This is a genomic window from Sorangium sp. So ce448 (assembly GCF_051520915.1).
Taxonomy (GTDB): Bacteria; Myxococcota_A; Polyangia; order Polyangiales; family Polyangiaceae; genus Sorangium; species Sorangium cellulosum_B.
Genome location: NZ_CP150343.1, coordinates 7,655,149 through 7,712,158 on the forward strand (window position 1 = coordinate 7,655,149; position 57,010 = coordinate 7,712,158).

Genomic DNA, 57,010 nt, shown 5'->3' on the forward strand with positions numbered 1-57,010 from the left:
ATCCGACGGCTACGAACGTGATCGCGGCCATCGACGGGGCCATTGCGGCGATGGAGAACGCGCCGAGGCAGCTCGAGCCGACCGTCGCGATGCAGCCCGGTGCTCCGGGGCACCAGACGAGCGCGACACCGCTCGCGTCCAGGTGGAGCTCGCCGGCGATGCGGCCGTGGCTCATTGCGTCCATCGTCGTATCGCTCTTGCTCAGCGTCGCGCTCTTGATCGCCATCCTGCTCAGCTGACAGAGACTCAAATAAGGCCACATCGAGAGAGCAGGCTCGTCGCTCGACGGCAGTTCCATGAGCCCCGTCGGCTCGGTCCCCCCGCCGCCGACGCGTGCCATGGCCACGCAGGGCGCCCTTCGCGAGGTGGGCTCCCTCAGCGACGAGGAAGCGGGGCCCCCGCCGGGATCCGCCCTTCCTCGACGGCCACGACGTAGGGCGGCAGGCGGCCCGCCCGAACCGCGCGGACGTCGGCGCGCATCGTCGCCGCGTCCGGGTAACGCTCGACCTTGTCGAACGCGAGGGCACGATCCACGACGTCGCACACCTCCGAGGGCACGTCCGGCGCGCACTGCGCGAGCGACGGCGCCCGCGCCGTCGCCGCGGCGATGAGCAGGCGCGCCTCGGCCACTTGGCCGTGGATCGCGCGACCGGAGAGCAGCCGAAACATCGTGGCGCCCAGGCCGAAGACGTCGGTCCGGCCGTCGATCTCGCGGACCATCCCCCTCGCCTGCTCCGGCGCCATGTACTCGCACGTGCCGAGCGCCACGCCCGTCTTCGTGGCCGTCTTCTCCGGCAGCTCCCCCATCCCGAAAGGAAGCGGATCGAGCACGCGGGCGATCCCGAAATCGAGCACCTTCACCCGCCCATCGCTCCCGATATGCAGGTTCTCGGGCTTGATGTCCCGGTGAACGACGCCGTGCGCGTGCGCCACGACCAGCACATCGAGGACCCGCTCGGCGAGCGCCAGCACATAGCCCACCGCGAGCGTCCCCACCCGGGCCATGTGGTCGAAGACCGTCTCGCCCTCGAGCACCTCCATCGCAAGGTAAGCGGCGCCGTCGTCCGCGACGCCCGACTCCAGCACGAGCGGCAGCCCCTCGCAGAGCGGGCCGACAGCCGCCAGGGCGCTGCCGATCGGGCCCTCGCGCAGGAAGCGCTTCCGGAGCTCCTCGATCTGGCTCAGCGACGGGTGCAGGACCTTCACCGCCGCAACCTGGCCGTCAGCGCGCCGGCCAAGGAAGACGCTCGCCATCCCGCCGCCACCGAGCACGCGCTCCACCGTCCAGGTCCCGATCTGGGTGCCGATACGCAGCGCCGCGAGCTCCTCGTCGTCCATCGAGCGGGCGGATGGTACCATCCCGTTCACCAGGAGCGATCGCGAAAGGCCACCAGCTCCAGCGAGCTCACGCGACTGTGGACCATTGTCTACACCACGCTGAGCTCGTCCAGACGCCGTCACGCTCGACCCCGCAGCGCCTGCGACGCTCAGTCGGGGCATGGGGCCCCGCACGCCATGACGTTGCCAGGACAGGCTTCTATCTGCCCGAGACACGTGCCGATGACGCAATCAGAGCCAGGCGTGCAGTACACCAGACAGGGAGCGCTCGTCATGCAATTGACCGAGCAATCGCCTTCGCACCAGATCTTGTGCATCCCCGATCCCATGCAGTTGACCAGCGCGTCCCGGCGCGCCCCGATGTCGCAGACGCTCCCGTCCTGACAGGCGATCTGGCACGGTTCATCGCACACGTGATCGCAGTCGTTTGTCTGCATACAGCTGGTCCGCTGCGACGCGCCGCGCCCTTCCTCGGGGCCGCGGCTTGGTGGGCCAGGGAGGCGAGCTCTCGTGTCGCCCTTCCTCTCGGGGCCGGGATCCGGAGCCTTCGCCAGGACGCGATCCGCCGCCGGGCCGCCGGGAACCTTGGCGGGCGGTGAGGCCGCCGGTCGCTGCGCGCCGGTCGCCCCCGGCGATCTCGCGTCGGGCTCGACGTTCACCGCACGGAGAACCACGGCGACGAGCACGCCTGCGGCGAGCAGCGGGAACGCCAGCACGGCCCATCGCAGCCTCTGTCCACCTGCCGGCGGCGGGGCGGGATGCAGGCCACCGGCGCCCGAGGCGCGCACCGAGACGGCCGAGGAAGGGGCGAGCCCGTGGGGCATCCACACGGTCGTGGCGGTGCTGAGCGGATCCGCCGCGGGGGCGGGAAGCCCGGCCGCGCCGAACCGCAGAGCAAAAGCGGGCGGCTGACCGGACAGGACCGCGCGCACGTCCTGCTGCATGACCGTCGCGCTCGGGTAACGCTCGCCTCGATCGAACGCGAGCGCGCGATCGACGATGGCACACACCCACTGCGGGGTCTCCGGAGCGACGCTCGCGAGCGGCGGCGCAGGCAGCGTGGCCATCTTGACGACCAGATCGGTGTCAGAGCTCGCGTCATGGATGCGCCGCTTCGTGATCAGACGAAACATCGTCGCTCCGACCGCGAACAGGTCGGCACGCGCATCGATCTCGTCGCCCCTGACTTGCTCCGGCGGCATGTAGGCGACCGTGCCGAGCGTCGTTCCCGTGCGCGTCCGAACGTAGTCGGCCGCGGCCTGCCTGACGCGGGCGACGCCGAAGTCGAGCACTTTCAGGCGCCCGTCGCGGAGGCGGAACAGGTTGTCTGGCTTGATGTCGCGGTGGATGATGCCGTGCGCATGGGCCGCTGCCAGCACGTCCAGCAGCCCGTCCACCATGCCCAGCAGCTCGGCCATGTCCACGCTGCCGAGGCGCCTGGCGTACCCGGCGAGCGACTCACCATCGAGCAGCTCCATGACGAGGAACGGGCAGCCGTCCGCCGTCGTGTCGATATCGCGTATTTCCACCGCGCCGGGATGGACGAATCGATTGACGGCTTGCGCTTCCTGATCGAACCGCGCACGCAGCTCGGGCATGCGCGCGATCTCGGGGTGGAGGATCTTGATGGCATCTCGCCGCCCGATCTTGTGCGCGCCGACGTAGACAGCGGCCATCCCGCCCGAGCCCAACAGCCGCTCGATCGTCCACTTCCCGCACAACACGGTGCCGACTCTGCGCTGCAGTTCCTGGTCGTCCATATCCGGGTTCAGGGTTGCTAATTTGCCGAACGGAGTCCTCGCGGCGCCCCAGCACCGCCCTGACCGCCGCCCATCCTAGCCGATTGGCCGTTGCGTCGTGACCACGCGTCGTCGTCGTGAGCGCGCGACACGCGGCATGCCGTCCCGGGTGTGTCGACGACCGAGCGCGGCAGCAGGCCGACCAGGCCCACAAAAAGTGCCCCAGTCGAGACCAGCGCCCTGCCCTCGGCGCGCGTGTCGCGCGGAGGGAGCGTGACCGTGGATCCGCCCGAAAGCCGATGGTACCGTCGCCGCGATGGGGAGCGTGGACCAGCTCGAGGAACACCGCGCGGCGCTCACCGGGCACTGCTACAGGATGCTCGGCTCCGTTGTCGACGCCGACGACGCCGTCCAGGAGACCATGGTGCGCGCCTGGCGGAGCCTCGACAAGTTCGACGGGCGATCGTCGCTGCGCACCTGGCTGTACCGGATCGCGACGAACGTCTGCCTCGACGCGCGGGCCGATCGCGCGCGCCGGGCGCGCCCGATCGAGGAAGGCCCTGTCGGCACCGTGGACGACGAGCTCCAGACGCGCCCGGGAACGCACTGGCTGGAGCCCGTCCCCGACGCGCACGCCCTCCCGGCGGACATCGACGCCGCGGAGCGGGCGGTGCTCCGCCAGAGCATCCGCCTCGCGTTCGTCGCGGCGCTCCAGCACCTGCCGCCGAAGCAGCGCGCCGCGCTCCTGCTCACCGAGGTGCTCGGGTGGTCCGCGGCGGAGGTCGCCGACAGCCTCAGCACCTCGGTCGCCTCGATCAACAGCGCGCTCCAGCGCGCGCGGGCGACGCTCGCGAGCCGCGATCTCGGCGACATGCGCGCCACGCTGCCGGAACCGCAGTCCGCCTTGCTCGACCGCTACGTCACCGCCTTCGAGCAGTACGACGTGGACCGGCTCGCGGCGCTGCTGCACGAGGACGCGACCCTGTCGATGCCGCCTTTCACCCTCTGGCTCCGCGGCCCCGACGCCATCCGCGCGTGGCTGCTGGGCCGGGGCGCGGGCTGCCGCGGGTCGCGGCTCGTGCCGACGGCCGCCTGCGGCTCGCCGGCGTTCGCCCAGTACCGCCCGGCGCCGGAGGGCGGCCACCGGGCCTGGGCGCTCATCGTGCTCGATCTCGCCGGGGACCGCATCGCCAGCATGACGTCCTTCCTCGACACCGAGACGCTCTTCCCGCGGTTCGGCCTGCCGCTCGATCTCCCCGCGTAGCCCCCGCGCCCGGCCGCATCGGGGCGGCGATCTTTTTTTTCCGGTCGACCGATGAGTCCCGGCGCAGGCGGGTGTCTATGGGGTGAACTCCGGCACGACGGCCCTCATGGCCGCGATCGTGGCCGGCATCACCCGGCGTCCATGCTCGAACAGGAGAAGAGGACCATGACAACGAACAGCGCTCGCAAGATCTTCGTCAACCTGGCCGTCAGCGACCTGAAGCGGTCGATGGAGTTCTTCGCGAAGCTCGGCTTCGAGTTCAACCCGCAGTTCACGGACAGCAACGCCGCCTGCATGATCGTCAGCCAGGAAGCCTTCGTGATGCTCCTCACGGAGCCGTTCTTCAAGGGCTTCACGAAGAGGGAGATCTGCAACACGCGCACGCACACGGAGGGGATGTTCGCGCTCTCGTGCAGCAGCCGTGCCGAGGTCGACGAGATCGTGAAGACGGCGATCGCGGCGGGCGGGTCGCACGCCATGGATCCGCAGGATCACGGCTTCATGTACGGCTGGAGCTTCTACGACATCGATGGTCACCACTGGGAGGTCGTCTGGATGGCCCCCGAGGCGATTCAATCGTAGCCGGCGCGTCGACGAAGGAACGTAGGAGAAGGAGGAGAGCCATGGTCGAGAGCCGCACAGCGAACAGCGATAGCTTCCAGGTCACGACGCCGTCGGCGGACGAGGTCCGCATGACGCGCCTGTTCGACGCGCCGAGGCACCTCGTGTTCGAGGCGATGACGAGGCCCGAGCACATCAGGCGGTGGTGGGGCTGTCTGGGCGAGGGCTACTCGGTGCCCGTCTGCGAGATGGACCTCCGGCCGGGCGGCAAGTGGCGCTTCGTGAACCGCCACCCGGGCGGCGAGGCCGCCTTCCACGGCGAGAACCAGGAGATCACGGCGCCGAGCCGGCTCGTGTTCACGGAGATCTTCGAGCAGTTCCCGGACACCGTCACGGTGGTGACGGCGACCTACACCGAAGAGGGCACGAAGACGCGGCTCACGGCCACCGTGCGTTATCCGTCGACGGAAGTGCGCGACATGGTGCTCGCGTCCGGGATGCCCAGGGGCGCGGGCATCAGCTACGACCGCCTCGAAGCGCTGGTCGCGCAGCTGCAGCAGCGATGAGCCCGGTTGGCCGGCGGTGAGCGGGCGCGGCGCTGCCAGCCCGCGCGCGCTCGCTCACGCGCGCCGCCCGGCGAGCACCTGCCGCAGCGTCGCGTCGCTCACGGGCTTCGTGAGGTGCAGGTCGAAGCCGGCCTGCCTCGACCTGGCCTGGTCCTCGGGTCCGCCGTAGCCCGAGATCGCCACAAGGTAGAGCGGGCCGCCCCCGGGCGCGGCCCGCGCCCGGCGAGCGACCTCGTGACCATCGATGCCCGGCAAACCGATGTCGATGAAGGCCACCTCGGGGCGCAGCGCCAGGAGCTTCGTCACCCCCTCCAGGCCGTCCACCGCCACCGTCACCTCGTGCCCCAGCGCCTCGATGAACTCGCTCATCACCCGGCGCACGTCCTCCACGTCCTCCACGACGAGCACCCGGCGCCGCTCGGCGGCCTCCGCCGGCGGCGGTGCGGCGGGCGGCTCGGCGCCGGGCGCGAGCGGCGGCGCCCCGCCCCGGCCGAGCGGAAGGCGCACGATGAACTCGCTGCCCTGGCCCGGTCCGGCGCTCTCCGCGACGACGCTGCCGCCGTGCATCTCCACCAGCCGCCGCACCAGCGTGAGCCCGAGGCCCAGCCCGCCCGTGCCGCGGTCGATGCTCCGATCGACCTGCGTGAAGAGCTCGAACACCCTCTCGAGCATCACCGCCGGGATGCCGCGGCCCGTGTCGCGCACCCGCAGCACGGCCTCCGGCGCGGCGCCCGCCGCCTCGCGGGTCAGCCGCACCGAGATGGCGCCCTCCGGCGGCGTGTACTTCGCGGCGTTCGTCAGGAGGTTCGTGACCACCTGCTCCAGCCGCGTGGCGTCGGCCCGCATGCCGAAGTCCCCCGGCCCGACCTCGACCGAGAGCGCGTGGCGCCGCGCCTCCACGGCCGCGCTCACCGCGGCGGCGGCGTTCCGCACCGCCGCCGCGAGATCGACGTCCTCCAGGCGCAGCTCCACCGTGCCGCGCGTGATGCGCGACACGTCGAGCAGATCGTCCACCAGGCGCACGAGGTTGCCCACCTGCCGCCGGGCGATCTCGCGGTAGCGCGCCGACCTGGGCGCCTCGCCCGCCAGATCGCCGAGCAGCGTGAGCGACAGGCTGATGGCGGCCAGGGGGTTGCGGAGCTCGTGCGCGAGCATCGCGAGGAACTCGTCCTTGCGCTGGTCGGCGAGCCTCAGCGCCTCGACGAGCGCCTCCACGCGCCGGCGGGCGTTCACCTGGTCGGTCACCTCGAAGGCGAACACGAAGATGCCCTCGATCGCCCCGTCGCGGTCGCGCATCGGCTGGAAGACGAAGTTGAAGAAGCACTCCTCCGTCGTGCCATCGCCCTGGCGGTCGAGCCGCACGGCGAGCTCCTTTCCCACGAAAGGCTCGCCGGTGCGGGTCACTGTATCCAGGAGGTCCGGGATGGATTGCCCCTCGAGCTCGGGCAGGGCGGCCAGGATGGGCTTGCCCACCTGCGCTCGTCCGCCGACGAGCTGCTGGTAGAGCGGATTGACCACCTCGAAGACGTGCTGCGGCCCGCGGAGGATCGCGATGGGCCCCGGGGCCTGCATGAAGAGGTCGTTCAGGTACTGTCGCTGCCCCTCGGCTTCCCGCCGCCGGCGCGCGAGCTCCACGTGGATGCGGACCCGCGCGAGGAGCTCCCGCGCGGAGAACGGCTTCACGAGGAAGTCGTCGGCGCCGGCCCCGAGGCTGTCGACGCGCACCTCCTCGCCCGCGCGCGCGGAGAGCATCATCACGGCGACGCCGCGGGTGCGCTCGTCGGCCCGCAGCGCCTTGAGCAGGCCGAAGCCGTCGAGCCGCGGCATCATCACGTCGGTGAGCACGAGGTCCGGGACGTGGGCGCGGGCGCTCTCCAGCGCGGCCTGACCGTCGGCCACGGCCTCCACCGTCCACCGCTCGGCGAGCAGCAGCCGCTGCACGTAATCGCGCATGTCCGCGTTGTCGTCCGCGACGAGGATGTGCCCCGGCTGCTTCGGGGTCGGGCGCTCCTCGGCCGGCACGGCGTCCGGCGCCGGCACGTCGCGCTCCCACTGCGCGGCCTCGTCGAGGAAGGGCGCCGCGCCGCCCCCCTCCGTGGCCGGCGCGGGGGCGAGGTCGATGCGATTCGCGGGCAGGTGCGCCTTCCCGAGCGGGATCGCGACCGAGAAGCGGCTGCCCGCGCCGAGGCGGCTCTCCACGGCCACGCTGCCGCCGTGGAGCTTCGCGAGCTCTCGCACCAGCGCGAGGCCGATGCCGCTGCCCTCGTAGCTGCGGCCCCTGGCCCCCTCGACGCGGTAGAACCGATCGAACACGCGCGGCAGCTCCTCCTCCGGAATGCCGGTGCCCGTGTCCTCGACCGACAGGACGATCCGCCCCCCGGTCTCCTCCAGCGTCACCCGGACGCCCCCCGAGAAGGTGAACTTGAAGGCGTTCGAGATGAGGTTGAGCACGATCTTCTCCCAGAGCTCGCGGTCGACGTAGGCCGGCTCGGAGAGGGGCGGGCACTCCACCGTGAGGGCGAGGCCGGCCCGATCCATGAGCGAGCGGAACGAGCTCGCGAGCTCCGCCGTGAAGGAGCCGAGATCGGTGGGCTGGTAGCTGGCCCGGATGCGGCCCGCCTCGATGCGCGAGAAGTCGAGCAGCGTGTTGACGAGCCGGAGGAGCCGGAGGCTGTTGCGGTAGATGATCGCGAGGCGGTCGCGCTGCGGCGCGGGCAAGGGGTGCTCGGCGTCCGAGAGGCCGTCCTCGACGGGGCCCAGGATCAGCGTGAGCGGCGTGCGGAACTCGTGGCTGATGTTGCTGAAGAACACCGTCTTGGCGCGGTCGAGCTCGGCGAGCGCGTCCAGCCTGCGCCGCTCCTCCTCGCTGGCCCGGGCGTTCTGCAGGGCCGCCGCGCCGTGGCCGGCCAGGAGCCGCAGGAAGCGGCGGTAGTCGTCGTCCAGCACCAGCCGGGGGCTGGCGCCCGCGACGAGAAAGCCGCCCGGGCGGCCTCCGGCGCCGGCGCGGGGGAGCGGCAGCACCACCGCCTGGCGAGCGGCTTCCGGCCATGGGCCTCCCGGAAGGGGGCCGACGCGCGCGGGCAGCTCCGACAGATCCACCTCCACCTCCCCGCGCAGCGCGCGGTGCAGCGGCCACACCGCGCCGGCCGCCGCGCCGAGCTCCACCGCCGCCGGCGCCGCCGCGTGGCTCGGATCGAGCCCGACGGTCCCTGCGAGTCGGGCGGGCGCTCCGTCGTCGTCCACGAGATAGATCAGGGCGAACGGCACGTCCCGCCCGGCCTCTGCCAGGGTCTCCATCATCACCCGACAGACGTCCTGAACGCTCCTTGCGTCAGCCGCCCTCGCCGCCAGCGCCCCGAGGACCTGCAGCCGTCGCTGTCCAAGGATGTACCCTGTGCTCTCGGAGCAGGCGACGAGGATACCCGCGATAGCGCCCCTCTCGTCCCGGATGGGGGTCTGACCGTAGCTGAAGTAGCACTCCTCCATGAAGCCGTGACGATCGAGGACGAGCAGGCCATCGCGGACGTAGGTGGCCCCTCCCACGAAGGCCTTCGTGATCATCGGCTCGAGGATCTCCCAGATCTCCTTCCAGCACTCGCGGCCCGCCTGGCCCATGGCGGCCGGGTGCTTCGTGGATCCGAGCATCGGGCGGTAGGCGTCGTTGTAAAACTGAATGAGCTCCCGACCCCACCAGAGGAACATGGGGTGTTCGGACGAGAGCAGGATGGACAGCGCCGTCCGCAGCGACTGGGGCCATGCCTCGAGCGGGCCCAGCGCCGTCTGCGACCAGTCGATCGAGCGTATCAGCGCCCCCATCTCGCCGCCGCCCGAGAGGGCGCCGCAGGCCGGATCCGGCCCGGCCCCGGCGCTCGCTTCCTCGCCGCGGCCCGCGCCGGTTCGCTCCTCGACGCTGTCGCGCGGGCCGGTGCGCTGTCTCGTCATGGGGGACACCTGCTTTTCTACCACGGCCGAGTCCAGCCATCCTCGGCGCTGCACCTTGGGGACGGTCGCCTGCTCGTCTCAACGCCCCTCTCGATGCGTACCGCGTCGATAGGCCGGCCCAGCCCCATCGGGGCGACTGAATTTCCTTGACACCGCAATCACGCCACGGGCCTCGGGGCGGGATGCCTCTTTTGCCTTCGTGAACCGCGCTCACGAGCTCGCCTCCTCCCACGACCGAATGAAAGTTTGCAGAGCTCCGCAAAGGACACTCCGGCTGGACCGCTTGCTCGAGCCGAGCAAGCGGTCTAAGCTGCCTCGCATAACTTCGGAGGCCCCAAATGGCCTCCCATTGCAAGAGGAGCGTCCATGCGTCGTCTCAGCCCTGCTGCCCGCGTTCGGTACTTCTTCGCTGCCCTGACGGCAGGCTCCGCGATGTTGGGTACCACTGCCCTGCTGGTCCCCTCGAGCGAGGCGGCGCCCGGGGGGAATTGCACGTATTACAGCGACGAGAGCTACACCACCGTCGTCGGCCAGTACGGCCGCGACTGCTGCAACAACCGGATCGCGTGGGGCACCACGACGCAGCACTACGAGTGCGGCGGGTGCTTCACCTGCACCCCTCCCCCTCGCTGAGGGAAGCGCGCCGGTGACGGACGGCCGGCTCGATGGCGATCGCCGGCCACGATCGTTCAGCTTGCGAGAGGAATTGAACAGGGAGGCGGGGAGACGGGGAGATTGGTTGGATCTTTCTCCCCGTCTCCCCGCCTACCTGTGAATTTCCCCGAAGATTCGGGGGATGCTTCGGGTCGGCATGAACAAGCGTCGATGGCGCCAAAGGCGCTGTGGGCCAGGCCGCCACGGCTACGTCTGGCCGAGCCACGCGATCGCGGCGTCACGCGCCTCGAACACGCCGAAATGCTGGCCGCGGCGCTCCTCGGCCACCACCTCCCCGAACCGGCTGCTGAATTCAGCGGCCCCCGGAGGGCACACCACCGCGAGCCGGATCCAGTAGTTTCTTAGCTTCTGCAGGATCTCCCCGGCCTCCCCTGAGCTGAGGTCGAAGAAGGCCGCCGTCAGGTTCGCCGGGTGGAGGAGCGCACACCGCACGCCGCCCGAGAAACAGGCCTCGATCACGCGGTCGACGTCGCGGACGCTCTCCATGATCCGGTGGTCCGGCGGACCTTCCACGAACTGCACACCGCCCTCGTCGACCACCGTCAGATCCATGGCATCCCTCCGACACGGCCTCTGCGCCGCGGGCTCGGCGGAGAGCTCCGCTCGACCCGCGACCAGGAGTATCCCGGCGAGCGGCCGCTGTACAGGCATCGCGCGGCGCGCAGGAGCAGGGGCCAGGCCCGCCCCCGCCGCGCGGCGCCCTGGGCGTCACTGGGCGCGCCTGACCTCGTCGGAGAACCTCACCGCCTCGCGGAGCACGTGATCGGCGAGCGCGGGATCGATGATGCTCTTGATCTGCCCCGTCTCGATGCCCTGCTCCGCGGCCGTCTTGAAGTCGATGACCTCGTCGGCCATCGTCGCGAGCTGCCCGCTGTCGACGCGGAACGCGTGCGCCTGGTACAGCTGCCCGGCGCGCGCCGTCGCCTGGTCGATGAGCGCGCGCTCCTGCGGGTCGAGCAGGTGCGCGATGAACTCGAGGTGATCCGCCATGATCGTCGTCCAGAACGCCGAGACCTCGTCGCTCTGGAGCGAGATGTCGCCGTACGCGAGCCGATCGAGCCGGGTGACGAAGCGCTCGGCCTCCCGCGCGATGTGGTCGAAGAAGAGCGGCCAGACGAGGCTCCGGAGCGAGCCGCTCTCCTGCGCGCGCTGCATGCGGCGCTTGTACTCGATGAAGCGCTGGACGCTCGACCTCGTCGAGGCGAGGAGCGAGGAGATCCCATAGTCGCCATACCCCCGGTCGCGCGCCGCAAGGAAGTGCCTGGCGAAGAGGTTCTGGTACTGCCGCGCCTCGTCCCGGGGCCCGCGGAGGTGATCTCCGGGCATGAGCAGCGTGATGAACAACGCATGTTCCATCAGCTGGTCCGTCCAGAAGAGGACCTCCGAGACGGCGTGCGCTGCATAGCCGGCGCCCGGCCCAGGCAGGAAGACCGGCTTCCTCGAGCGCTGGTCCACGGAGATGCCGGGCGTATAGGCGGCCCCTGCCGGGAGGGCGAGGGGCCCGATCGACTCGCAGACCGCGTAGCTCTTGTCGGGCAGCGCGAGGCTCGGTGTTGCGAGCAGCGAGGCACCCGCGGTGGCCATCGCGCCGCCGGCGAATTGCCGGCGTCCAAGTTTCCCTTGCGGAACACGCTTCTCCATCGACGCTCCTCCAGGTTCATGCATCCGTGAGAATCGGAGCGCGAGGGTGCATGTCCCGCGCCTGAGCCAAGGAGTCGACTCGAAGGGCGGTCCGCCGGCGCGCGCCTCACCGATCACGAGGGCCGGCGACCCACGGAATCACCACGCCCGAGCGCTTCGTCAGCAGAGAGGTCGCGTGGGGGCGCGCCGGACGTCATTCACGGAATCCGCCCGTGATGGGCCGACCTGCGATCGGCGGCCTGCGAACACGGCGCACATTCCCCCTCCTCTACCGACGACCTGCGACCACGGAGCACATCACACCACGGAGGACACACGCTCGCGACGACCTACCTGCACACTTCCTGGGGGCGCCGCAGACGCACCTGCACCCACACGCGGCCGTCCCTCGTGTCGGGGTTCGAATTTCTTCGCTATCGTCGCCCGGGATGTCGAGGTCCCGCCCTCGGCTCCGACAACCCCACGAACGCGCGCCCGATCCCGGGGCGACAGCGAAGAGAAGGAGCCGATCATGAAGTACATCCTGATGATGAACACCCCGTGCGGGGGGCCGTACCAGGTCGCCAACTGGCAGCAGAAGGACTTCCAGGCGCACATCGCGTTCATGAAGAGCTTCCACAGGAAGCTCAGCGCGTCGGGCGAGCTCGTGGCGGCCGAGGGCCTGGCGGGGCCCGACCAGGCCAAGCTCGTGCGCGCCGGCAAGGACGGCACGCCGATCACCGACGGGGTGTTCCCGGAGACCAAGGAGTTCCTCGCCGGGTACTGGATCGTGGACGTCGAGAGCCCCGAGCGCGCGTACGAGATCGCCGCGCAGGCGTCCGCCGCGCCCGGCCCCGGCGGCGCGCCGCTCAACATGGGGATCGAGGTGCGCGAGGTGATGAGCGCGCCGCCCAGCGATCTCCAGTGACCTCTCCGTCCCAGGGCGCCACGGCCGAGCGCCTGCTGCGTGATCTCGCGCCGCAGGTGCTCGGCGCCGTCATGCGGCGATTCCGAGATTTCGGCGCCGCCGAGGACGCGGTCCAGGAGGCGCTGATCGCGGCGGCCACGCAGTGGCCGCGCGAGGGCGTGCCCGACGAGCCGCGCGCCTGGCTGATCCACGTGGCGTCGCGGCGCATCGCCGATCACGTCCGGAGCGAGGCGGCACGCCGCCGCCGCGAGGCGATCGTGGTCAGCCTCGTGCCGCCCGAGCTGCAGATCGCCCTCGCCGCCGACAGCGACGAGGCGGCGCTCGAGGACGACACGCTCACCTTGCTGTTCATGTGCTGCCACCCCGCGCTCTCCACGCCCTCCGCGATCGCGCTGACCCTGCGCGCCGTGGGCGGCCTGACGACGGCCGAGATCGCAAGGGCGTTCCTGGTCCCGGAGGCGACCATGGCGCAGCGGATCAGCCGGGCGAAGCAGAGCATCAAGGCGTCCGGCGTGCCGTTCGAGCGGCCGACGCCCGAGGCGCGCGCGGAGCGCCTCGGCGCCGTCCTGCACGTGCTCTATTTGATCTTCAACGAGGGTTACACCTCGAGCTCCGGCCCCGCGCTGCACCGCGACGATCTGTCGGGCGAGGCGATCCGCCTGACGCGCGCCGTGCACGCGCTCCTCCCGGACGACGGCGAGGTCGCGGGCCTCCTCGCGCTCATGCTCCTGACCGACGCGCGGCGCGCGGCGCGGACCGGGCCTCTGGGCGAGCTGATCCCGCTCGCGGAGCAGGATCGGGGCCTGTGGGATCAGCGCGCGATCGCCGAGGGCGTCGCGCTCGTAACGGCGGCGCTGTCCAGGGGCTCGATCGGCGCCTACCAGCTGCAAGCGGCGATCGCGGCCGTGCACGACGAGGCAGCGCGGGCCGAGGACACGGACTGGCCGCAGATCCTGGCGCTGTACGGCCTGCTGATGCGGATGTCCGACAACCCGATGGTGGCGCTCAGCCACGCGATCGCGGCCGCCATGGTGCACGGCCCTCGGGCGGGGCTCGATCTGCTGGACGCGCTCGACGCCGACGCGCGCCTCTCGGGAAATCACCGACTCGACGCCGCCCGCGCGCACCTGCTGGAGCGGGCCGGCGATCGCGAGGCGGCGATCGCGCACTACAGGCGTGCGGCCAGCCGCACGACGAGCATCCCGGAGCAGAACTACCTGGCGACGCAGGCGGCCCGGCTGAGCGACACGCTGAAGTAGCGAGAGCGAGCCGCGCGGCGCGCGCAGAGGCCGCGGAGGTGTCCGGCGAGAGAGGAGCGGTACCGCGGACCTGCCGGCGGCGAGCGCTCAGCCGTTCACCAGCTCGCCGGCGAGGCGGAGCGCCGCCGCCCGATCCTCCGCGACGTACACGCGCTGGGACCGCTCCGGCAGGCGCGCCTTGTCGAAGATCTCGCGCGGCCTGGGCAGCGGACCGGCGAGGATCACCGCCTTCTGGCGCCGCGCGAGCCCGTCGAGCGCGTTCTCGAGGGCGACGAACCCCGTGCTGTCGATGAACGGCACCTTGCCGAGGTCGAGGATCATCACCTCGTAGCTGTCCCCGCGGATGGCGTGCAGCGCCGCCATCGCCTTCTGGGCGGCGCCGAAGAACAGCGGGCCGTTGATCTCGTAGAGGGCGACCCGCCTCGGGAGCTCGACTTCGCCCGATCCGCCGGAGGCGTCCAGCACCGTCCGGCTCCCTGTCAGCTCGGCCATCCGGCGCATGAAGAGGATGGCGGCGAGGATCACGCCGGCCGACACCGCGATCACCATGTCCAGGATGACGGTGAGCCCATAACAGGTCAGGAGCACGAACACATCGCTCCTCGGCGCGAGCCTCACGAGACGGATGAAATGGTGGAGCTCGGACATATTCCACGCGACGAGCAGCAGCAGCGCCGCCAGCGACGCCATGGGGACGTAGGCCACGAGCGGGGCGAAGACGAGGATCGACAGGAGGACGACCGCGGCGTGGGTCGCGGACGCGATCGGGGAGCGCGCGCCAGCCCGGATGTTCGTGGCCGTCCGCGCGAGCGCTCCGGTCGCCGCGATGCCGCCGAAGATCGGCGCAACGATGTTCCCGATACCGAGGCCGATGAGCTCCGAGTCCGGATCGTGCTTGGTCCCTGTCATGCCGTCGGCGATGACCGCCGACAGCAGCGATTCGATGGCGCCGAGCATGGCGATCGCGAAGGCGGCGGGGAGCAGCTCCCTCACGAGCTCGAGCGAGAGCCCATCGCCCCACGGCAGCGAGGGCGTCGGGAGGATCGACGGGATCCCGGCGATCTCCACGCCGCCGACGGTGACGCGAAAGCGGCTGCCGATCGTCGCCACGGAGAACGCGGGGTAAGCCGCGTCGACGGCCACCGCGGCGAGCGACACGACGGTGATGGCGACGAGGGGCGCCGGCACCTTCTTGATGACGCGGGGGACGAGCAGGAGCAGGGCGAGCGTCGAGGCGGCGACGGCGAGCTCGAAGAGATCGGCCGTCCCGCGCGCCGCCCACAAGGCCGCCACCTTGGCGGTGTAGTGCTCCGGGAGCGGCCCGGCCTGGAGGCCCAGGACGTCCTTCACCTGGAGCGTCGCGATCACGGTGGCGATCCCGGCGGTGAAGCCCGTGGTCACCGGATACGGGATGTATTCGATGAGCCGGCCGAGCCGCATGAGCCCCATGATCACGAGCAGCACGCCGGCCAGGAGCCCCGCCGTCATCAGCCCGGACAGCCCGTGCTCCGCCACGATGGGCGCGAGGATCACCACGAAGGCCGCCGTCGGGCCGGTGACCTGGAACTTGCAGCCGCCCAGCAGCGCAACCAGCACGCCCGCCACGATCGCCGTGTAGAGCCCGTGCTGAGGAGGAGCCCCCACCGCGATGGCGAGGGCCATGGAGAGAGGGAGCGCCACGACGCCGACGACGGTGCCTGCCAGGAGGTCGGCCTGGAGATCCCCGAGGCCGTACCCCTTGCCAAGGCAGCGCCGGAGCGCCGACGCCACCGGGATCCGATGCCGCGCCGGAGCAGGCTGCGAGGTGGGCGGCCGGGGCGCTTCGCCGCCCTGGCCCGGCCGGTCAATCGCTGCAGCGACGCGCTCGGACCTGAACGTCATCGTCGATACACCTCCATCGAATGCTCGTGGATGTCGAGCAACACCGGATGTGTTGAGCAACATCGGTGCCACGCGACGATGTCCTCTGTTGATCGCTCGAAGCGCGCCGTTTCACGGCGGAGCGCGGGCTCGAAACGTGTTTACGACATATTGTCGCCATGAATTCATTGCTTCATGGCCATAACGACAACCTGGCGCGGTCATCGAGCCCGTCGCCGTCGTGCCCTATCACGGGCGCTCGGCGAGCGCTGCGCTCACCCAGCTCACCCCGCTCGTCTCGCGGTCCACGGCGGATGATAGACTCGCTCGGGCATGCCGTCTTCCCCGTCGCGGCCCACGGTGTCCATGGCCATCGTCGGCCGGCTGATCTCGTATGCCGCCTCTCGCGGCCTCCGTCACGGCGATCTTCTCGAGGTCGCCGGCGTCTCCGCCGAGTCGCTGACCGACGCGGACAGCCGCATACCGGTGACGTCGTTCGACGCCCTGTGGGCGCACATGGTACGCGCGCTCGACGATCCCGGGGCGCCCATCCGCCTGGCCGCGCGGACGCGCATGGAGGAGATGCACGTCATGGGCTTCGCGGTCATGACGAGCGCGAGCGCCCGTGAGTCGCTCGACCGTGTCGACCGCTACATGGTGCTCCTGCAGGATACACCGCGCTGGGTGGCCGATACCACGACGGACCGGGACGCTCCGTTCGCGGAGATGCACCGCTCGCCCCGCTTCACGCTGGGCGCGCGCGTCGCGACCGAGCACAGCCTGGCGGTGTACATCCGTTGCTTCCGCCAGTGCGCAGGCGTCGAGTTCTCGCCGCTCCGGGTCAGCTTCCGCCACCCCGCGCCGCGCGATCTCGCCGCGCACCGCGACTTCTTCCGCTGCCCTGTCGAGTTCGACGCGCCCCGCGATGGCTTTGCCTTCCCACCGTCGTTGCTGGACCTCGTGCCTCGCGACGCGAACCCGGCCCTGAGCGCCTTCTTCCACCAGCACGCGGAGGAGCTCCGCCGCCGTCGCGTCGCCGACGCGTCGCCCAAGTCCGATCGGGTGCGTGACGTCATCGCGCACCTCCTCGCCTCGGGCGAGCCGTCGGCGACCACCATCGCGCGGCGGCTCGGGACGAGCGAGCGCACGCTGCGGCGGCACCTCGAGGACGAGGGGACGACGTTGCGGCAGATCGTCGGCGACGTGCGCCGTCAGACCGCCGAGGAGCTGCTCCGCGAGAGCGACACGTCGATGTCGGAGATCGCCTTTCTGCTGGGGTTCTCGGAGGTGACGGCCTTCGCGCGGGCCTTCAAGCGCTGGTCCGGGAGGACGCCCGGCCGGTTCCGTGAGGAGGCGCGCGGCGCCCCGGAGCGCCGCGCCGCAGCGGGCGTGGACCGCGCGGCGGACGACGGCTGACCGCCGGGGCGATGGCCCGCCTGGTCCGGGGCCTCGGGCCGCAACCGTCCGGCGCGCCCGGCCTCAGTACGATATCTCGGCGGCGGCGACCTTCGCTCTCGCCGCTTCCCACGACATCGGGAGATCACCCGCGCCGACGGTCCACTGGGTCACGACGCCGTGGACGCTGATCGCGCTCGCCGCGCTCATCGCCGAGAGGTGGGCGTCCGACATCACGAACTTCCCCATCGCCTCTTCGTCCTTCCACACCGTGATGGTCCTCGCATAGCCGCACTTCGCCGACGTTCCGAGCGTGAAGCCGATCAGCCCTTCCTGCGCGGGCAGCTGGGCGAGGATGGGCCCCATCAGCTCGCCGAACCTCTGCTGCGCCGCCGCGTCGGGCTTCATCCAGAGCAGGGTCGACGAGGCAACATAGGAGTCCTGCGCGGCGCCCGTGAGCGCGCCGTCGGCGAACCCGGGTCCGCCGAACGGCGGGCTCTGCAGATCGTCATCAGTGCACGTGAACTCGGAGGCGGCGGTCTGCGTGCCCGAGCCGCCGCCCGTGTCGCTCGGTGTCCCGTCGTCCGCGCCGCACGCCGGGACGAAGGCGGCGGCCGCGACGAGGAGCGGGACAAGCGCGACGCGGGAGAGGGAAAAGTCAATTCGAGACATGATGGACCTCATGACAGGAAAAAGGGGGATGTTGTCGGGTGCGAATCAGCGCTCGTCCGCGCGCACGGGCGAGACCACGCCGAAGACGAGAACGGGGAAGGTGCGCTGCAGGCGGCGAGACACGAACTCCGTGCGCCGGCCGAAGCTCCTGACCGAGACGCGCGCGCCCACCGGCTGTCCGCCGCCGAGGGTCACGGCCCATATCGGGCTGCCGCCGTCCGGCCGCACGGCGAGGTAGGTGTAACTGCCTGCCGCGAGCCGCTCCTCGACGACGCCGACCACGGGCGCCAGGTCGCCGAGGGATCTCGATAGGTCGCCAAGCGGGCTGCCGGGCGGCGCGTCTCCGGCGACGTTCCGGTCAGCGTGCGTGCCAGGATGCGCAGCGGCGTGGACTGCGAGCGAGCCGCCGGCGGCCACGAGCCCGACCAGCAGGGCAGCGGCCACGAGGGCGCGGGTCTGAGGGAAGCGCGAGGTGCGATGAGCGGCGAGCAGCATGCCGGGAAGCTACGCGCCGCGGCCGGCGCCGGCCTTTGCCCGAACGGCCAAGTTGTTGGCCCGCTCGGCCACGCCGCCGGCCGCCGATCCGACCCAGGTTGGCCGACCCGACCCGGGTTGGCCGACCCGCCCTGGCCGACCCGACCAGGTTGAGCCGACCCGACCCCGACCCGAGACCCAGGTTGGGGCCGAGCCCGCCGACCCAGGTTGGGGCCAAGCCGCCGACCCCGAGCCGCCGACCCAGGTTGAGCCGACCTGAGCCGACCCGACCCAGGTTGCCCAGCCCGACCCAGATTGAGCCGACCCGACCCAGGTTGGGGCCGAGCCGCCGACCCCGAGCCGCCGACCCAGGTTGGGGCCGAGCCGCAGGTTGGCCGACCCGACCCAGGTTGGGGCCGAGCCGCCGACCCAGGTTGGGGCCGAGCCGCCGACCCAGGTTGGGGCCGAGCCGACCCAGGTTGGCCGACCCCCCGGCCCACTCCGCGGACCTACGCCAGCCGCTCCTCGACGATCATCCGCACACCGTGCGCCGGCCCGACGTTGGCCGCGCGCACCTTCCCTGTGTCGGGCCGCAGCGACGCGAGCCGCAGCCGGAAGCGCCGCAGGATCGTGCCCAGCACCAGCCGCATCTCGTAGCCGGCCAGCGCTGCGCCAAGACAGCGCCTCGCCCCGCCGCCAAACGGAATGAACTCGAAGGGCGTGAACTTGCGCTCGAGAAAACGCTCGGGACGGAAGCGCAGTGGCTCCGGGTAGAGGTCCTCGCGGAAGTGCGCGACGCCGATGGCCACGCTCACACCCACGCCAGCTGGCAATGTGTAACCCATCAGCTCCAGCGGACGCAGCAGCCTGCGCGGGCTCGGCGCCGGCGCAAGCGGAAAGCGCCGCAGCGTCTCGTGGCATACGGCCTCGAGGTACGGCTGCTTGTCGAGCGTCTCTGCCTCCGGGCCGGGTCCGAGCGCCCACAGCTCGGCGCGAAGCCGCTCGAGAGCGGCGGCGTTCTCGGGCCGGTGCAACGCATAGAGGGCCCACGCGATCGTGATGGCCGTTGTCTCGTGCCCGGCGATCACCAGCAAGATCAGCTGATCCATGACCTCCTCGTCGGTCATGGGCTGGCCATCCTCGTCGCGCGCCTCGACCAGCAGGCTCAGGATGTCCTCGCGTGGCCCGGCCGCGCGCGCCGCCGCGATGAGCGCGCGGAGCTGCTCGTGCAGGAGGCGCTGCCGCCGCAGGAACGCCGCGAAGGGGCCGACCCCACCGAGCTCGCGCCGCAACGACGGGAGGAGCACGAGGAGAGGAGACAACCCGTTGATGAGCTCCAGCAGCAGACCGGCGAGCGATGCCTTGCGCGCCGGCTCGCTCACGCCGAAGACGGCCTGCAGAATGACGTCGAGCGAGATCTGCTGCGCGACCTCGTACGCCATGACCTGCTGGTCCGGCCTCCAACCCGCAGTGTGCCGCTCGGCCAGCTGGCCTATCGCCTCGCCATAGGCACGCATGCGCGCGCCATGGAACGGCGGCATCATGAGCTTGCGCAGCCGGCGGTGCTCGGCGCCGTCGATCAGGAGAAGCGAGGCGCGGCCGAGGAACACCGCCATGTCCTTCGACAGAGGGGCGAACGAGTCGGGTTCCGCCGTGTAGATGGCCTTGATGCCCGCGGGATCCCCGGTGCACACCATCGGGGGTTTGCCAGGAAACGAGAAGGGATCGCCGTACTTTCGCGCGAGTGGCACCATGCAGCCGATCGGATCCCGGAGATAGCCGATCAGGCTCCCTAACTGGCTTCGCGGCCCCGGCGGTAAGGTGAGCATGGGCGGAGGATACCAGTCTCCCTGTCTCCCGCCTCTCTCCTCAATTTTCCGCTGAAATTGCGACGCGACGAGGGGATCTGTCAGGTCGGCTGACCCAGGTCGAGTCGACCCGACCGGGTCCGCTGCTCAGTCCAGCGGGAAATGTTCCGCGATCCAGGCCTCCCAGCCCGGCGGCACTCGGGTGGCCTCAAGGTAGCGACGCAGCTGGTGGACGTCGTCGAAGGCGGACATTCCCCACAAGCGAAACGCGTCGACATAACCCATGTCGTCGTCAAATGAATCGGCGAAGTCGGCGAGCTCCAGGCCGAGCTGCCAGGGCGCCTTGACGTCCCCGGCGCAGAGCAGTCGAGCCAGCGAAAGGAGCCCGTCGCGAGGCGCGATCGGACCTGCGTCGCCGCTCGCGAGCGCGGTCGCGCACGCTCGCCACCCCTCCGGTACGGCGGGAGGCGTCCACCCGCCGCCTTCCCGGAGCTCTGCGACCTGGCGCGACCAGAACCAGAGCTCGCGCGTGTTGTAGCGGGCCGCCTTCTCGGGCGTCTCGTACGATTCCCACGGCCAACGCACGCCGTCCTGCTGGCCGAGCCAGATGGTGAAGGAGACGTCGACCGCGATGAGCCCCTGCTCCAGGAGCGCCGATCGACGCGAGGCCGCCGCGATCGGGTCCTCCTCGTCGCCGTCCTCCTCGTCGCCGTCCTCGTCATCTGCCCGTTCATCCTTCGGGTGCAAGACCTTGTGAACGGCCTCTGCCCAGGTGATCGGCGCGGGAGGGTGGCGTCGCAGGTAGGCGATGCGTGTCTCGCGGTCCGGCGCGAGCTGTTCGAGGAAGACGCCCCACATCCCCAACCAGTCTTCACCGGAGCCCATTCGCCAGCCGATCGTGTAGCGCTCGTAGTCGGGGAAGCGCTCCCATGGAGGAGCGATGTCGCCGTGCTCGTCGACGTGCTCGCGGAGGCGGGAGCGACAGCTCTCTTTCCAGTCCATGACAGCAGCATACAACAGTTCACGGCCGTCGTCGTCGACAGCGGTGTCAGGACGCCACCGACGGAAAGCGCGTGGACCTGGGCTCGACAGACGCTCTTCGCCGGCCGTGAGCCTCCACATCAGAGCCGGCGGAGCCACACGGCGCGCACGGCGTGGTCGGGCCCCTTCTCCAGCACGACGTCGGCGCGTGCCCGCGTCGGCAGGATGTTCTCGGTGAGGTTGGGACCGTTGATCGTGCGCCAGATGTGCGACGCGAAGGCGCACGCCTCGTCGTCCCCCATCGCCGCATAACGGTGGAAATACGAGGAGGGGTCTCGAAACGCCGTGGCGCGCAGCGCCAGGAAGCGCTCGATGTACCATCGCTCGATGTCGGCCTCGTCCGCGTGGACATAGATCCCGATGTCGAAGAAGTCGCTGACGGCGATCGCCGCGGCGCGATCGGGGCCCTGCAGCACGTTCAGGCCCTCGAGGATCACGACGTCGGGCTGCCTCACGGTCTGCACCTTCCCGGCGATCACGTCGTAGGTGGCGTGCGAGTAGACCGGCACGTCGATCGCTTCGACGCCCGCCTCGAGGTCGGCGAGGAACTTCACCAGCCGCCCGAGATCGTAGCTCTCGGGAAACCCCTTGCGGTGCAGGCCGCCGCGCGAGGCGAGCACCGCGTTGGGGTACAGGAAGCCGTCGGTGGTCACCAGGTCCACCCGCGGGTGGTCAGGCCACCGCGCGAGCAGCGCTTGCAGCACGCGCGCTGTCGTGCTCTTGCCCACCGCGACCGACCCGGCAATGCCGATCACGAAAGGCCGCCGCGCGATCGGGCGGACAAGGAAGGTGTCCTTCACGCGGCGGAGCTGCTGCGCCGCGCCCACGTGCAGGTTGAGCAGCCTCGAGAGCGGCAAGTAAATCGTCGCGACCTCGTCGAGCGAGAGCCGATCGTTCAGGCCCCGCAAGACCACGAGGTCGGCCTCGGTGAGGGTGAGCGGCGTGGCCGCGCGCAGGCAGCCCCACTGCGCAGCGGCGAAGACCTCGTACGTCGTTGTGGCGGCGTCCATGATGGGTCGGAGCCGAGTGTACGCTCCCGAGCGCGCCATCCGAAGCAATCTCGCGCGCGGGAGCGAGCCCCGGCGCCTTGGTCAGGTCGCGACCGGTTCGTTGCTCGCGGTCGATTCGAGCTGCTGTTGCGCCGACTCGAGATGTTGCGGCACGACCACGGCAGAGGCGCGCTCCGTCGCTGGCCGCCAGTTGCCCGCTGCCTCCAGCGCGGCCTGCGCGCGTTCCAACCAGAGCTTGGAGCGGCGACGCTCCAGGACGGACAGCGCCTGCGGCCCCTCGCTCGTGTTGATGGCGGCCCAGAAGCTCGAACCGAAACGGTCGATCTTGTACATCACCGACGCGTCGAGCTCGGGCAATGTCACGGTTTGCCCGCCGCGCTCCAGCAGGCGTTGGTACGCGGGTGACGCGTCGAGCTGGCTGAAATCCCTCGAGCGACCCTGGTTCTTCACCACGATATGCTGCAGCGCGTCGCCCGGCGCCGCGAGGACCCGCTCGAGGTGGGACACCGAATCGAAGCCGCCGTCGGTGACGTGCCAGGACACGAGCTGGACGCCCATTTCCCGCGCGTAGTTGAGGACGTCGGTCGACTCGATCCAGCGCTCGAGAGCCCGATGGCTCTGCGCAGGCAGGTCGACGAGGACCACGCGATCGCCTCCGAGGGCGCTGTCCAGGATCTGATCGGCGCTATCGAGCTGCTCGAGATCCACGCGCTGCGTGTAGTCCGCATAGTAACGGCGGAGCGCGCCATGCGACAGATCCGCGTCGAGCGCCACGAACGGAAGCGCTCGGTCAATGAATAGCTGCGCCAGCAATCGAGCGACCACGCTCTTGCCAACGCCACCTTTCTCGCCGCCCACAAAATGTACAGTACTCATGCACCTCCCCCTTCGGCCACCATGTCGCGGAAGTCAAGCCATTCGTTGCAAATGGCATTCCGGCGTCGTTATGCGCGGGTGGCGCGACGTCGAGGCGACGTTATCGGGGTCGAGCAGCGCGAGCACCGCCTCCGCGACCTGGCTCGCGAAGGCGTCGCGCGGGAGCGTGCGGATCGAACGCGACCCGGGCCGCCCACCGCCGTCGCTCAGAAGAAGCTGTAGAGGGACAGCTTGATGCGCTCGTTGGTCGCGGTCACGTCGTCCGCGAAGGTCTGCTCCGAGTACTGGAACGAGAGGCCCGCGCGGATGGCCGGCGTGATGTCGGCGAACAGGTTGCCGTCGATGTAGCGCGACTCGTGGTAGGCCGTGCGGAGCGCGCCGTAGCCGTTCTCCTCGGTCACCCGGTCGTTCGAGCCCTGGGTGTAGTTGCCGGAGACGGAGAACCGCCCCGAGGGCGGCAGATAGTACTGGAGTCCGACCATGAACCCCGTCCAGCCGATCGTCTTCAGCTTGTTGTTCGCGTCGTACACGACGAGGCCGTTGTCGATGTTCGGCGTATAGACGGCTCCCTCCTCGGGGAGCGGCGGGTGCGGCACGTTGCTCGCGACGCCGACAACGTCCGCGATGCCCGTGCCTGTGAAGAACGAGCCGGTCAACGTCAGCGCGTTGCCGGATTCCTCCAGCGACTTGGCCGGGATGATCGGGAGCAGCGCATCGACGGAGAGCCCGTAGCCGCTGGCCGAGCGCAGCTCGCGCGGGGTCGCGGAGTGCTCGTTGACCCTGAGATGGCGGAACACGCCCGAGACGCCGATCGACAGCGGGTCGTGCAACATCCCGCCGGCGCCGAGCGTGTGGATTCCCTTCCAGCCGTTGATGCCGATGCGCAACCCCGCCTGCATGTCCGGCACCTCGGAGTCGCGCTGCGGCGGCTTGAGGACCGCAGCGGCGATCTCCACGTTGGCGGCGTCCGACTTGAAGTTGTGGCCGACGCGCAGCTGCGGCATCCTCCCGAAGACCTGGTTCATCACCGGGAAGAAGGACGTCGTGGCCGGGAAGAAGAACGGCTGCCACCCGAACAGGTGATAGCCCTGTCCAATCAGCAGGTCGACGTAGTCCGACTCGACCTTGATGTGGGCCTGACGCAAGCGGAAGGTGCCGCTGCTCACCAGCGAGGCCTCGGAGACGGTGGGCGGCTGATTGCCGAAGAAGTCGAGCTCCAGCACGGCCGTGGTCTTGATCCCGGACACCTCGGGCGCGTTCACCCTGACGCCGAACCTGGAGTTCCGCGCCGTGAAGTGCGTGCGGCCGTGCGAGCCGGCGTAGGTGTCCTCGCGCTGGATGACCGTGGCACCCACCGACTCGCCGAAGCTCTCGGTGGTGTCGTGCATGATGTCGAACTCCGCCATCCCGTAGATCGTGGCCTTCCACTTGGAGGTCACCGGAACGGGATCCTTGGAGGGCGGCTTGACGGCCTCCGCCGGCGGAGCCGCCGGAGCCGCCACGTCCGCGGGCGGCGTGGCCGGCGCCTGCGCGTCCGCCGGCGTGGCCGGCGTAGCGGCCTGCGGAGCGGCCGCGTCCGGCGCCGGCGGGGGAGTCTGGGCGTGCGCGACCGCCGCCACGAAGAAAATCGACGCACCGACTAGGTTCGCAACCTTCGATTCATTCATGTTCGAAGCCCCTGGGTTATCCATGGCGCCAGGAATCCCCTGCAAACGCCGCAATGGTGAGTTCAACAAAGCTTCACGTCGCACCGCGCAGATCGCGGCCCGGGCGCCGCAGCCGCCTCCCCGGCGGATCAGCCGGGGTCGAGGCGTCAAACGGCGTTCGCGCTGCCCGCGCGCTTCCTCAGGATGCGCGGCCCGCGTCGCGGAACGCGCGGGCGCGGGCGACGAGCTCGTCGCGCCGCCCGTCGCGCAAGAGCTTGAGATCCACGAGGTTGCTGCCGACGCCGACCGCCACCGCCCCCGCCGCGAAGAAGGTGCCCACGTTCTCTAGCGTCACGCCGCCCGTGGGCATCAGCGGGATATGGGGCAGAGGCGCCTTGAGCGATCTGAGGTACGAGGCGCCGCCGAGGGCGTCGCAGGGGAACACCTTCACGACATCTCCGCCCGCCCGGTGCGCCGCCACGACCTCGGTGGGCGTGAGCGCGCCGGGAGCGTGGACGACGTTCATCGCGACGCAGGCCCTCACGGTCGCCTCGTCCAGCGCGGGGCTGACAACGAAGCGCGCCCCGGCCTCGACGCACGCCTCGGCGGCGCGAGCGTCCAGGACCGTCCCCGCGCCCACGAGCGCCCGATCGCCGTGGCGCGCGGCGACCTCGCGCACGACCTCGACCGCGCCGGGCACGGTCATCGTGATCTCGAGCACGTCGATCCCCCCCTCGAGGAGGGCCTCGACCGCCTGCAGCGCCTCGTCGGCCGAGCCGGCGCGCACCACAGGGACGATGCGCCCGCGCGCGATCCACTCGAGCACGGAGTGCTTGTTCATCGGTCCACCCGGGCCGTGCCCAGCTTCATCGCCTTGAGCACTTCATCGAGGGTCGCCATCGTCGTGTCGCCGGGCGTCGTCATCGCGAGCGCCCCGTGCGCCGCGCCGCAATCGACCGCCCACTGCGGCCCCATGCCCATCAAGAAGCCGTAGATGAGCCCCGAGGCGAACGAGTCGCCGCCGCCCACGCGATCGAAGATCTCGAGGTCCTTGCGCTCGGGCGCCTTGTAGAGCTGGCCGCCCTGGTACAGCACCGCGCTCCAGTCGTTGCGCGTCGCCGAGGTCGCGACACGGAGCGTCGTCGCCACCGCCCGGATGTTCGGAAACACCCCGATGACGCGCTCGATCATGCTCTCGAACGCGCCGACGCGCAGGTTGGCGTGCCCCTCGCCGACGCCCTCGACCTCGAAGCCCAGGGCCGCCGTGAAATCCTCCTCGTTGCCCAGCATCACATCGACGTACGGCGCGAGCGCTCGATTGACCTCCTGCGCGCGGGCCTGACCGCCGATCGACTTCCAGAGCGACGGACGGTAGTTGAGATCGTAGGAGACGACGACGCCGTGCCGCCTGGCCGCCTCCATCGCCTCCTTCGCCACGGCAGGCGTTGTCTCGGAGAGCGCGGCGAAGATACCGCCGGTGTGGAACCACCGCGCCCCCTGGGCGCCGAAGATCGTATCCCAGTCGATCTCGCCGGGCTTCAGCTGAGACGCGGCCGTGTGGCCACGGTCCGAGAGGCCGACCGCCCCGCGGATGCCGAAGCCCCGCTCGGTGAAGTTCAGTCCGTTGCGCACGAGGCGCCCCACCCCGTCGTGCGTCGCCCAGCGGACGTGCGTGAGATCCACGCCGCCCTGCAGCATCAGATCCTCGAGCAGGCGGCCGACGGGGTTGTCCGCGAGGGCGGTCACGATGGCCGACCTGAGCCGGAAACAGCGGCGCATGCCGCGGGCGACGTTGTACTCGCCGCCTCCCTCCCAGGCCTGGAAGCTGCGGGCGGTGGAGATCCGCCCGTCGCCGGGATCGAGGCGCAGCATGACCTCGCCGAGGGACACGAGATCCCAGCGGCAGGTGGAAGGATCACGGAGCGTGAAGGACATGGATACCTTGCGGTGGTGCAGGCCGCGTGGCGGACGAGCTTCTGGACAAGCAGGGTTCAAGGGGCCGCCGCCATCGCGGAGAGGCGACGCGGCGGGCCGATGGCGATGATTACCGATCGCCTCCTGGCGCGCGGGACGACTCGACCTCCGCGGCGGACGGGCCTGTGTAGCCCTTGGCGGCAGCGCCCTTCCCCTCGACGATGGGTCGCCCATCACGGTCGAACTTGACGAGCTCCGCCTTGGTCCCCGCGGCCGTCGGCCAGAGGTACCAGCGCGCGTCCATCCAGCCCACGTGGGCGGCGGGGCCCTCCACCGGCGCGCCCGTCGCTTTCAGCTGGGCCGGCCGCGTCGCCCGGTACTGGTCGACCGAGGTGTACGCAGGACGGTTGAGGGCGAATTGCAGCCCCGCGATGCTGGCGAGCATCACAAGGCCGCCGGCGACGATCGCCGCGTTCGGCACGCGCCGCTTCGGCGCCACCGGCTCGACGCGCGGCAGGATGAGGTGCAGCGCCAGCAGGCCGACGAGGTACAGCGTCCCCGCGAGCAGGAACGGCAGGGCGTACGAGCCCGTGGCCGTGAGCGCCCAGGCGACGAAGATCTGGAAGAGCGCCCCGCCGGCGACGCCGAACGCGGTCATGACGCCGACCACCGTGGCCATCGCGGGGCGCGGGAGGGCGTCCGAGACGAGCGTGTAGAGATTGCTGCTCCAGCCCTGGTGCGCTGCCGCGGCGAGCGACAGGATCGCGACAGCGACGTAGATCGTGGGGATGCCCGCGACGCTCGGGACATCGACGAGGAGCCCGACGGACATGACGGGCACCGCGGAGAGCGCACACGCGAGCATCGCGAGCTTCCGCGCCGTGCCGACCGAGCGGCCGCTCGCGATGAGCCTGGAGGACAGCCAGCCGCCGCCGATCGCGCCGCCGTCCGCCACGAGGAACACGACCGGGATGGCGTAGGCCATGAAGGTCGGCTTCAGGTTGAACTCGCTGACAAGGAACTTCGGTAGCCAGGTGAGGTAGAACCACCACGGCGCGTCGGTGAAGAACTTCGCCGCCGCGACCGCGTAGACGGGCCGCATCCCGAACACCTCGCCGACGCCGAGGTACTCTGTCGCCTCCTTCGCGTCGGAGCGGATGTGCGCGAGCTCCTCTGGCGATACCTTCGGGTGCTCCTCGGGCCGCCTGTAGAGGCGCGTCCAGAAGAAGATCCACACGACGCCGACGCCGCCCAGGATGAGGAAGCAGGTCCGCCATCCGTACGCCTCCGCGATGCGCACCGCGAGGAGCGGGGCCAGGATGGCGCCGACGTTCGAGCCGCAGTTGAACAGCCCGGTCGCGAGCGCCCTCTCCTTCTTGGGGAACCACTCGGCCACGGTGCGGACGGCGGCCGGGAAGTTGCCGGCCTCGCCGACCCCGAGCAGGAAGCGGATGCCGGCGAAGCCGGCGAAGCTGCCGACGATGGCGTGGCCGGCCGAGGCGATGTTCCAGAGCAGGAACGTCGCGCTGAGCCCCTTGCGCGGCCCGACGCGGTCGATCCAGCGACCGACGAACACCATGCCGAAGCCGTAGGAGAGCAGGAAGCTCACGTTGATGAGCGCGAGGTCCGTCGGCCCGAGGCGCAGCTCGTTCTCGAAGAACGGGATCAGCAGGGAGAACAGCTGCCGATCGAGGTAGTTGATCGTCGTCGCGAAGAAGAGGAGCGCGCAGATGGTCCAGCGCGCGCGGGACATGACGCCGGCGGCCGCCGGGCCCACGGGAGACGCTGCGGTCATTGGTTCACCCCGGAGGCGAGGAATCCACCGTCGACTGTGATGCTCGTGCCGGTGATGAAGCTCACCGCGTCAGAGCAGAGGAAGAGGGCCGCTCCGACCAGCTCCTGCGTGTCGCCGAAGCGGCCGAGGGGCGTGCGAGCGAGCAGCTCCTGCCCGCGCCCTGTGCCGTTGAGGAGAGCGCGGTTGAGGTCCGTCACGAACACGCCCGGCACGAGCGCGTTCGTCCGGATACCGTGCTTCGCCCACTCGGCGCCGAGGCTCCGCGTGAGCGCCAGCACGGCCGCCTTCGACGCCCCGTAGGCCGCGACCTCGTGGAACGCGACGAAGCTCGACAGCGAGGCGATGTTGACGATGCGGCCCCGGCCGCTGTCCTTCAACGGGCCATGGAAGGCCTGGCAGGCGCGCAGCATGCCGGTGACGTTCGTGTCGAGCAGGCTGTTCCACTCGGCCTCTCCCACCTCGGCGGTGGGCTTCCGGAAGGTCCGACCGGCGCAGTTGACGAGGATGTCGACGCCGCCGAACGCCTCCAGCACGCGGTCGCGCAGGGCGTCGAGCGTCGCGCGATCGCTGACGTCGCACGCCGCCTCGATCGAACGGACGCCCCGCTCGCGGATCTCGGCGGCGACCGCCTGCACGCGGTCCGCGCGGGTGCCCGTCGCGACGGTGTGAGCGCCCGCCTCGGCCAGGCCGAGGGCGATCGCGCGCCCGATACCGGAGGTGCCACCGACCACGACGGCCGTGCGGCCCGAGATGTCGAAGCGGTTCGTCATGCTCCCAGCCATTCCTTCGCGATGCCCCCGAGGAGCGCCCGCGCGTCGCGCTCGATCTGCGCGTCGGTCGGCTGGACGGGCATCGCCCCGTAGCGCCGGGTCAGCGCTGAAGCGATCGACCGCCGCGAGTGGCGCCACTTGTAGATCAGCTGATCGAGGACGCGCGCGTCGGAGTGCTGCGGCACGAAGGTCGGCCCGAGCATCTCCAGGCGCATCATCGTCGTCTCCTCGATGAGGCTCGGGTTGTTCATGAACCACCAGCAGCCGAACGGCAGGACGTTGGCGAACTTGCGCGCCACGACGCAGAGGGGGTGCGTGTTCTCGCGCGCGAGCGTCGTGACGAGGAAGCGCACGTCGGGGTTCTCCGCGGCGAGCCGCTCGAGCGGGGTCAGGTCCACCGTGCTCACCCCGTCGCCGGCCACGCCGAGGCGGGGGTTCACCGCGCGCCGGACGCCGATCATCATGGCGAACGGCAGCCCGTGGTCGCGGCACGCGTCCAGCACGGCCCGGGGCGGCGCCGAGACCTCGTTGACCGAGATCGCCAGGTAGCGCGGCCGCATGCGGGCGATCCACCGCTCGAGCTCGGGCGCGAGATCATGGGTGTGGATGAGCCGATCGAGGCGCAGCGCCGTGTAAAACCGAGGATCGGGCGTGGCGCCCGCGTCCCAGATCGCGCGCTCCGCCGGGTCGGTCGGATCGTTCGTCATCGCGAGCGCGCTCACGCCCGAGAGCCGCAGCACGTCCTCCAGGTGATCCTCGACCCGGCGCGCGGCGAAGAAGGCGCGCGCCTCGCGAAGATCCGGCGCGGCGGGGTCGAGCCCGAACGCGGCGAGCACCGTCGCGGCGCCCGCCGTGGCCTCGGACAGCGGCGATCGGCGGACGAAGAGCGACGCCCACACGAGATCGGCCTGCGCCTTCTTGTCGAGCGCGAAGAACGCCTCGGGCGTGACCTTCGGCTCGGCGCGCAGGGCCTCGGCGACGAGGTAATGGTACGTCAGGAGCTCGTCGACGCCCCAGAGGTTCAGCGCGGGGAACTGGGGCGCGAAGAGGTGGGTGTGAAGATCGATGATGGGCGCGGCGTTGACGGCCGCGGCCACGCGCTCGGCGAGGGTCATCTCGGCACCTCGGGGATTCGGTCGTCCTTCGGATCGGCCCAGCGGTCGTTCGGCACGGTCGCGCACCAGGCCGGCCGCAGCGGGTCCTTGTCGTACGGATAAGAGCCCAGCCGGCGGTACTCCTCAGCATAGTGAGCGAGCTTCTCGCGATCGAGGCGGACGCCCAGGCCTGGACCGGCGGGGACGCGGATACGGCCATTCCGGTACAGGAGCGGGCCTCCCTGGATCACGTCGTCACGCAGGTGGTGGTAGTGCGCGTCGGCGGCGAACGAGAGGTTCGGGATGACGGCGCCGAGGTGCAGCATCGTCGCGAGCTGCACGCCGAGCTCGCCCGAGGAGTGGACGGCGACGCCGAGGCCGAACGTCTCGCAGATCCCCGCCGCCTTCACGCACGGCCGGATGCCGCCCCAGAACGTCGTGTCGAGCAGGATGACGTCCACCGCCGTGTCGAGGACGTTCGCGGCGAGCTGCTCGAAGCCCACGACGACGGTGTTCGTCGCGAGCGGCATCCGCACCTTCTCGCGGGTGCGCCGCATCGCGTGCAGGCCGAAGACGGGGTCCTCGAGGTAGTCGTTGTTCAGGTCCTCGATCGCCTGCCCGAAGCGGATTCCCTGCTCCGTCGACCAGACGGCGTTCGGATCGAAGCGGACGCGATCCTTGCCCACGGCGGCGGCGACCGCGCGGTAACACTCGAGCTCGTAGTCCGGGTGGAACACGCCGCCCTTGAGCTTGTGCGAGGTGAACCCGTGCGTCTTCTTCAGCGCCTTCGCCTGCTCGACGAGCTGCGTCGGCGTCCGCACCTCGCCTGACCCGTCGGCGTTCGGGTAGCGGAAGAAGAGGTAGGACGCGAACGGCACCTCGTCCTGCAGCTTGCCGCCGAGGAGATCGTGGACCGGCACGCCGAAGGCCTGTCCGAGCAGGTCGAGGCACGCGAACTCCAGCGCGGCGAGGACCTGGGTGCGGTTGTTGTAAAGAGAGGCCGTCGGGTTCGCGATCTTGAACCGCATCTCCTCGAGGCGGGCCGGATCGTGGCCGACGAGGTAGCCCTTCATCGCCCGGAACACGGCCTCGGCCGACTCGCCGCCACCGCCCATCTCACCGAGGCCGATCAGCCCGTTATCCGCCTCGATCTCGACGATCGTGCGCACGAAGCGGCCCCAGTGACAGCCGTTGGCGTGACGCAGGGGCGCTTCGAGCGGCACGGTGACGGTGGTGGCGCGGATGTCGACGATTTTCATGCGGGACGGGACTCCAGGGGCCCCCAGCGGTCCAATGTGCCTCGATAAGGCATCCCAGCGGGCAGGGACAACTGCCTCGGCGCGCCGGGCTCGATTTTCTTCATGCAGAATGCGGGGAATGAATCGGTGAGGGGGTGAGTTGTCTATGTGCAGCCTTGCCTGCGCGGAGGCCTGCCGTACGGCCCCGATGAATTCCCGGACGATGCCCGAGTGATCACGCCTCGCGGTCGAATCTGGACGGAGAGCTCGATCTCGTCGACGACGCCGCAGGGGACCTCCGGGAGGGCGCGCCGAGGTCGCTGCCGCGCCGCGCTGTCACGCCGGAGCCGCGCTGGGGGTCCTTCTGGCGGTTCTCGCCGGTGAAGCGGGGGAGGTGGGCGCGGAGGTCGCCGAACCCTCGCGTCCTCATGTAGCGGCAGTTAGCAAGACGAGGCACACTCAGGCGCTCCCTGAAGCGGGGCACACATCTCCGGGTCTCCGCGGTGATCCGCCGCATTTCTGCCCTTGCATGGCCATCCATGATGGCTGATAAAGGGAGTCGGTCGGGGTCGGGGGAGATGGAATTGGCTGAATGGCGTTCACACTCCGCTGCATCGACGTCTCGGACTGGAAGACCTTCGGGCTGCTCCAGCTCGTGATCGACACCATCCCGGATCCCATCTTCGTCAAGGATCGGCAACATCGCTGGATCGCCTGCAACCCGGGCTTCTGCAGGTTGATCGGGCAGCACTACGACGATCTGATCGGCCGCAGCGACCCGGACTACTGGCCGAAGGAGCAGGCCGAGATCTTCTGGAGCTACGACGACGTCGTCTTCAACTCGGGTGAGCCGAGCGAGAACGAGGAGAGCGCCACGGGCTCGGACGGGGTGGCGCGCACGATCTGGACCCGCAAGTTCCCCATGAAGAACGCTCGGGGGGAGGTGGTCGGCCTGTGCGGGCTCATCACGGACATCACCGACCTGAAGCAGCGGCACATGGAGGCCGAGCGGATCGCGGCCGAGAACCGGGAGCAGCGCGCCATCATCCAGATGCAGACGGAGCTGCTCGATCGGGTGGCCATGCCGGTCATCCAGGTCTGGGAGGGGATCCTGCTCATCCCGCTGGTCGGCGAGATGAGCGATCGGCGCGCGGCCCAGGCGCTGGAGAGCCTGCTCGCGGCCATCGGGCAGCGGCGCGCAGAGTTCGTGATCCTCGACATCACCGGCGTGCCGGTGATCGACTCCGCCGTGGCGCGCCACCTGGTGCGCGCCGTGCAGGCGGCAGAGCTGCTCGGCTGCCGGAGCGTGATGGTGGGCATCGGCCCGGAGATCGCGAGGACGCTCGTCGGGCTGGGCATCGACTTCGGCCGGATCACCACGCAAGGCACGCTCCAGAGCGGGCTCGCCTACGCGATGAGCCGCCTCAGCACGCAGCGCGCGGCCGCCCGCTGAGCCCGCGGGCACGCCCGCCAGCTCGGGCGTCGCCGGGCGCGGGCGCCGCCGGCGCACGCGGGGCGAGGCCGCCGCCGCGCCGGCTCATGGCGCCGGAGCGTCGAGCGCCCGGATGCGACGGACCGAGTCGGCCAGCGTGATGCCATCGGCCTCGGCCGTCTCCCAGTGGGTGACGACATAGGTGGGCTCGAGCAGCTCGTTCGCGGCGTCGATCCCCGCGAGGTGGGCCGGGCTCATGACGAACTCGTACATCGCGTCGGTCGAGGCCCACACGGCCAGCGTGCGCCCGGAGCCGCAGGACGGCGACTGGCCCAGCTGGAGGGCCAGGAGGCCGGGCTGCGACGCGAGCTGCGCCTGGATCGCCCCGAAGATCGGCACGTATCGCTCCATCACGGCGTCGCCCGGCCGTGGGACCCCGTACGTCGCGCTGACCGTGTACGACGACCCCTCCGGAGGCGGCCGGAGCTTTCCGGTCTCCGGATCGACGCCGGGCCCGCTGAGCGTGTCTGCCTCCAGATCGGCTTCGAGTACGCCCCCCGTGCACTCAGGGAGGGGAGTGTCGGTCGTCTTCCCGCCGGAATCGGAGCTGCACCCCGACAGGATCGCGCCGAGCGCCGCGATGACGGCGGCGGCGAGCGCGCCCGAGGATCGCGCGATCGTCGCGCTCGGCATCTTGTCGAATCCACGTGTCGTCATGGTCATGGTCCTCTCTGCTCTGTCCGTTGCCGGAGGCTCTGTCCGTTGTCGGGGGCTCAGTCAGCGCGCGAGACGATCCCGAAGACGAGGTCCGGGAACGTCCGCGCGAGGCGGCGTGAGTGGAAATTCGCCTTGCGACCCATGCTCCGCACCTGCACCGGGGTGCCGGGCGGCGGCGCGTCGCCGACGGTGACAGCCCATGTGATGCCCTCGCCGGTGCGCACGGCGACATAGGTGTACGAGCCGGCCGGGAGTCGCTCCTCGACGAGGCCGGCGATGGGCGCCCGGTCGGCGCCGTCGCGGGAGAGCTGGCCGAGCGGGTTCCCGGCCGCCGCGTCGAGCGGCCCGGCGGCAACAGAGGGCCTGTCGAGCCGCCACGCGAGCACGACGAAGAGCGCCGCGAAGACCGTGAGGCCGAGGAGCGGCTTCACGAGCCGGCGCCGGGCGGATCGCGGCGCGGAGCTCCGCGCCGCCGCGCGGGCCGAGGAGACGAGCGTCATCTGGGACTCCTTGCGAGCACGCCTCGGGCCTCCCTCCGTGGGGGGCGCCGCGGCGTGACTGGATGGACCTCGGTTCCCGGACGCGCGCGGAACGTTCAATCGACGCCGCTCTTTCGTCCGCGACGGCCAAAAAGCAGAAATTTCACAGGGAGGCGAGGAGGCGGGGAGCGAGAGACGGCAAGAGAAAGAGTTTCATTTTTTCTTCCTCCCCGCCTCCCCGCCTCCCTGTGAAATTTCTCCGGGCTTCAACGGGATTGTTGCTCTAGCCTGCGCGGCCCCGATGACATCAACGTTCATCCGACCTGCCGTCGAGTCCGACCTGCCTCACCTGCCCGAGATCGAGCGCTCGGCGAGCGACGCGTTCCGGGGGACGGACCTCGACGTCGAGGCCCTGACGCAGGTGACGCCGGCGGAGGGCTGGCGCGGCGCGCTCCGGGCCGGGACGCTCTGGGTGATGGACGACGGCGCCGGCGAGCCGATCGCGTTCCTGGGCGCCGAGGCGGCCGGCGACGAGCTCCACATCCGCGAGCTCGACGTCGTCCTCGACCGCCAGGGGCAAGGGCTGGGGCGACGCCTGCTCGCCCACGTCATCGCGTGGGCGCGGGCCGCGAGGCTGAAGGCGCTGACCCTGACCACCTTCCGGACCGTCCCCTGGAACGGGCCGTTCTACGCCTCGATGGGCTTCCGCGAGCTGTCGCCGGCCGAGGCGTCCCCGCGGCTCGCGGAGATCCTCGAGAACGAGGCGCGCCAGGGCCTCGACCCGGCGCGGCGCTGCGCCATGCGGCTCGACCTCGATCGCGGCGACAGCGCTTCGTAACGGCTCCTGTCCAGCGCGGTCCACGCCGCGATCGGGCCATTGAACGGACTGAGCGCCTCCGCGAACAGCCCTCTTGGGGTGGAGCGAGCCGCCATGATAGGGCTCGATCCATGAGCACCGCGTGGGACTGGGTCGTTCCGATTCGACAGAAAACGCGGTGATCATCGCCAAGCTGAAAGCAGGGTTCCGCATCGTCGCCATGGATATCGACGCCGCCACGGGCGCCAGCCTGAACCTCAGGTATTTTCACAACGAGGCGCAGCTCAGGGTCTATGAGTACCGCTGCGGCCTGGCCGCGCTCGACGAGCGCCTCCTCGCGGCTGGCACCGGCGCGATGCCGCTCTTGCTGGAGCAGCTCCGGCGCGGATCGGGCGCCGACCCGAAAACCTGACGCATCGAGACAACCCAGCCTCCCGACAGGCCGGCTGGGCTCGCCTTCGCACCTCGCGCGGGGGGTCACGGAACAGTCACGCCGTTCGTCCGCCTTGCCTCACGCTGCAATGAGAGTGCATCCTTCACGCGCATGCTGCCTGGCAGGCTGCTGGACGGCCGCTTCGAGCTGGCGGAGATCGCCGGATCCGGAGGCATGGGCACCGTTTACCGGGCCTTCGATCGCTCGAGCGGGACGGTGGTCGCCGTCAAGCTGCTGCGCAAGGCGGCGGACGCGCGCGCGCAGGCGCGCTTTCTCCGCGAGGCAGAGACGCTCTCCCGGCTGGAGCACCCCCACATCGTGCGCTACGCGACGCACGGCATGGCGCCGACGGGGGAGCTGTACCTCGCGATGGAGTGGCTCTCCGGCGAGGGCCTCTCGGATCGGCTGGCGCGGCAGGAGCTGCGCATCGACGAGTCGATCGCCCTCGTGAGGACGGTCGCAGACGCGCTCGGCGCGGCGCACGCGCGCGGGATCGTTCACCGCGACATCAAGCCCAGCAACCTCTTCCTGGTCGAAGGCGCGCTCGATCGGGTCAAGCTCCTCGACTTCGGCATCGCGCAGCTGGCGGACGCCTCGAAGCGGCTGACGCGGACGGAGGCGGTGCTGGGCACGCTGGGCTACATGGCGCCGGAGCAGGCGCGGGGCGAGCGGGACAGCCTGGACGCGCGCGCGGACATCTTCTCGCTCGGATGTGTGCTCTACGAGTGCCTCACCGGGAAGCCGGCGTTCCGCAAGCAACACCCGATGGCGCTCGTGTGGAAGCTGCTCCTGGAGGAGCCGCCGAGGGTGAGGGAGCTGCGGCCCGACGTGCCCCACGCGCTCGACGAGCTCGTCGCGCAGATGCTGGCCAAGGATCCGTCGGCGCGGCCGGAGGACGGCGCGGCCGTGGCGCGCACCCTGGACACGCTCGGCGCCTGGAACAGGGGCAAGGTGTCCTCGGCCCCCCTTCCCGGCGCGGTCATCACCACGGGCGAGAAGCGCCTGGTCTCGATGGTGGCGGTCCGGCCGGCGCAAGCCTCGTTCTTCGAGTCGACGGAGTCGCTCGATCTGCACGCGTCACCGCCGAACACGCTCGCCGTGGTGCGCCGCGCGGCCATGCCGCTGAGCGCGCAGGTGGAGGAGCTCGGCGACGGGATGGTGGTGACGCTCGTGGTGAGCGCGGGCAGCGCGACGGACCAGGCGGCGCTCGTGGCGCGCTGCGCGCTCGAGATCTGCGCGCTGCTCCCCGGCGCGGCGGTCGTGCTGGTGACGGGGTGGGGCGAGCCGGCGGGCCGATCGCCGCTCAGCGAGGTGCTGGACAGGGCGGCCGCCCTGCTCGACGAGGCCGCCGCGCCCGGCCGCGCGGAGAGCCGGCGCGAGGGCGTCCACATCGACGCTGTGACGCGCGCCCTGCTCGACGTGCGCTTCGACGTCGTGGAGCGGAGCGGGCTCTCCTGGCTCAGGGCGGAGCGCGAGATCGGCGAGGGGCCGCGCAAGCTCCTGGGCAAGCCGAGCCCCCACGTCGGGCGCGAGCGGGAGCTGCGCCACCTGCTCGACCTCGTGGACGAGAGCTTCGCCGAGCGGCGCGCCGCGGTGGCGCTGGTGACCGCCGCGGCGGGCATGGGCAAATCGCGCCTGCGCCACGAGGCCGTCGAGGTGCTGCGCCAGCGCCACCCCGACGTGAGCCTGAGCGTCGCCCGCGGCGACTCCGTCGGCACGGGCGCCGCGTTCGCGATGCTCGCCGGATCGCTGCGGGGCGCGCTCGGGATCGCCGCGGGCGAGGCCGTCGACGCGCGGCGACGGAAGCTCGCGCAGGCCCTCGCGCCGCTCTTCTCGGGCGAGGAAGGGCGACGGGTGGGCGGGTTCCTTGGCGAGCTGCTCGGCGTCGCCCCCCTCCCCGACGAGGACCTTCCGGCGCTGCGGGCCGCGCGGCACGATCCGGCGCTGATGGCCGAGGGGATCCAGCGCGCGTACCTCGACCACGCGCGCGCCGTGACGGCCGCGCGCCCCGTGCTCGTCGTGCTCGAGGATCTCCACTGGGGGGACGCGCCCTCGATGGAGATCTTCGACCGGGCGCTGCGGGAGCTCGGCGACCGGCCGTACGCGCTGCTCGCCTTCGCCCGGCCCGAGGTTCACGCGGTCTTCCCGGGGCTCTGGGCCGAGCGGGGCCTCTCGGAGCTCCGGTTGCGCGAGCTGCCCGCCCGCGCGGCCGAGCAGCTCGTGCGGAGCGCGCTCGGCGACGCGGGCGAGCAGCTCGCGCCCGGGGAGATCTCCGCGCTCGTCCGGCGGGCCGGGGGCAACGCCTTCTATCTCGAGGAGCTCATCCGCGCCCTCGCGGAAGGGCGCGGCGGCGCGCTGCCGGAGACGGTGCTGGGCATGGCGGAGGCGCGCCTCGCCGCGCTCGGGCCCGAGGCGCGGCGGCAGCTGCGCGCGGCGAGCGTCTTCGGCGAGGTCGCCTGGGTGGGCGGCGTGCGCGCGTTGCTCGGCGCCGGGACGCCGGGGACGAGCGAGCGCGACGCGTGGGCCGAGCTGGTCGAGCGCGAGATCATCGAGCGCCGGCCGAGCTCCCGGTTCGCGGGCGAGGAGGAGATCGCCTTCTGCCACCCGCTCGTGCGGGAGGCGGCCTACGCGATGCTGACGGATCGCGACCGGGCGCTCGGCCACCGGCTCGCCGGCGCGTGGCTGCTCGAGGCCGGAGAGCAGGATCCGAGGGTGCTGGCCGACCACTTCGCGCGGGGCGACGACCCCGCGCGCGCCGCGGAGCAGTCCCTGCGCGCGGCCGAGCTGGCCGGCTGGCCGAGCGCTACCTGAGCCGACGCCGGCGCGACGTCGCCATCATCCCTGCGCCGCGTCCCCGCGCGCGCGGGCGATCGTGTGGATGAGCTCGCGCGCGTCGAACGGCTTGTGCAGGCACGCATACCCGCCCTTGCTCATGATCGCGCTGACCATCTCCGGGACCGCGTGGCCGGTCATGGCGATCACCGTGACGCGCTTCTTCAGCCCCCGCATCTGCGCGCACGTCGTCACGCCGTCCTGATCGGGCATCACGAGATCGAGCACGCAGACGTCGATGCCCCGCTCGACGACGTGCTGGACGGCGGCCCGCCCATCGTGGACGGCGAGGGCCGACAGCCCCGCTGCCCGGAGCACCGCCACGATCGAGTCGGCGACCTTCGGGATGTCGTCCACCACGAGGACGGCCGGCGAGTCCACCGCGCGAGCGACGATGCGCGCGAGGTGGTCCATCGAGAACGGCTTGTGGATCACCGTGTACACGCCCTCGGCGATCGCCTCCTCGATGAGCCTCTCGAGCGCGAACGCGGTCATCAGCACGACGGTGAGCTCCGGCTGGATCCTCTTGAGCTCCCGGAACGTCTCGACGCCGTTGAGCCCGGGCATGCGGATGTCGCTGATGACCAGCGTGAACGCCTGCTGCCGGACGAGCTCGAGCGCGTGGATGCCGTCCTTCGCCTCCACCACCTCGTAGCCCTCGAGCTCGAGGCTGGCGGCGAGCGTGACGCGCATGCCCTCCTCGTCGTCGATCACGAGCACCCGCTTGCCCCGCTGCGCGGCCTCCTGCACCTGCATGGCTTGCCCCCCCGTCATACGCCCTGAGTCCCTGTCGGCGTCAGCGCTGGCTCCGCGGCCTCGGGCTGCTCGCGCACCGGCAGCCGCACGACGAAGGTCGTGCCGTTGCCGAGCGAGCTCGTCGCCTCGATCGTGCCGCCGTGCCGCTCCACGATCCCGGCGCTGATCGCCAGGCCGAGGCCCGTCCCCTTCAGCTTGGTGCTGAACAGCGGCTCGAAGATCCGCGCGAGCGTCTCCTCCGAGATCCCCGTCCCATCGTCGACGACCGAGAGCGTCACCCCGTCGCCCGTCCGCTCCGCGGCGACGCGCACGCGCCCCTCGCGCTCGGCCGGGATCGCCTCGGCCGCGTTCTGGATCAGGTTCACGAGCACCTGCCGGAACTGGTCCTTGTCGATCTCCACGACAGGGAGCGTGTCCGGTACGTCGTTGTCGACGCGCACGCGCGGCGGGATCTCGACGACCGAGATGGCGTCGTCCACGAGGGGCCTCAGCGCGCACGCCGCGAAGCGCGGCCGCCGCTCCCGCGCGAAGTCGAGCAGGTTGCCGATGATCTTGGCGCACGCCGCGAGCTCCTTCTCGATGATCGAGAGGAACTGCGCCACGCGGGGCTCCGCGCCGAGCTCGGTCCCTGCGATGCGCTTCTTGAGGTAGTGGTTCGCGTTCCGGACGGCGCCGAGCGGGTTCCTCAGGTCGTGCCCGACGCTCGCCGCGAGCTGCCCCACCGCGGCGAGCTTCTCCATGCGCATCCTGGCCTCCTGGGCGTCGCGGAGGCTGGCGGCCATCTCGTTGAACGCCGCGCTCATGCGACCGAACTCGTGCTCATCGAGCACCGAGAGGCGCAGCCCGAGATCCCCCTGGGCGATCCGCCGGGAGCCGTCGAGCAGCGAGTTGAAGCCGCGGTCCACCGAGCGAAGGAGCCGCCCGAGCAGCACGACGAGGAGGAGCAGCGCGCCGCCGGTCGCCACCGCGCCGAGCAACGCCACCCGCGCCCGGAGGTGGCGCTCGTCGTCGAGGATCCTGGCCACGTCGCGCTCCGCGTCGTGCACGGCCGCGCTGATGTGCGGGAGGAACTCCGCCTTGTACTCGCGGTCGGAGAGCCGCACGAGCATCTCGTGCCGCTCGTTCGTGCGCTCGCGCTCGACATGGGTCGCGGCCGCCACGCCCTCGACGATCCGCGCGAAGCTCGTTCGCATGAAGCCGATGTGCTCGATCTCCTCCGTCGATTCCTCGTCGCTCTCCCTGATCTCCTCGTCGGCGATCATCGCCCTCTTGCGCGCCTCGATGGCGTCGAGATCGCGCGCCGTGGCCTCGGCCGCGCTCGAGAGCTCCGCGTTGACGCTGCCGTGGAGCACCGACTTGACCGCCTCGTTCATGTAGCGGCTGGCGTCGCTGGCGAGGGTGACGTGAAGCTTCAGGTCGTCGTAGGACGCCTCGGCGCGCCGCTGAAAGACGAGCATCTCCGCGATGGCGAAGTAGAAGGCGCCGCCGGCGACGAGGACCGCCGCCAGCGCGACGCCGAAGATGGCGGCCAGTGTGGCTCGAATGCTCATGGGGAGCGGCTCCTGCTTGCGTGCTTCACGTGGTCGTCGCCGTCGCCCGCGAGCTCGAGCTCCCTCGTAACGAGGAGCATGAGCCCGGCGTCGGGCGCCTCCCCCGCGAGGCCGAGCTCGAGCGCGGCGCCGAGCTCCAGGCCGGGCGCCGGGTGCCAGAGCACGCCGGGCGCGAGGAGCAGCGACGTCGTGTCTTCGATCTCGGCGGCGAGCTCGAGGGTCGGCACCACGTCGCCGAGCGGCAGGATCAAGCCCAGCGAGGCGCCGGGGCTGAGCTCCGCGGCGTCGCTCCCGGCGGCCGGGAGCCGGATCTCGGCCGACGCGGAGATGCCCACGTGCATGCGCCCGATCGCCTTGTCGACGCTCACGAACGGCTCCAGCGCGTACCCCGGCGCGCCGAGCGCGCGCGCGCCGGCGGGGAGCCCGGCGCCGAGCCCCGCGGACAGCACGAGCCCGAGCCCCCGCTCGTTGACGAGGTTGTACAGGGCCTCCAGCTCGACAGAGCCGAGCCCGGCCACGACGCCGCCGTCCTGGCGCGCGAGCTCCAGGGGGAGCTCCCCCCCGAGCTGCAGGCGATCGGTGATCCCGAGCTCCAGCAGCAGCGGGATGCGGAAGCCGACCTGGCGCCCGTCGTGTTCCCACCTCGGCGCGCTCGTGATCTGCAGCTCGAGCGCCTCCTGCGGGAAGGCCGTCTCGCCGAGGAACAGCTCCTCGATCGGCGGCCGCGCCGGTTCGTCTTCTGCCTCCGTCCGCTCCGGCTCGGCGGGCGCGGCCGCCGTCGACGCGACAAGGAGCGAGACCAGCGAGGCCCTGGGGCGCGCCCGCCGCGCGGACGGCCCGGCCGCTGGCTGCCGGGCCGCCGGCGCGCGCCCTGCGGGCGGGCCGCCCACGCTCACGGCGCCGGCTCCGATCCTGCGTCGCGGAGCACCGGCGCGGCGGCGAGCGGCAGCGCGATGACGACCGACGAGCCGTGCGCCCGAGGCTCGACGGCGAGCGACCCGCTGTAGCGGCGGACGACCCGCCTCGCGATGTTCAGCCCCAGGCCGGAGCGACCCGGCTTGGTCGTGTAGAACGGCCGCAGGATCGCCTCGCTGTCCGCCTCGCAGGGGACGATCGCCGCGTCCGTGACCTCGATGCAGTACCGCGCGGCGCTCGAGGTGCCCCGAACCGTGACCACGCCGTCCCCCGGCGTCGACTCCACGGCGTTCTCGATCAGGCACCGCACCGCGACGGCGAGCTCGATCGGGTCCGCCTCGACGTCGCCGTCCTGAGCCGAGAGGACGATGCGGGCCCCGGACGCGCCGATGCGCGCGCACGCAGCCGCGCGGCGCACGCAGCCCGCCGCGCTCACGCAGACGCTCCTGCGGGTGAAGAGCCTCGCGGCGTCGACCGACTCCTCGAGCCGCGCGCTCGCCGCGATCACCTCCTCGTCGATGATCCCGAAGAACTCCTCGATCCTCGGATCCGCCGTGTAGGCCGCGTCGCGCGCGACCTTCCGCTTGATGTAGAACGACGCATTCCGGACGATCGCAAAGCGGTTGCGCAGGTCGTGACGCAGCACGGACAGGATCTCGTCCGCGACCGCGGCCTGCTCCGCCGCACCCAGGGGATCCCAGCTGTTCATGACGATCCTCGCTCCTCGGCCCTCGCGCGCAGCGCGGCTCGCCCGTCGCCGCCAGCGAGGAGCACTCGAACCCTTCTCTGCACCATCGCGCCGACGCCGCCGTCGCCTCGACCGTGGGAGAGCCTGGAATGAGTTCTTAAAGACACTGACACAAGCGCCGTCTCCCTGAGGCCATGGCGCGCCCGAGCCTCGCGCCGCTGCGTCGCGGGCGCACGAGAGCACGCCTGGCCGATCCGTGCCATCGGTCACGTTTGCACGTTTGCACGTTTGCACGCCTGCACGTCTGCACGCCTGATGCGACGCCACCCCTCAATCAGCGTCACCCTTGATAAACATACGTGACAAAGTTTGTGTCAGTCAACGACATAGTAAGGCCCTCCACAGCACATCTCCGTTCAAGGGATTTCCGTCCACCCTCCGCATCATGCTCCTTGCGCTGCGCTGCCCTGCATCACCGTGATTGCCCTGGTCGCACATCCAGCTGGCCAATCCGTCGCCGGACATCGCCGTGTGTCGTGAACGAACCGCCGCGGGTCTGCTCTCCACGAGCATGGCGTCGGTGCGGCGGGTGGACAGGCGGGCGCGCTCGCGCCGGCGCTCGCGTCGGCCTCGATTCTGCCACTGCTTCAGATTTACGATGGGCGTGCACAGGAGCGCACCCCGGCGCGCAGATCCGAAAAAAAACGCCTGTCCGTGATTGGTTGGGAGCCGTTCCCGACACAGTGACGCGAGCCGTGCTCGCCCCCCGTCACCCCCGCCGCTCGCCTCGCCGGCGTTGCCTTGCCGCTCGCGGCGCGCCCTGCGCCCGCAGCGGCGCGCGCCCGTCGTGCCGCCGGCCCGGCACCTCGACCGAGCGTGCCCTGGCGGCCTGCGGGACCGGGAGGCGAAGGGCCAGCGCCATCCGGCGTGGATGGGCTGATGCTCGTGTCGTGACTGGAGGAAAGGCATGTTCATGGACTGGAACGTTCGATCGGCCGTGCGCGCGCGCGGCCGGATGCTTGCCCGGGTGTCCTGCCTCGCGCTGCTCACCGCCGCCTGCTCCCCTGATCCGGAGATGGCCGCGAGCGGCGCCGGCGGAGGCGGGGGGACGGGCGGCGCGGGCGGGAGCTCGCAACCGGAAGTGAGCAGCTCGAGCGCGAGCGCGGGCAGCACCGCGACCTCGGCGGGCTCCACGGGAGGCGCGGGGGCCGGGGGCGACGCGCCCGCCGGCTCCGGAGGCTCGGCGGGATCTGCCGGTGGGCCGAGCGGCAGCGGCGGCGCGGGCGACGGGGGCGCGGGCGGCGCGGGGCCGCTCCAGGACATCACGATCTGGATCGCGGGGGACTCGACGGTCGCCAACGGGCAGACCCCCTGCCCGGCCGGCTGGGGCGGCCAGCTCGCGGCGCTCTTCGACGACCGGGTCACCGTGGTGAACAGCGCCGTCGGCGGCCGCAGCGTGCGGACGTGGCTCTACAACGTGCAGACCACCATGGATAGCGCGGGAGAGTGCGAGCTCGCGCGCGACGCGAGCGGCGAGCCCGTGCTGCAGGCCAGGTGGGTCCAGATGCTCGAAGGCATGAAGCGGGGCGATTACCTGTTCATCCAGTTCGGCATCAACGACGGCTCGCGCACGTGCGATCGGCACGTGGGGCTCGACGCCTTCAAGTCGAGCTACGGGATGATGGCCCGCGCCGCGGAGGAGCGAGGCACCCAGCCCGTGTTCGTGACCCCCGTGAGCGCGATCTCCTGCAGCGGGAGCACGGCCCGGGGGACGCGCGGCGGCTATGTGACCGCGACCCACGAGGCGGGCAAGGAGTACGGCGTGCCGGTGATCGATCTGCACGAGCTCAGCATTGCGCTCTACAACTCCCTGGGCTTCTGCCCTGTCCCCGGGGGCGACGTGAGCGCGACGACGAGCGGCCCCGTCGGCGAGTTCTTCTGCGATGATCACACGCACTTCTCGCGCTCCGGCGCGGAGCAGATGGCGAAGGTCATGGCCGGCGCCGTCCGCGATCAGAAGCTCGGCCTGGCCGCGTACCTCGATTGATCCCCTCCGGCGCGCGCCGGCCAGAGCCGCGCCGCCCTCGCGGCGCGGGCCCCCTCGGAACCCGACGAATCCCCTCATTCTGTTGTTGGCACTTCAGCGAGAAGAAGAAATTGAACAGGGAGGCGGGGAGACAGGGAGATTGGTGGGATCTTACTCCCCGCCTCCTCGCCTCCCTGTGAATTTCCCCGAAGCATTCGAGGGGATAATTCAGCCTGTGTATCGCCGGAAGTGAAGGCTGCTACGGGCGTTTGGAGCCCTGCGGGAGCTTGGCCCCGTCGAGCTTGGCGCCGTCGAGCTTGGCGCCAGTGAGCTTCGCGTACTGCAGGTCCGCGTCGCGAAGGTCGGCGCCGCGGAGGTCGGCGCCGTCGAACTCGGCGCCCGTGAACCCGGCGCCGGCCAACTTCGCCTCGCGGAGGTCGGCGTTCGAGAAGACGACGCGGCCGCAGCGAGCGCCTTCGAGATCCGCCCCGCGGAGGTCGGCGCCGCGGAAGACGCAGTCGTAGAGATCGACCCCTTCGAGGCGCGCGTTCGAGAACTTCGCCTCTTCGAACGGGATCACCATGAGGTGCGCCTTTCGCAGGTCGGCTCCCGTGAGATCGATGCCCGAGAGCTGCACGAACCCGCCGCTCGACGTGCGCCAGCGCGACCGCCAGCGGTTCCAGCGCTCGATGCCGTCCTTGACCTCACCTCGCAGCATCGCGCGCGACTCTTCGAACGTAGGAAGCAGCATCTCGATGAGCTTCTTCTCGCTCAGCTTGATGACCTTGTCGCCCTTGGCGATGCGCGCGTCGATCTCGGTCTCCGCCTTCGACGGGACGTGCTTCACGTACGGAATGCGCGCGCCGACGAAGTGCGTCGCGTCCTTCGCCTTCTTCGCGACCGCGCCGCCGAGCTCGATCAGCATGTCTTCGCGGAACTCGCGCGACGTGCGCACATCCATCGCCGAGCTCTGGAATCTGCCTGCGTAGAGGATGCAACTCCCGGCGAGGCGCTCCTCGAACATGCCCTGCGGCTGCTTCTCCGCCAGCGGGGTGAAGCCGAGGTCGAAGGGAGTGACACGCTCCTTCGTGCCTTCGATCGCGCGGATGGCGAGGTTGCCGTGCCCGTCGATGTACGCGATCTCGGTCCCGTCCTCGGAGGCGGTGAGCGGGAGGATCTCGAAGCCGTGGAGCTCGACGTCCTCCGGAGCCTCGGGCTCGTCGAGCCATTGGCCCGTCTCGGCGTCGGCCGTCCTCGTACGGCCCGCGGAGTCGACGACGACCGCGCGGGCATCGTCGACGAACGCGACCTGCCCGAGGCGCTTGTCTGGATGGGAGAGGGTAGCTGTCACCTCACCCGAACGCGGATCGATGAAGACGAGCGCGCTGTCCGACGAATGATTGCTGATGTCACGATCGATGCTGACGGCGATCCATCCGACGCGCGAGACGGCGACGCCGCCGCAGTACTCGGGCGCGCCGCTCTCCAGCTCGATCGAATGGACGGGTGTCTCCGGATCGTCGAGCCGCCAGATCCGGACCAGGTCGGACACCGAAACGGCCCAGGTGTCGTCGGACCCGAACGTGCAGGCCGACACCTTGGCGTCGTGCGAGAGCGTCGCGGTGCGGACGCCGCGCGCACGGTCCCAGAGCTCGACATTCGACCCGACGGGGAGCATCACTGTCTTTCCGTCGCGCGAGACCGCCACAACGCCCCGGGGAGAGATCGCGTCGTTCGCGAAGATCGCCTCGCCCTTGTCGGTGATCTCGCGCACGACGACGGCGTTTTCGGGCTCGACGAGGAGCAGCTCACCCTGCGGGAGGTTCGCGAGCGCCGCGGGGCCCCTCGCGCGCCGCTCGCTGACCGTGCCGTCGGTCCTTCGCCAAGACCAGATCCCCGACGAGCCGGCAACGACGACGCGCTCGCGGCTCAGCGCGATCGCGTGTGGCGCGTCGATCCCGAGCTCGCTCGAAGCCGGCTCACCGTCCGAGGTCCAGACGCCGATGCCAGACGCCGTCGAGCCTGCGGCGAGCCACTTCCCGTCGCGCGAGAGCGCCATCGCGGGGCCCTGGCCGTACGCGTGGTGGCGAGGCGTGCGGACGCGACGGATCTCCGCGCCGCTGCGTTTCCACCAGCGAAAATAGCGATCGTTGCCTTGCGAGACCACCGTCTCGCCGTCGGCCAGGAACGCGAGCCAGCGACAGCCGGCCGGCCCCCCGTCCTGCTCGCCCGAGCCATGATCTTCCTGGAAGCGATGCGAGCCCAGGAGGCGGACGGGCTCGAGCGATGCGCCGTCCCAGAGGTGGACGTCGCCTTGTCCATGGCCGCCGGCGAGCACGCTGCCTTCGGGTGAGAACGCGAGTACGAGGATCTTGGAGCTCTTTCGCTGGGCGAGCTCCTTCTTCGACTTGCGATCGAAGACGCGGACGACGCCCTTCTGTCCGCCGGTCGCGAACGTCGCTCCGTCGGGTGAGAAGGCGAACGCGAAGATCTCGCCCGCGGGCTCGCTCAGGTCGTGAAGTCGTTTGCCGGTACGCGCGTCGAAGACGCTGGCGACGGAGTCTCCGCCGTAGGTCGCGACGATCGCACCGTCGGCGCTCACGGTCGCGAAGGCGAATTTCCTCGTCGCCTTCTCTCCGAGCTTCCACGAGAGCTCGCCGTCCTGGCCGAGGCGCGCGAGGGATCCACGCGCCCAGAGGAGAAGGTCGCCGTCGGGCAACGCGAAGACACCAGTGAAGCAACCGGTCACTGTCTGCTCGTCGAGGGCACGACCGTCGTCGACGGCGAAACGATGCACCTTGGTGCGCTTCTCGCCCGTCACGAGGGCCACGAGCGTCCTGGAGTCCGGAGAAAAATCGAGACCAGTGAAGTTGCCGGGCGCGTTGAAGCGGGTGGCGCCGAAGACCTGTCGGATCATCGAACCGAATCTTATTCGGATCCGTTGCCTTTCCGCGCTCCATCGATCGTCATTCTCGGACGTGCGAGCCGGCGGGCGCACGTGGGGTGACCATCAGGGCTCGACAGGCGTCGATGTCGCGGCCGAGCCCACCGCGATCGAGGACGAAGCGGCATTCGGGCGACCAGCTACCGGTCCGGCCGCGGATCGAGTACTTGATCTCGGTGACGCGCCATCTGCTCAGCCTCTCCGCGCTGCTCTCCGGTCTTGTCCTCGCCGGATGCAATGCGATCTCGGGCATCGGCAGCCTGACCTTCGACGGCGTGGGCGCGAGCGGAGGAGGCGGCGCCCCGCCTGGCGACGGGGGTGGCGGGTCGGGCGGCGACGGCGGTGAGGCGGGCGGCGGCGGTGAGGCCGGCAGCGCGGGCGGCGGCGGTGAGGCGGGCGGCGGCGGTGAGGTGGGCGGCGCGGGCGGCGGCGGCGAGTGCGACGGGGAGCCGTGCCCGGCGCCGACAGGCGTCGACGTCGTGGAGCAGACCTACACCGAGCTGCGCGGCAGCCCCGGTACGGCTACCCCTGCCATGGACCGGTGCCCGGAGAGCCAGGTGCTCCTCGGGTTTCGAGGGTCCCTGGGACCGCTCGGGGAGACGCTCATCCATGCCAAGATCCAGGCGCAGTGCGGCCACCTGGAGCTGACGGGAGACGGCCCCTACACAATCACCATGATGCCCGGCGACGTGACCCCTTTTCGGGGCAGCGAGGGCACCGAGCCCTGGGAGATGGTGTGCCCGGAGAACGAGGTGGTGGTGGGCTTCAGCGGTTGGTCTGGCAGGTACCTCGATCTCCTCTTCATCGCTTGTGCGCCGCTCGTCGTGACGGGACCTCCCGGCGATCTCCGCGTCGAGCTCGGCGCCGTCAGGTGGCCGGACGGCGTGGGCGGCGACGGCGGCAGCGAGTTCCCGGACACCTTCTGCGGTGCAGACCAGGTCGCGAACCTCGTTCAGACCGTCGTCGAGGGCGGAGCCATCGGCGCGTTCGGCCTGGGCTGCACGACGCCCTCGCTCACGTACTGACCTGCCGGCGCTTGCGCCGGGGGCGCGCTCGCCCCGGTTCACGTCGGTCCGGCGGGGCTCGCCCCGACTCCCCCTCGCGTCCTCGGGTCAGGTGCGCGTGATGGAGAGGCCGCCGTCGACCAGCGCGGCCGTCCCGGTGACGAAGGAGGCGTCGTCCGAGGCGAGGTAGAGCACGGAGCGGGCCACCTCCTCCGGGGTCGCGACGCGCTTGAGGGCGTGGAGGCTCGTGACGAACGCCTGCGACTCCTTCGAGCTGTTCGCCTCGTGGTACATCGCGGTGTCGACGGCGCCCGGTAGGATCGCGTTGACCCGCACGCCTTGCGGCCCGAACTCGGCGGCGAGGGCCTGCGTCAAGCCGATCAGGCCGGACTTGCTCGCGGCGTACGCGGCGGTGCCCGGGAACGCGACGGTGTAGCCGACGAAGGTCGAGGTGAAGATGACCGACCCTCCGCCGTGCTTCAGCATCGCGGGGATCTGGTGCTTGGCGCCGAGGAACGCGCCGGTGAGGTTCACGGCGAGGGTGTCGCGAAAGCCGGCCTCGGAGACCCCGGTGCTGGGGCCCCCCTCGCCCAGGACGCCCGCGTTGTTGAAGGCGATATCGAGCTTGCCGAACTTCTCTGTCGCCCGCGCCACGAGGGCCTTGGCGTAGTCTTCCGAGCGCACGTCGCCGGCCAGCGCGGCGGCGCGCCCGCCGCTCTTCTCGATCTCGTTCACCAGGCGTGCGAGCTCGCTCTCGCGCCGCGCCCCGAGGATGACCTTCGCCCCCTCGGCGGCGAAGAGCTTGGCGGTGGCCTCGCCGATACCAGCGCTTGCGCCCGTGATGATAGCCACCTTGTCTTGCAAACGTCCCATGATCCTTCTCTCCTGTCCGGCGCGCGGCGTCCCAGGGGCCGAGTGACAGACGGTCAGCGTTGCTGCTCGAAAGAGGGGAGAGGGCGCCGCCACCAGCCAGCGCGTCAGCCCCTCTGACAGGCGAGAGGGTAGAGCGCGGCGCGCGTTCGCAGTAGGCTCCCGTCGGTGGAACTGGATTTCGGAAACGCCGAACGATGAAGCTCGAGGGCATCGCGACGTTCGTGGCCGTCGCCGAGGCGCGATCGCTCAGCGAGGCGGCGCGGCGCCTGCGCCTGTCGAAGTCCGTCGTCAGCGAGCGCCTGGCCGAGATCGAGAAGAGCGTGGGCGCGAGCCTCATCCACCGCACCACGCGCAAGCTGTCGCTCACCGAAGATGGGGCGGCGTTCCTGGAGCGGGCGGTCCGGATCGTCCGCGAGGTCGAGGACGCGACCGCCGATCTCGCCGCGCGGCGCGGCACGCTGGCGGGCCCCCTCCGGCTGTCGGCGCCGGTGACCTTCGGGCGCATGCACCTCGGCCCGGCGCTCTACCCCTTCCTTTTACAGCACCCGAGGATCGAGCTGACGCTCGATCTGGATGACCGCCGCGTGGACGCTGCCGCCGCCGGCCACGACGCGGTGGTGCGGCACGGGCCCATCGTCGACTCACGCCTCGTGGTCTGGCGCCTTGCGCCGAGCGAGCGCTTCCTCGTCGCTTCGCCGGATTACCTGGCGCGCCACGGCGCGCCGGCGTCCATCGCCGAGCTGGAGAAGCATCGGGGCATCTTCTACACGAACCGCGGCATCGCCGACTGGCGCTTCCCGGGGCCGGACGGCGCCGTGCTCGTGCGGGCGCGCGTCGGCCTCCGCGTCAACAACGGCGACATGATGCGGGACGCCGCCGTCGCCGGCCTCGGCGTCGCTCTTCTGCCGATGTTCATCGTGGGCGCGGCGCTCAGGGCAGGTGAGCTGCGCGTCATCGACGTCGGCGCCCAGCCCGAGCCCGAGTTCATCTTCATCGCGCACACGGAGGGGCGGCGCCCCTCGGCCAAGCTCCGCGCGCTCGCCGACCATCTCGTCACCGCCTTCGGGAAGCCGCCGTACTGGGATGAAGACGTGGAAGGGAAGAAGGGCTCCTCCGCGAAGCCGAAATGAACCCGGGAGGCTGACGGCTCTTCCGCCCTCCCGCGTGCGGCTCGCAACCCACGAAGCGCTCGGCGCCGCGCACCTGCGGGGCCTGCTGCGCGACCGCTCGTGGATGTTCGTCGACGTGCGGCGCGGCGCCGCGCGCTCCGCGCCGAGCAGCTCGAAGCGCTTGCGAATGACGACGACGACGACGTGAAGCTCGAGCTCGCGAAGCGACCCGAATGTCCCGAAGCGTGGCTACGCCGATGGTGCCGTGGCCCGAGCGAATGGTTCGCGTCGCGCGGTGTTCATGCATCCAGGCGTGACGCCGGACATCCTCGCCACCGCGAGCGCCCGGGGGGCGCCCGGACAGGGTACTCTGGGCGCCGCCGGGCTTCGGCTGCACGACCTGCGTGCACGCCGACGCGAGCGCGGCCGAGAGGCCGCCGACCGACCGAGACCCAAGGAGACGCCCATGACCATCGCCCTGCACAGCCTGACGACCGGGACCTTCGTGCCCTTCCTGCGCAACCTCTCCGCCCTGTTCGACAAGGCAGCGGCGCAGGGCCACGACGGTGCTGCGCTCGCCCAGATCCGGCTCGCCCCCGATATGCTGCCGCTCTCGATGCAGGTGCGCTTCGTCTGCGACCAGGCCCGCTTCGGCGTCGCGCGGCTCGTGGGCGAGGAGCCGCCGGCGGTGGCCGAGGCCGACGCCGACGCCGACCTCGCCGGCTTCAAGGCCCGGATCGAGCGCACCATCGCCTACGTCGAGTCCGTCGCGGCCGACCGCTACCGGGGCGCGGAGACGCGCACGATCGCCTTTCCGCTGACGACCGACCTGTCGGTGGAGTTCACAGGCGAGCAGTTCCTGCGCGACTTTGCGTTCCCCAACTTCTATTTCCACCTGGTCACGGCCTACGACATCCTGCGCAACCAGGGTGTCCAGATCGGCAAAGCCGACTACATGGCCCACATCGGCTACGCGCTGCGCGGCACCCCGCCTGCCGACGGAAGCGGACGGCAGTAACCATCAACGGTCGCCCCTCCGGCGGACGCACAAGGAGGCGCCCCCCTGTGCCACCGGCGCGATACCGAGGGTCGCATCGTCGGCGTCGAGGGCTCGATCGTGGGCCCGTTGACGCTCAACAAGGCTCCGGCAGCGAGTCCACGCGTCGTCACGCCCTCCGAAAATCCCGGGGCATCCGTCAGAACCCGATGTCCTCGCGGATGGCGACAACGATCTTGCAGTGGTTCACGAGATCGTCCGTCGTCTTGACCTCGGTCGTGTAGTTGAGACCGTACGGCCAGAAGTGCTGCGTGTCCGCGTGCACGACGTCGCTCTCGTTGCCCGTGATGGCCCTGAGCTGGCGCGTCGCCGCCTCGCCCGTGAAGACGCCGTCCACCACCAGCGCGCCGAACTCGCGGCTGCCGACCCCCAGGGTGTGACCGATCTCGTGCATCGCGGTGATGTAGTTCATGGAGCTCGTCGCGCCGAACCGGATGGACCCATTGACGTTGCCGTCGGCCGTCGCGACCGACGGCACGTAGGACACCGACAGGCGCTTCTCGATGCTCGTTTGACAGTTGTAGTGCGACAGCGCCTCATCCATCGCGCTCGTGATCTTGTCGTACGCAGACTGCTGCTCCGCCGTCGGCGAGGCGACCTTCGCGAGCGTATAGGTGATTCCCCCCGTCCCCGGGCAGCCGCCGCCCGCGCCGCCGTCACCCGCGCCGCCGGCCCCCGCTTCGCCCGCGCCCGCGCCGCCGTCACCCGCGCCGCCGGTGCCCGCTTCGCCTGCGCCCGCGCCACCGGTGCCCGCGCCGCCGGTGCCTGCTTCGCCCGCGCCCGCGCCGCCGCTTCCGGAGGCGCTACCGCCCGTTCCGCCGTCTCCGCCTCCGCCGGTCGCGCCGCTCCCCGAGGTCTGTCCGCTGGAAGCCGCGGCGCCGCCGCTCCCGCTGGCGACACTGCCGGCGTCCGCGGGGCTGTCACCCGAGCCCCCGCACGCGACCGGACCAGCCGCCGCGAGCGCGAGCAGAACGATGTGGGTCGCCAGTTGCCTCAGCATGTTTCGTGCTCCTTCCACAAAGGATTGAAAAGCATTGAATCGTCGCTCACCGCACAAGGAACGCTCTCGGCTCCCGCGCGCGGCGAGCGCCGACGAAGTCCGCGTCACCGCCCTCTCACCGGCCGTGCCAGAGGTCAACTCGCCGCTGTTCACCGCGACTTGCTCGGTCGCCGCGACAGCAGCCACGATAAAAGATTGTAGCTGGATCGAACGCACAGGCGGAGCTCGGCCGCCGCCCCGCGAGCGTCGAGCCCGCGCACGCCTGCCCGGCTCCCTGAAGCCGATCCCCACGGAGCCGGCACGGAGCCGACCGGGCGCGAGCGTCTTCCGGGGTTTCTTCGCCGAAGGCGCCGGAACCAGGTCGGCATCGACGGACGTCGAAGGAGGTCCACCCTATATGAACCAACGTGAGCAGCGAGGTCGGCCGTGGACAAGGTGTGCTGACGAGATCGACAGCCGCTCTGTCCAGACGCTTCATCGATGAGGCGGGACGACCGGCGCAGCGCGCCGCCCTTGCCGGATCACGCCGGCTCCCCCTGTCGCGCCGGGCCGCCCGGCGGAGGGAGATGGGATGAGCCACAGCGCCATCGCCTCGGGCGCCGTGTTCCAGGAGCGCTACGAGATCGTCTCCGCGCTGCGCGAGAGCGGCTTCGCCGACGTCTACAAGGGGCGTCAGCTCGCCACCGGACAGCCGGTGGCCATCAAGGTCATGCACCCGATCCGGGGCAGCAAGTCCGCCGACGCCGCGCGGCGCTGCGCCCGCTTCCACCAGGAGGCGCGGTTCTGCGCGCAGCTCCACCACCCCAACATCGTCCGGCTCATCGACGCCGGACAGACGGACGACGGCACCCTCTACACCATCTTCGAGTTCGTGCCCGGCCAGAACCTGGCGGAGGTGCTGGCCGAAGAGATCGCCCTCGATCCGCGCGAGGCGCGGTACCTGATGCTCCAGGTCCTCGACGCCCTCGGCTGCGCCCACGGGCAGAACGTCGTCCACCGCGACCTCAAGCCCAGCAACATCATGATCGTCTCGACCGGCGCGCGGCGGAACGCGCTGGTGCTCGACTTCGGCATCGGCGCGGTCATCGCCGGGGCCATGGAGGGCGTGGATCCCAAGCTCACCCCGAGCAACGAGATCCTCTGCACGCCCGCCTACGCGGCGCCGGAGCAGCTCCTCGGACAGCCGGTGAGCGTGCGTTCGGACCTGTACGCCTGGGGGCTCGTCTTCCTCGAGTGCCTCACCGGCAAGCCGTCGATCACCGGCAGATCGCTGCAAGAGGTGCTCTTCCGGCAGGCCAGCCCCGAGCCGATCCCGATCCCCCCGGCGCTGCTCGGGCACCCGCTCGGCGCCCTGCTCCGGCGCGCGACCCTCAAGGACATGGCCGCGCGCGTCGTCACGGCCTCGAGCCTGCTGCGCGAGCTCGAGGCCTGCGACGTGGACGCGCTGAGCCGCGAGGACCTCGTCGATCCCGCGCGAGCGCCGCGCTCGCCGCCGGCCCCGACCCGAGGCGCGGAGGACGCGAGCCCGTGGCGCCGCGTCGCGAGCGAGACGGCGCCGCTCGACGCGCCCTCGCGGGAGCCCCGCGCGCTGCCGAGCGACCACGCGGCGGCCGAGACGATGCCGTCTCCGGCCACGCCCCGGCGCGTGGACGCGCCGGCTCCGCCGGAGCCAGAGGCACAGGCGCTGGAGCGACCCGACGGCGAGCGGCGGCCCCTCACCGTCGTCTGCTGCACCTTCACGGCCTCGGGCCCGGGGCTGAAGACCACCGACGTCGAGGAGATCGACGATCTGCTCGACGAGCAACAGGACGCCTGCGCCGAGATCGCCCGCCGCCACCGGGGGCGCTTCGCCGGCGCGCTCGGGGATCAGGTCCTCTTGCACTTCGGCTATCCCTCCGCGCAGGAGGACGACGCCCGGCGCGCCGCCCGCGCGGCGCTGGAGGTCGTGGCGGACGTGAAGGCGCGCAGCGCGCAGCTCACGGCGGCGCGGGGCGTGGCGCTCGAGGTCCGGATCGGGCTCCACACCGGCCTCGTGGTCGCCGGCCAGCTCCACCGGTACACACAGCACCTCGGGACGACACCGCAGATCGCGGCCCGGCTGAGCGCGGCCGCGGCGCCGGGCACGGTCGTGGTCAGCGGCGAGACCTTCAGGCTCCTCCGGAGCCGGTTCGCGCTCGATCCGATGGCGCCGCCCGATCTCTCGTCCGTCGCGCGCCCGCCCGCGATCTACCGCATGGGGCAGGAGATCCCTCCCCCGGCCCAGGACCAGGACATCGCCGGCCGCGACACCGAGCCGCTGATCGGGAGGAGCCAGGAGCTCGATCTCTTGCTCCAGCGCTGGGGGCAGGTCCGGCAGGGCATCGGGCAGAGCATCCTCGTCACCGGCGGCCCCGGGATCGGCAAGTCGCGCCTCACCGGGGAGCTCGCCCGGCGGCTCCGCGGCGAGCGGCACAGCTGCCTGGAGTGCCGCTGCGTGCCCGATCAGCGGAGCAGCGCGCTCTACCCGTTGATCGAGCTCCTGGAGCGGTTGATCGAGACGGGCCGGGACGACGCGCCGGGGCGCCGCCTCGCCCGGCTCGATGCGCTCCTCTCGCGCCGCGGCTTCGACCTTTCGGAGATGGTGCCGCTGCTGGCGGCGCTGCTGTCGATCCCCCTGGACGGGCGCTACGCCGCCCCGCTGGACCCGCCGCCGCGGCAGAAGGAGCGGACGCTCAACGTGCTCGTGACGATGCTCTTCGACATGGCCGAGGAGCAGCCCGTCCTGTTCATGGTCGAGGACCTGCAGTGGGCCGATCCGACGACCCTCGAGTGGCTCGGCGTGATGATCGCCGACGTGCCCTCGGCGCGGCTGATGGCGGTCTTCACCGCGCGGCCCGAGTTCTCGCCGCCCTGGTCGATGTCGAGCATGCTCCAGATCCAGCTGAGCCGCCTGGATCGGTCGGACGTCGAGCACCTGGTTGCGCGCCTCGCCGGCGGCCGCGCCCTGCCTGGGCCCGTGCTGGCGCAGGTGGTCGACCGGACCGACGGCGTCCCGCTCTACGTCGAGGAGCTGACGCGGATGGTGCTCGAGTCCGGGGCGCTCGTGGAGGAGGAGGACCACTACCGCCTCGCCGAGCCGCTCTCGGCGCTCGCGATCCCGACGACGCTGCGGGGCCTCCTCGTGGCGCGCCTCGACCGGCTCGGCAGGGCCAAGGAGACGGCCCGCATCGCCGCGGCGCTCGGCCGGGAGTTCTGCCAGGACGTGCTGTGCGCCGTGTCCGCGCTCGACGGGGAGCAGGTCCAGGAGGACCTCGATCGGCTGATGGCCGCGGATCTCATCCACAGGAAGCGGCGGCTGAACAACCCGACGTACCAGTTCAAGCACGTGCTCATCCGGGACGCGGCCTACGAGTCGCTCTCGAAGCGGAGCCGGCGGAGGGTGCACGCGATCATCGCCCGGACGCTCGAGGCGCGCTTCCCCGAGATCGTCGCGGCGCGGCCCAACCTGCTCGCGCACCACCACGCGGCGGCCGAGCAGCTGGAGCGGGCGATCGCGTACGCGGAGATCGCGGCGGAGCGCGCCCTGAAGCGGCCCGCGAACGCCGACGACACCGAGGCGATCGTCCACGTGACGCAGGCGCTCGGCTGGCTGTCGGCGATCGCGGACGCGCGGGAGCGCGCGCTGGCGGAGCTGCGCCTGAGCAGCCTGCTGATCCTGGCGCTCGTACGCCGGCGCGGGTACATGCCGAGGGAGCTCGAGGCGGCGGTCCACCGCTGCGAGGAGCTGAGCGACGAGCTCGGGGAGAGCTCGATGACCCCGCCGACGCTGTGGGCGATGTTCTGGTATCACCACATGCGGAGCCATCGCCCCGAGGCGCGGGCAATAGCAGAGCGGTGGCTCGATCTGGCCAGGCGGTCGCAGGACGCCGCGCAGCTGGTCTCGTCGATGGTGCTGCTGGGACAGTGCTCGTTCTTCGAAGGAAAGCTCTCAGAGGCCCGCCAGCAACTCGATAACGGCATCGCGCTCTACGACCCTCAGGCACATCGGGAACACGCATTCTTCTCCGGCGTCGACGTCAAGGTGTGGGCCCAGTACACGCTCGCGGTGGTGCTCTACCTGATGGGCTGTCCAGCGCAGGCGCTCACCCACGCGCAGGCCGCGGTGGCGTGGGCGCGCGAGCTCGATCACCTGAACAGCCTCGGGATGGCGCTGCTCCACCTGGCCGGCGTCTACCACTATGCCCGCGAACGGGAGCAGGTCTCCGCGACGATCGACGCCCTCCTCCAGCTGACGGAGCATCATCAGCTCTGGGTCACGGCGCACTGCTGGGCCCTGCGCTGCTGGACGCAGCGAGACCTCGAGCAGCTGAGACAGCACGTCGAGACGATCCGGGACGGCGGCCAGCAGAGCGGCCTGCCGTACTGGCTCTCTCTCGTGGCAGAGCTCGAGGCCGAGCGCGGGCAACACGAGGCCGCGGTGGAACAGCTCGCGGGTTGCCTGCGGCTCGCCGAGGAGTCGGGGGACGTGTACTACGTCGCGGAGCTCTACCGCCTGAAGGGGGTGTCTCTTCACGCCTTGGGCGCCGACGCGGATCAGGAGAGCGAGCGGTGCTTGCGGCGATCGATCGCTGTCGCGCGGGAGCAGGGCGCGAGGACATTCGAGCTGCGCTCGACGCTGGCGCTCTGCCAGATGCTCGTGCAGCAGGCCCGGCGCGACGAGGCGCGCCCCCTGCTCAGGCAGCTGACCGACTGGCCTGTGGAGTGCGCCGATCTTCCCGATTTTGCCAAGGCGCGAGCGCTGCTCCAGGAAGTGACCGATTGATCTGCCGCGGCGGCACCTCGGTCGCTTTCAGCGCATTTGGATCTGCATTTATTTGCATTGGATGCGCGAAGGGCTCGACGGAGCGCGGCGCC

General features: G+C 71.0%; 48 protein-coding genes (1 of these 48 cut by a window edge). 19 read left to right on the top strand and 29 right to left on the bottom strand.

Features of this window, described 5'->3' with window-relative positions; translation table 11 throughout:
- Positions 1-239, top strand: the end of a protein-coding gene (locus WMF45_RS28895) for a serine/threonine-protein kinase (RefSeq protein WP_437707907.1). 802 nt of this gene lie to the left of the window's left edge; the window shows 239 of its 1,041 coding nt (coding positions 803-1,041); its start codon lies off the left edge, out of view; its stop codon occupies positions 237-239.
- Positions 240-375: 136 nt separating this feature from the next.
- Here WMF45_RS28895 and WMF45_RS28900 read toward each other — a convergent pair whose 3' ends face one another.
- Positions 376-1,359: a serine/threonine-protein kinase gene (locus WMF45_RS28900; protein ID WP_437707909.1), complete on the bottom strand. Its 984-nt coding sequence runs from the start codon at positions 1,357-1,359 to the stop codon at positions 376-378.
- Positions 1,360-1,487: 128 nt separating this feature from the next.
- Complete coding sequence (locus WMF45_RS28905; protein WP_437707911.1) at positions 1,488-3,098, bottom strand: serine/threonine protein kinase; 1,611 nt, start codon at positions 3,096-3,098, stop codon at positions 1,488-1,490.
- Positions 3,099-3,393: 295 nt separating this feature from the next.
- On the opposite strand from WMF45_RS28905, the gene WMF45_RS28910 reads away from it, so the two are divergent.
- From WMF45_RS28910 to WMF45_RS28920, 3 genes are all read left to right on the top strand, one after another.
- Positions 3,394-4,341, top strand: coding sequence for a sigma-70 family RNA polymerase sigma factor (locus WMF45_RS28910; RefSeq protein WP_437707913.1), 948 nt, complete (start codon positions 3,394-3,396; stop codon positions 4,339-4,341).
- A gap of 165 nt (positions 4,342-4,506) precedes the next feature.
- A complete protein-coding gene (locus tag WMF45_RS28915) occupies positions 4,507-4,923 on the top strand; it encodes a VOC family protein (RefSeq protein ID WP_437707915.1) in 417 nt (138 codons plus the stop codon).
- 41 nt (positions 4,924-4,964) lie between these two features.
- Positions 4,965-5,468 carry an SRPBCC family protein gene (locus WMF45_RS28920; RefSeq protein WP_437707917.1) on the top strand — a complete coding sequence of 168 codons (504 nt, stop codon included), beginning with the start codon at positions 4,965-4,967 and terminating at the stop codon, positions 5,466-5,468.
- A gap of 54 nt (positions 5,469-5,522) precedes the next feature.
- Here WMF45_RS28920 and WMF45_RS28925 read toward each other — a convergent pair whose 3' ends face one another.
- The gene (locus tag WMF45_RS28925) at positions 5,523-9,410 is read right to left on the bottom strand and encodes an ATP-binding protein (protein ID WP_437707919.1); all 3,888 of its coding nucleotides are present in this window, start codon (positions 9,408-9,410) and stop codon (positions 5,523-5,525) included.
- Between the two features lie 432 nt (positions 9,411-9,842).
- Here WMF45_RS28925 and WMF45_RS28930 point away from each other — a divergent pair, with 432 nt between their 5' ends.
- A complete protein-coding gene (locus WMF45_RS28930; protein ID WP_437707920.1) occupies positions 9,843-10,043 on the top strand; it encodes a DUF6289 family protein in 201 nt (66 codons plus the stop codon).
- 228 nt (positions 10,044-10,271) lie between these two features.
- Here WMF45_RS28930 and WMF45_RS28935 read toward each other — a convergent pair whose 3' ends face one another.
- On the bottom strand, positions 10,272-10,637 hold the full coding sequence (locus tag WMF45_RS28935; RefSeq protein WP_437707921.1) for a DUF4180 domain-containing protein: 366 nt from the start codon (positions 10,635-10,637) through the stop codon (positions 10,272-10,274).
- A gap of 156 nt (positions 10,638-10,793) precedes the next feature.
- Positions 10,794-11,726, bottom strand: a complete 933-nt coding sequence (locus WMF45_RS28940) for a DUF2935 domain-containing protein (RefSeq protein ID WP_437707922.1) — start codon at positions 11,724-11,726, stop codon at positions 10,794-10,796.
- Positions 11,727-12,237: 511 nt separating this feature from the next.
- On the opposite strand from WMF45_RS28940, the gene WMF45_RS28945 reads away from it, so the two are divergent.
- Both WMF45_RS28945 and WMF45_RS28950 read left to right on the top strand, forming a co-directional pair.
- Positions 12,238-12,633, top strand: a complete 396-nt coding sequence (locus WMF45_RS28945; RefSeq protein ID WP_437707923.1) for a YciI family protein — start codon at positions 12,238-12,240, stop codon at positions 12,631-12,633.
- On the top strand, positions 12,630-13,892 hold the full coding sequence (locus WMF45_RS28950) for an RNA polymerase sigma factor (RefSeq protein WP_437707925.1): 1,263 nt from the start codon (positions 12,630-12,632) through the stop codon (positions 13,890-13,892). The genes WMF45_RS28945 and WMF45_RS28950 overlap by 4 nt, the downstream gene beginning before the upstream one ends.
- A gap of 87 nt (positions 13,893-13,979) precedes the next feature.
- Here WMF45_RS28950 and dauA read toward each other — a convergent pair whose 3' ends face one another.
- Positions 13,980-15,773, bottom strand: coding sequence for a C4-dicarboxylic acid transporter DauA (dauA, locus tag WMF45_RS28955; protein WP_437707927.1), 1,794 nt, complete (start codon positions 15,771-15,773; stop codon positions 13,980-13,982).
- 312 nt (positions 15,774-16,085) lie between these two features.
- Here dauA and WMF45_RS28960 point away from each other — a divergent pair, with 312 nt between their 5' ends.
- Positions 16,086-17,168 carry an AraC family transcriptional regulator gene (locus WMF45_RS28960; RefSeq protein WP_437707929.1) on the top strand — a complete coding sequence of 361 codons (1,083 nt, stop codon included), beginning with the start codon at positions 16,086-16,088 and terminating at the stop codon, positions 17,166-17,168.
- Between the two features lie 63 nt (positions 17,169-17,231).
- On the opposite strand, the gene WMF45_RS28965 is transcribed toward WMF45_RS28960, so the two are convergent.
- The 6 genes from WMF45_RS28965 to WMF45_RS28990 form a co-directional block, all read right to left on the bottom strand.
- The gene (locus tag WMF45_RS28965; protein ID WP_437707931.1) at positions 17,232-17,819 is read right to left on the bottom strand and encodes a hypothetical protein; all 588 of its coding nucleotides are present in this window, start codon (positions 17,817-17,819) and stop codon (positions 17,232-17,234) included.
- Between the two features lie 45 nt (positions 17,820-17,864).
- Positions 17,865-18,314 (bottom strand): hypothetical protein, encoded by a 450-nt coding sequence (locus tag WMF45_RS28970; RefSeq protein ID WP_437707933.1) that lies wholly within the window; start codon positions 18,312-18,314, stop codon positions 17,865-17,867.
- Positions 18,315-18,802: 488 nt separating this feature from the next.
- Positions 18,803-20,122: a cytochrome P450 gene (locus WMF45_RS28975; protein ID WP_437707935.1), complete on the bottom strand. Its 1,320-nt coding sequence runs from the start codon at positions 20,120-20,122 to the stop codon at positions 18,803-18,805.
- Positions 20,123-20,248: 126 nt separating this feature from the next.
- The gene (locus tag WMF45_RS28980) at positions 20,249-21,103 is read right to left on the bottom strand and encodes a hypothetical protein (protein ID WP_437707937.1); all 855 of its coding nucleotides are present in this window, start codon (positions 21,101-21,103) and stop codon (positions 20,249-20,251) included.
- Between the two features lie 119 nt (positions 21,104-21,222).
- Positions 21,223-22,152, bottom strand: a complete 930-nt coding sequence (gene coaA / locus WMF45_RS28985; RefSeq protein WP_437707939.1) for a type I pantothenate kinase — start codon at positions 22,150-22,152, stop codon at positions 21,223-21,225.
- A gap of 81 nt (positions 22,153-22,233) precedes the next feature.
- Positions 22,234-22,797: a hypothetical protein gene (locus WMF45_RS28990; RefSeq protein WP_437707941.1), complete on the bottom strand. Its 564-nt coding sequence runs from the start codon at positions 22,795-22,797 to the stop codon at positions 22,234-22,236.
- Here WMF45_RS28990 and WMF45_RS28995 point away from each other — a divergent pair.
- Positions 22,765-22,953, top strand: a complete 189-nt coding sequence (locus WMF45_RS28995) for a hypothetical protein (RefSeq protein WP_437707943.1) — start codon at positions 22,765-22,767, stop codon at positions 22,951-22,953. The genes WMF45_RS28990 and WMF45_RS28995 overlap by 33 nt on opposite strands.
- A 281-nt stretch (positions 22,954-23,234) precedes the next feature.
- On the opposite strand, the gene WMF45_RS29000 is transcribed toward WMF45_RS28995, so the two are convergent.
- The 8 genes from WMF45_RS29000 to WMF45_RS29035 all read right to left on the bottom strand — a co-directional run bounded on the left by WMF45_RS29000 (position 23,235) and on the right by WMF45_RS29035 (position 31,915).
- Positions 23,235-24,695 (bottom strand): hypothetical protein, encoded by a 1,461-nt coding sequence (locus WMF45_RS29000; RefSeq protein WP_437707944.1) that lies wholly within the window; start codon positions 24,693-24,695, stop codon positions 23,235-23,237.
- A gap of 178 nt (positions 24,696-24,873) precedes the next feature.
- Positions 24,874-25,515, bottom strand: a complete 642-nt coding sequence (locus tag WMF45_RS29005; RefSeq protein WP_437707946.1) for a bifunctional 4-hydroxy-2-oxoglutarate aldolase/2-dehydro-3-deoxy-phosphogluconate aldolase — start codon at positions 25,513-25,515, stop codon at positions 24,874-24,876.
- Positions 25,512-26,609, bottom strand: coding sequence for a PfkB family carbohydrate kinase (locus tag WMF45_RS29010; protein WP_437707948.1), 1,098 nt, complete (start codon positions 26,607-26,609; stop codon positions 25,512-25,514). Before WMF45_RS29010 ends, WMF45_RS29005 begins: the two co-directional genes overlap by 4 nt.
- Positions 26,610-26,718: 109 nt before the next feature.
- Positions 26,719-28,383, bottom strand: a complete 1,665-nt coding sequence (locus tag WMF45_RS29015; protein ID WP_437707950.1) for an MFS transporter — start codon at positions 28,381-28,383, stop codon at positions 26,719-26,721.
- On the bottom strand, positions 28,380-29,153 hold the full coding sequence (locus tag WMF45_RS29020; protein WP_437707952.1) for an SDR family NAD(P)-dependent oxidoreductase: 774 nt from the start codon (positions 29,151-29,153) through the stop codon (positions 28,380-28,382). The genes WMF45_RS29015 and WMF45_RS29020 overlap by 4 nt, the downstream gene beginning before the upstream one ends.
- Entirely contained in the window at positions 29,150-30,268 is a 1,119-nt protein-coding gene (locus tag WMF45_RS29025; protein WP_437707954.1) for a hypothetical protein, read from the bottom strand. Before WMF45_RS29025 ends, WMF45_RS29020 begins: the two co-directional genes overlap by 4 nt.
- Entirely contained in the window at positions 30,265-31,506 is a 1,242-nt protein-coding gene (locus WMF45_RS29030; RefSeq protein ID WP_437707955.1) for an enolase C-terminal domain-like protein, read from the bottom strand. Before WMF45_RS29030 ends, WMF45_RS29025 begins: the two co-directional genes overlap by 4 nt.
- Positions 31,507-31,720: 214 nt before the next feature.
- The gene (locus WMF45_RS29035) at positions 31,721-31,915 is read right to left on the bottom strand and encodes a hypothetical protein (RefSeq protein ID WP_437707956.1); all 195 of its coding nucleotides are present in this window, start codon (positions 31,913-31,915) and stop codon (positions 31,721-31,723) included.
- A 162-nt stretch (positions 31,916-32,077) separates the two neighbouring features.
- Here WMF45_RS29035 and WMF45_RS29040 point away from each other — a divergent pair, with 162 nt between their 5' ends.
- Positions 32,078-32,938 (top strand): PAS domain-containing protein, encoded by an 861-nt coding sequence (locus tag WMF45_RS29040; protein ID WP_437707958.1) that lies wholly within the window; start codon positions 32,078-32,080, stop codon positions 32,936-32,938.
- An 84-nt stretch (positions 32,939-33,022) separates the two neighbouring features.
- On the opposite strand, the gene WMF45_RS29045 is transcribed toward WMF45_RS29040, so the two are convergent.
- Complete coding sequence (locus tag WMF45_RS29045) at positions 33,023-33,634, bottom strand: antibiotic biosynthesis monooxygenase family protein (RefSeq protein ID WP_437707960.1); 612 nt, start codon at positions 33,632-33,634, stop codon at positions 33,023-33,025.
- A 56-nt stretch (positions 33,635-33,690) separates the two neighbouring features.
- Positions 33,691-34,134 (bottom strand): hypothetical protein, encoded by a 444-nt coding sequence (locus tag WMF45_RS29050; protein ID WP_437707962.1) that lies wholly within the window; start codon positions 34,132-34,134, stop codon positions 33,691-33,693.
- Between the two features lie 280 nt (positions 34,135-34,414).
- Between WMF45_RS29050 and WMF45_RS29055 the strand changes: the two genes are divergently transcribed.
- The 3 genes from WMF45_RS29055 to WMF45_RS29065 all read left to right on the top strand — a co-directional run bounded on the left by WMF45_RS29055 (position 34,415) and on the right by WMF45_RS29065 (position 38,174).
- Positions 34,415-34,951: a GNAT family N-acetyltransferase gene (locus WMF45_RS29055; RefSeq protein WP_437707963.1), complete on the top strand. Its 537-nt coding sequence runs from the start codon at positions 34,415-34,417 to the stop codon at positions 34,949-34,951.
- Positions 34,952-35,108: 157 nt separating this feature from the next.
- Positions 35,109-35,342 carry a hypothetical protein gene (locus WMF45_RS29060; protein ID WP_437707965.1) on the top strand — a complete coding sequence of 78 codons (234 nt, stop codon included), beginning with the start codon at positions 35,109-35,111 and terminating at the stop codon, positions 35,340-35,342.
- A 132-nt stretch (positions 35,343-35,474) separates the two neighbouring features.
- Positions 35,475-38,174 carry a protein kinase domain-containing protein gene (locus WMF45_RS29065; protein ID WP_437707967.1) on the top strand — a complete coding sequence of 900 codons (2,700 nt, stop codon included), beginning with the start codon at positions 35,475-35,477 and terminating at the stop codon, positions 38,172-38,174.
- Positions 38,175-38,198: 24 nt separating this feature from the next.
- Here the strand turns inward: WMF45_RS29065 and WMF45_RS29070 are convergent, their stop codons facing one another.
- Genes WMF45_RS29070 through WMF45_RS29085 form a run of 4 tightly spaced genes read right to left on the bottom strand, consistent with a single transcriptional unit; the run spans position 38,199 to position 42,125 of the window.
- A complete protein-coding gene (locus WMF45_RS29070; protein WP_437707969.1) occupies positions 38,199-38,969 on the bottom strand; it encodes a response regulator in 771 nt (256 codons plus the stop codon).
- Positions 38,966-40,501 carry a sensor histidine kinase gene (locus tag WMF45_RS29075; RefSeq protein WP_437707971.1) on the bottom strand — a complete coding sequence of 512 codons (1,536 nt, stop codon included), beginning with the start codon at positions 40,499-40,501 and terminating at the stop codon, positions 38,966-38,968. Before WMF45_RS29075 ends, WMF45_RS29070 begins: the two co-directional genes overlap by 4 nt.
- Positions 40,498-41,397 carry a hypothetical protein gene (locus tag WMF45_RS29080; RefSeq protein ID WP_437707973.1) on the bottom strand — a complete coding sequence of 300 codons (900 nt, stop codon included), beginning with the start codon at positions 41,395-41,397 and terminating at the stop codon, positions 40,498-40,500. The genes WMF45_RS29075 and WMF45_RS29080 overlap by 4 nt, the downstream gene beginning before the upstream one ends.
- Positions 41,394-42,125 carry a sensor histidine kinase gene (locus WMF45_RS29085; RefSeq protein ID WP_437707975.1) on the bottom strand — a complete coding sequence of 244 codons (732 nt, stop codon included), beginning with the start codon at positions 42,123-42,125 and terminating at the stop codon, positions 41,394-41,396. The genes WMF45_RS29080 and WMF45_RS29085 overlap by 4 nt, the downstream gene beginning before the upstream one ends.
- Before the next feature lie 952 nt (positions 42,126-43,077).
- On the opposite strand from WMF45_RS29085, the gene WMF45_RS29090 reads away from it, so the two are divergent.
- Positions 43,078-44,151: a GDSL-type esterase/lipase family protein gene (locus WMF45_RS29090; RefSeq protein WP_437707977.1), complete on the top strand. Its 1,074-nt coding sequence runs from the start codon at positions 43,078-43,080 to the stop codon at positions 44,149-44,151.
- Between the two features lie 238 nt (positions 44,152-44,389).
- On the opposite strand, the gene WMF45_RS29095 is transcribed toward WMF45_RS29090, so the two are convergent.
- Positions 44,390-47,128, bottom strand: a complete 2,739-nt coding sequence (locus WMF45_RS29095; RefSeq protein ID WP_437707979.1) for a pentapeptide repeat-containing protein — start codon at positions 47,126-47,128, stop codon at positions 44,390-44,392.
- A gap of 122 nt (positions 47,129-47,250) precedes the next feature.
- Between WMF45_RS29095 and WMF45_RS29100 the strand changes: the two genes are divergently transcribed.
- Positions 47,251-48,099, top strand: coding sequence for a hypothetical protein (locus WMF45_RS29100; protein WP_437707981.1), 849 nt, complete (start codon positions 47,251-47,253; stop codon positions 48,097-48,099).
- Positions 48,100-48,186: 87 nt separating this feature from the next.
- Here the strand turns inward: WMF45_RS29100 and WMF45_RS29105 are convergent, their stop codons facing one another.
- Positions 48,187-48,951, bottom strand: a complete 765-nt coding sequence (locus WMF45_RS29105) for an SDR family oxidoreductase (protein WP_437707983.1) — start codon at positions 48,949-48,951, stop codon at positions 48,187-48,189.
- 194 nt (positions 48,952-49,145) lie between these two features.
- Here WMF45_RS29105 and WMF45_RS29110 point away from each other — a divergent pair, with 194 nt between their 5' ends.
- The 3 genes from WMF45_RS29110 (at position 49,146) to WMF45_RS29120 (ending at position 51,078) form a co-directional block, all read left to right on the top strand.
- Positions 49,146-50,081: a LysR family transcriptional regulator gene (locus WMF45_RS29110; RefSeq protein ID WP_437707985.1), complete on the top strand. Its 936-nt coding sequence runs from the start codon at positions 49,146-49,148 to the stop codon at positions 50,079-50,081.
- A 34-nt stretch (positions 50,082-50,115) separates the two neighbouring features.
- Entirely contained in the window at positions 50,116-50,268 is a 153-nt protein-coding gene (locus WMF45_RS29115; RefSeq protein ID WP_437707987.1) for a hypothetical protein, read from the top strand.
- A 258-nt stretch (positions 50,269-50,526) separates the two neighbouring features.
- On the top strand, positions 50,527-51,078 hold the full coding sequence (locus WMF45_RS29120; protein WP_437707989.1) for a DUF1993 domain-containing protein: 552 nt from the start codon (positions 50,527-50,529) through the stop codon (positions 51,076-51,078).
- Between the two features lie 178 nt (positions 51,079-51,256).
- Here the strand turns inward: WMF45_RS29120 and WMF45_RS29125 are convergent, their stop codons facing one another.
- Positions 51,257-52,117, bottom strand: a complete 861-nt coding sequence (locus WMF45_RS29125; protein ID WP_437707991.1) for a hypothetical protein — start codon at positions 52,115-52,117, stop codon at positions 51,257-51,259.
- A 571-nt stretch (positions 52,118-52,688) separates the two neighbouring features.
- On the opposite strand from WMF45_RS29125, the gene WMF45_RS29130 reads away from it, so the two are divergent.
- On the top strand, positions 52,689-56,918 hold the full coding sequence (locus WMF45_RS29130; RefSeq protein WP_437707993.1) for a TOMM system kinase/cyclase fusion protein: 4,230 nt from the start codon (positions 52,689-52,691) through the stop codon (positions 56,916-56,918).
- Positions 56,919-57,010 lie beyond the last annotated feature (92 nt).

Coding starts and splice junctions, on each gene's coding strand:
- WMF45_RS29130 (WP_437707993.1), top strand. CDS start 52,689: ATGAGCCACAGCGCCATCGCCTCGGGCGCCGTGTTCCAGGAGCGCTAC.
- WMF45_RS29025 (WP_437707954.1), bottom strand. CDS start 30,268: ATGACCCTCGCCGAGCGCGTGGCCGCGGCCGTCAACGCCGCGCCCATC.
- WMF45_RS28995 (WP_437707943.1), top strand. CDS start 22,765: ATGGCTCTGCGCAGGCAGGTCGACGAGGACCACGCGATCGCCTCCGAG.
- WMF45_RS28915 (WP_437707915.1), top strand. CDS start 4,507: ATGACAACGAACAGCGCTCGCAAGATCTTCGTCAACCTGGCCGTCAGC.
- WMF45_RS28960 (WP_437707929.1), top strand. CDS start 16,086: ATGCCGTCTTCCCCGTCGCGGCCCACGGTGTCCATGGCCATCGTCGGC.
- WMF45_RS29050 (WP_437707962.1), bottom strand. CDS start 34,134: ATGACGCTCGTCTCCTCGGCCCGCGCGGCGGCGCGGAGCTCCGCGCCG.
- WMF45_RS29105 (WP_437707983.1), bottom strand. CDS start 48,951: ATGGGACGTTTGCAAGACAAGGTGGCTATCATCACGGGCGCAAGCGCT.
- WMF45_RS29065 (WP_437707967.1), top strand. CDS start 35,475: ATGCTGCCTGGCAGGCTGCTGGACGGCCGCTTCGAGCTGGCGGAGATC.
- dauA (WP_437707927.1), bottom strand. CDS start 15,773: ATGACGTTCAGGTCCGAGCGCGTCGCTGCAGCGATTGACCGGCCGGGC.
- WMF45_RS29110 (WP_437707985.1), top strand. CDS start 49,146: ATGAAGCTCGAGGGCATCGCGACGTTCGTGGCCGTCGCCGAGGCGCGA.
- WMF45_RS28900 (WP_437707909.1), bottom strand. CDS start 1,359: ATGGTACCATCCGCCCGCTCGATGGACGACGAGGAGCTCGCGGCGCTG.
- WMF45_RS28975 (WP_437707935.1), bottom strand. CDS start 20,122: ATGCTCACCTTACCGCCGGGGCCGCGAAGCCAGTTAGGGAGCCTGATC.
- WMF45_RS29010 (WP_437707948.1), bottom strand. CDS start 26,609: ATGTCCTTCACGCTCCGTGATCCTTCCACCTGCCGCTGGGATCTCGTG.
- WMF45_RS28980 (WP_437707937.1), bottom strand. CDS start 21,103: ATGGACTGGAAAGAGAGCTGTCGCTCCCGCCTCCGCGAGCACGTCGAC.
- WMF45_RS28925 (WP_437707919.1), bottom strand. CDS start 9,410: ATGACGAGACAGCGCACCGGCCCGCGCGACAGCGTCGAGGAGCGAACC.
- WMF45_RS28940 (WP_437707922.1), bottom strand. CDS start 11,726: ATGGAGAAGCGTGTTCCGCAAGGGAAACTTGGACGCCGGCAATTCGCC.
- WMF45_RS28905 (WP_437707911.1), bottom strand. CDS start 3,098: ATGGACGACCAGGAACTGCAGCGCAGAGTCGGCACCGTGTTGTGCGGG.
- WMF45_RS29015 (WP_437707950.1), bottom strand. CDS start 28,383: ATGACCGCAGCGTCTCCCGTGGGCCCGGCGGCCGCCGGCGTCATGTCC.
- coaA (WP_437707939.1), bottom strand. CDS start 22,152: ATGGACGCCGCCACAACGACGTACGAGGTCTTCGCCGCTGCGCAGTGG.
- WMF45_RS29005 (WP_437707946.1), bottom strand. CDS start 25,515: ATGAACAAGCACTCCGTGCTCGAGTGGATCGCGCGCGGGCGCATCGTC.
- WMF45_RS29040 (WP_437707958.1), top strand. CDS start 32,078: ATGGCGTTCACACTCCGCTGCATCGACGTCTCGGACTGGAAGACCTTC.
- WMF45_RS28935 (WP_437707921.1), bottom strand. CDS start 10,637: ATGGATCTGACGGTGGTCGACGAGGGCGGTGTGCAGTTCGTGGAAGGT.
- WMF45_RS29055 (WP_437707963.1), top strand. CDS start 34,415: ATGACATCAACGTTCATCCGACCTGCCGTCGAGTCCGACCTGCCTCAC.
- WMF45_RS29035 (WP_437707956.1), bottom strand. CDS start 31,915: ATGAGGACGCGAGGGTTCGGCGACCTCCGCGCCCACCTCCCCCGCTTC.
- WMF45_RS29085 (WP_437707975.1), bottom strand. CDS start 42,125: ATGAACAGCTGGGATCCCCTGGGTGCGGCGGAGCAGGCCGCGGTCGCG.
- WMF45_RS29020 (WP_437707952.1), bottom strand. CDS start 29,153: ATGACGAACCGCTTCGACATCTCGGGCCGCACGGCCGTCGTGGTCGGT.
- WMF45_RS29030 (WP_437707955.1), bottom strand. CDS start 31,506: ATGAAAATCGTCGACATCCGCGCCACCACCGTCACCGTGCCGCTCGAA.
- WMF45_RS29075 (WP_437707971.1), bottom strand. CDS start 40,501: ATGAGCATTCGAGCCACACTGGCCGCCATCTTCGGCGTCGCGCTGGCG.
- WMF45_RS29125 (WP_437707991.1), bottom strand. CDS start 52,117: ATGCTGAGGCAACTGGCGACCCACATCGTTCTGCTCGCGCTCGCGGCG.
- WMF45_RS29000 (WP_437707944.1), bottom strand. CDS start 24,695: ATGAATGAATCGAAGGTTGCGAACCTAGTCGGTGCGTCGATTTTCTTC.
- WMF45_RS28910 (WP_437707913.1), top strand. CDS start 3,394: ATGGGGAGCGTGGACCAGCTCGAGGAACACCGCGCGGCGCTCACCGGG.
- WMF45_RS29070 (WP_437707969.1), bottom strand. CDS start 38,969: ATGACGGGGGGGCAAGCCATGCAGGTGCAGGAGGCCGCGCAGCGGGGC.
- WMF45_RS29045 (WP_437707960.1), bottom strand. CDS start 33,634: ATGACGACACGTGGATTCGACAAGATGCCGAGCGCGACGATCGCGCGA.
- WMF45_RS28965 (WP_437707931.1), bottom strand. CDS start 17,819: ATGTCTCGAATTGACTTTTCCCTCTCCCGCGTCGCGCTTGTCCCGCTC.
- WMF45_RS28945 (WP_437707923.1), top strand. CDS start 12,238: ATGAAGTACATCCTGATGATGAACACCCCGTGCGGGGGGCCGTACCAG.
- WMF45_RS28930 (WP_437707920.1), top strand. CDS start 9,843: ATGTTGGGTACCACTGCCCTGCTGGTCCCCTCGAGCGAGGCGGCGCCC.
- WMF45_RS28970 (WP_437707933.1), bottom strand. CDS start 18,314: ATGCTGCTCGCCGCTCATCGCACCTCGCGCTTCCCTCAGACCCGCGCC.
- WMF45_RS29120 (WP_437707989.1), top strand. CDS start 50,527: ATGACCATCGCCCTGCACAGCCTGACGACCGGGACCTTCGTGCCCTTC.
- WMF45_RS28920 (WP_437707917.1), top strand. CDS start 4,965: ATGGTCGAGAGCCGCACAGCGAACAGCGATAGCTTCCAGGTCACGACG.
- WMF45_RS29090 (WP_437707977.1), top strand. CDS start 43,078: ATGGACTGGAACGTTCGATCGGCCGTGCGCGCGCGCGGCCGGATGCTT.